This window comes from Pseudomonas sp. GW821-FHT01C01 (assembly GCF_059422645.1).
In genome coordinates, this window is record NZ_JBWKXF010000017.1 from 24,322 (window position 1) to 81,992 (window position 57,671).

The 57,671-nt window shown below is 58.1% G+C and carries 38 protein-coding genes and 1 pseudogene (1 of these 39 running past the window's edge); 21 read left to right on the forward strand and 18 right to left on the reverse strand.

Annotated elements, in window-relative coordinates:
• Positions 1 to 304: 304 nt before the first annotated feature.
• A complete protein-coding gene (locus tag AC07XF_RS13290; protein ID WP_007985505.1) occupies positions 305 to 493 on the reverse strand; it encodes a hypothetical protein in 189 nt (62 codons plus the stop codon).
• Between the two features lie 289 nt (positions 494 to 782).
• Between AC07XF_RS13290 and galU the strand changes: the two genes are divergently transcribed.
• Positions 783 to 1,622: a UTP--glucose-1-phosphate uridylyltransferase GalU gene (galU, locus tag AC07XF_RS13295; RefSeq protein ID WP_007985503.1), complete on the forward strand. Its 840-nt coding sequence runs from the start codon at positions 783 to 785 to the stop codon at positions 1,620 to 1,622.
• Between the two features lie 130 nt (positions 1,623 to 1,752).
• On the forward strand, positions 1,753 to 3,111 hold the full coding sequence (gorA, locus tag AC07XF_RS13300; protein WP_495026848.1) for a glutathione-disulfide reductase: 1,359 nt from the start codon (positions 1,753 to 1,755) through the stop codon (positions 3,109 to 3,111).
• Here the strand turns inward: gorA and AC07XF_RS13305 are convergent.
• Complete coding sequence (locus AC07XF_RS13305; protein WP_495026849.1) at positions 3,108 to 4,118, reverse strand: DNA-binding protein; 1,011 nt, start codon at positions 4,116 to 4,118, stop codon at positions 3,108 to 3,110. The two genes, gorA and AC07XF_RS13305, sit on opposite strands and share 4 nt — an antisense overlap.
• 275 nt (positions 4,119 to 4,393) lie before the next feature.
• Between AC07XF_RS13305 and AC07XF_RS13310 the strand changes: the two genes are divergently transcribed.
• From AC07XF_RS13310 to ahpF, 3 genes are all read left to right on the forward strand, one after another.
• Entirely contained in the window at positions 4,394 to 5,332 is a 939-nt protein-coding gene (locus tag AC07XF_RS13310) for a site-specific integrase (protein ID WP_495026850.1), read from the forward strand.
• A gap of 492 nt (positions 5,333 to 5,824) precedes the next feature.
• The gene (gene ahpC / locus AC07XF_RS13315; RefSeq protein ID WP_489310320.1) at positions 5,825 to 6,388 is read left to right on the forward strand and encodes an alkyl hydroperoxide reductase subunit C; all 564 of its coding nucleotides are present in this window, start codon (positions 5,825 to 5,827) and stop codon (positions 6,386 to 6,388) included.
• Between the two features lie 139 nt (positions 6,389 to 6,527).
• Entirely contained in the window at positions 6,528 to 8,090 is a 1,563-nt protein-coding gene (ahpF, locus tag AC07XF_RS13320; RefSeq protein ID WP_495026851.1) for an alkyl hydroperoxide reductase subunit F, read from the forward strand.
• Between the two features lie 312 nt (positions 8,091 to 8,402).
• On the opposite strand, the gene gloA is transcribed toward ahpF, so the two are convergent.
• Positions 8,403 to 8,924, reverse strand: coding sequence for a lactoylglutathione lyase (gloA, locus tag AC07XF_RS13325; protein WP_090455458.1), 522 nt, complete (start codon positions 8,922 to 8,924; stop codon positions 8,403 to 8,405).
• A gap of 144 nt (positions 8,925 to 9,068) precedes the next feature.
• On the opposite strand from gloA, the gene AC07XF_RS13330 reads away from it, so the two are divergent.
• Positions 9,069 to 9,587, forward strand: coding sequence for a DUF4946 domain-containing protein (locus AC07XF_RS13330; protein WP_495026852.1), 519 nt, complete (start codon positions 9,069 to 9,071; stop codon positions 9,585 to 9,587).
• 164 nt (positions 9,588 to 9,751) lie between these two features.
• Here the strand turns inward: AC07XF_RS13330 and AC07XF_RS13335 are convergent, their stop codons facing one another.
• From AC07XF_RS13335 to AC07XF_RS13345, 3 genes are all read right to left on the reverse strand, one after another.
• Positions 9,752 to 10,117 carry a histone-like nucleoid-structuring protein, MvaT/MvaU family gene (locus AC07XF_RS13335; protein ID WP_008075430.1) on the reverse strand — a complete coding sequence of 122 codons (366 nt, stop codon included), beginning with the start codon at positions 10,115 to 10,117 and terminating at the stop codon, positions 9,752 to 9,754.
• A gap of 233 nt (positions 10,118 to 10,350) precedes the next feature.
• Complete coding sequence (locus AC07XF_RS13340; RefSeq protein WP_495026853.1) at positions 10,351 to 11,883, reverse strand: EAL domain-containing protein; 1,533 nt, start codon at positions 11,881 to 11,883, stop codon at positions 10,351 to 10,353.
• Positions 11,884 to 11,995: 112 nt separating this feature from the next.
• Positions 11,996 to 12,868 carry a LysR family transcriptional regulator gene (locus tag AC07XF_RS13345; protein ID WP_495026854.1) on the reverse strand — a complete coding sequence of 291 codons (873 nt, stop codon included), beginning with the start codon at positions 12,866 to 12,868 and terminating at the stop codon, positions 11,996 to 11,998.
• 78 nt (positions 12,869 to 12,946) lie between these two features.
• On the opposite strand from AC07XF_RS13345, the gene AC07XF_RS13350 reads away from it, so the two are divergent.
• Together AC07XF_RS13350 and hppD are read left to right on the forward strand one after the other, a co-directional pair.
• Positions 12,947 to 13,891, forward strand: coding sequence for a DMT family transporter (locus AC07XF_RS13350; RefSeq protein WP_495026855.1), 945 nt, complete (start codon positions 12,947 to 12,949; stop codon positions 13,889 to 13,891).
• Between the two features lie 263 nt (positions 13,892 to 14,154).
• Positions 14,155 to 15,231 (forward strand): 4-hydroxyphenylpyruvate dioxygenase, encoded by a 1,077-nt coding sequence (gene hppD, locus AC07XF_RS13355; RefSeq protein ID WP_007979060.1) that lies wholly within the window; start codon positions 14,155 to 14,157, stop codon positions 15,229 to 15,231.
• Positions 15,232 to 15,358: 127 nt separating this feature from the next.
• Here hppD and rarD read toward each other — a convergent pair whose 3' ends face one another.
• The 3 genes from rarD to AC07XF_RS13370 all read right to left on the reverse strand — a co-directional run bounded on the left by rarD (position 15,359) and on the right by AC07XF_RS13370 (position 18,958).
• Positions 15,359 to 16,240, reverse strand: a complete 882-nt coding sequence (gene rarD, locus AC07XF_RS13360) for an EamA family transporter RarD (protein WP_495026856.1) — start codon at positions 16,238 to 16,240, stop codon at positions 15,359 to 15,361.
• Positions 16,241 to 16,437: 197 nt separating this feature from the next.
• A complete protein-coding gene (locus tag AC07XF_RS13365) occupies positions 16,438 to 17,451 on the reverse strand; it encodes an aldo/keto reductase (protein WP_495026857.1) in 1,014 nt (337 codons plus the stop codon).
• Between the two features lie 196 nt (positions 17,452 to 17,647).
• On the reverse strand, positions 17,648 to 18,958 hold the full coding sequence (locus AC07XF_RS13370; RefSeq protein ID WP_495026858.1) for an MFS transporter: 1,311 nt from the start codon (positions 18,956 to 18,958) through the stop codon (positions 17,648 to 17,650).
• Between the two features lie 170 nt (positions 18,959 to 19,128).
• Here AC07XF_RS13370 and AC07XF_RS13375 point away from each other — a divergent pair, with 170 nt between their 5' ends.
• Both AC07XF_RS13375 and AC07XF_RS13380 read left to right on the forward strand, forming a co-directional pair.
• Positions 19,129 to 20,250, forward strand: coding sequence for a sugar diacid recognition domain-containing protein (locus AC07XF_RS13375; RefSeq protein WP_495026859.1), 1,122 nt, complete (start codon positions 19,129 to 19,131; stop codon positions 20,248 to 20,250).
• Between the two features lie 268 nt (positions 20,251 to 20,518).
• Positions 20,519 to 21,658, forward strand: a complete 1,140-nt coding sequence (locus AC07XF_RS13380; protein WP_495026860.1) for a glycerate kinase — start codon at positions 20,519 to 20,521, stop codon at positions 21,656 to 21,658.
• Between the two features lie 290 nt (positions 21,659 to 21,948).
• Here the strand turns inward: AC07XF_RS13380 and AC07XF_RS13385 are convergent, their stop codons facing one another.
• Together AC07XF_RS13385 and AC07XF_RS13390 are read right to left on the reverse strand one after the other, a co-directional pair.
• On the reverse strand, positions 21,949 to 22,446 hold the full coding sequence (locus tag AC07XF_RS13385) for a hypothetical protein (protein ID WP_495026861.1): 498 nt from the start codon (positions 22,444 to 22,446) through the stop codon (positions 21,949 to 21,951).
• 139 nt (positions 22,447 to 22,585) lie between these two features.
• A pseudogene (locus AC07XF_RS13390) lies at positions 22,586 to 22,720 on the reverse strand (DUF6124 family protein); the annotation flags it as partial.
• Between the two features lie 374 nt (positions 22,721 to 23,094).
• On the opposite strand from AC07XF_RS13390, the gene AC07XF_RS13395 reads away from it, so the two are divergent.
• From AC07XF_RS13395 to AC07XF_RS13410, 4 genes are all read left to right on the forward strand, one after another.
• The gene (locus tag AC07XF_RS13395; RefSeq protein WP_495026862.1) at positions 23,095 to 25,068 is read left to right on the forward strand and encodes a hypothetical protein; all 1,974 of its coding nucleotides are present in this window, start codon (positions 23,095 to 23,097) and stop codon (positions 25,066 to 25,068) included.
• Positions 25,069 to 25,241: 173 nt separating this feature from the next.
• Positions 25,242 to 27,443: an autotransporter outer membrane beta-barrel domain-containing protein gene (locus tag AC07XF_RS13400; RefSeq protein WP_495026863.1), complete on the forward strand. Its 2,202-nt coding sequence runs from the start codon at positions 25,242 to 25,244 to the stop codon at positions 27,441 to 27,443.
• Positions 27,444 to 27,580: 137 nt separating this feature from the next.
• Positions 27,581 to 29,062 (forward strand): hypothetical protein, encoded by a 1,482-nt coding sequence (locus tag AC07XF_RS13405; RefSeq protein ID WP_495026864.1) that lies wholly within the window; start codon positions 27,581 to 27,583, stop codon positions 29,060 to 29,062.
• 197 nt (positions 29,063 to 29,259) lie between these two features.
• Positions 29,260 to 30,705 (forward strand): hypothetical protein, encoded by a 1,446-nt coding sequence (locus AC07XF_RS13410; RefSeq protein ID WP_495026865.1) that lies wholly within the window; start codon positions 29,260 to 29,262, stop codon positions 30,703 to 30,705.
• A gap of 46 nt (positions 30,706 to 30,751) precedes the next feature.
• On the opposite strand, the gene AC07XF_RS13415 is transcribed toward AC07XF_RS13410, so the two are convergent.
• The 5 genes from AC07XF_RS13415 to AC07XF_RS13435 form a co-directional block, all read right to left on the reverse strand.
• Complete coding sequence (locus tag AC07XF_RS13415; protein ID WP_495026866.1) at positions 30,752 to 31,843, reverse strand: fimbrial protein; 1,092 nt, start codon at positions 31,841 to 31,843, stop codon at positions 30,752 to 30,754.
• Positions 31,844 to 31,909: 66 nt separating this feature from the next.
• Entirely contained in the window at positions 31,910 to 34,423 is a 2,514-nt protein-coding gene (locus AC07XF_RS13420; protein ID WP_495026867.1) for a fimbria/pilus outer membrane usher protein, read from the reverse strand.
• Positions 34,424 to 34,449: 26 nt separating this feature from the next.
• Positions 34,450 to 35,202: a fimbrial biogenesis chaperone gene (locus AC07XF_RS13425; RefSeq protein WP_495026868.1), complete on the reverse strand. Its 753-nt coding sequence runs from the start codon at positions 35,200 to 35,202 to the stop codon at positions 34,450 to 34,452.
• Positions 35,203 to 35,290: 88 nt separating this feature from the next.
• On the reverse strand, positions 35,291 to 35,845 hold the full coding sequence (locus AC07XF_RS13430) for a fimbrial protein (protein WP_495026869.1): 555 nt from the start codon (positions 35,843 to 35,845) through the stop codon (positions 35,291 to 35,293).
• Positions 35,846 to 36,096: 251 nt separating this feature from the next.
• Positions 36,097 to 41,145, reverse strand: a complete 5,049-nt coding sequence (locus AC07XF_RS13435; RefSeq protein WP_495026870.1) for an RHS repeat domain-containing protein — start codon at positions 41,143 to 41,145, stop codon at positions 36,097 to 36,099.
• A gap of 390 nt (positions 41,146 to 41,535) precedes the next feature.
• Here AC07XF_RS13435 and AC07XF_RS13440 point away from each other — a divergent pair, with 390 nt between their 5' ends.
• From AC07XF_RS13440 to AC07XF_RS13460, 5 genes are all read left to right on the forward strand, one after another.
• Complete coding sequence (locus AC07XF_RS13440; protein WP_495026871.1) at positions 41,536 to 43,344, forward strand: hypothetical protein; 1,809 nt, start codon at positions 41,536 to 41,538, stop codon at positions 43,342 to 43,344.
• A 59-nt stretch (positions 43,345 to 43,403) separates the two neighbouring features.
• Positions 43,404 to 45,809 (forward strand): hypothetical protein, encoded by a 2,406-nt coding sequence (locus tag AC07XF_RS13445; RefSeq protein ID WP_495026872.1) that lies wholly within the window; start codon positions 43,404 to 43,406, stop codon positions 45,807 to 45,809.
• A 102-nt stretch (positions 45,810 to 45,911) separates the two neighbouring features.
• A complete protein-coding gene (locus AC07XF_RS13450) occupies positions 45,912 to 48,782 on the forward strand; it encodes a hypothetical protein (protein ID WP_495026873.1) in 2,871 nt (956 codons plus the stop codon).
• A 65-nt stretch (positions 48,783 to 48,847) separates the two neighbouring features.
• A complete protein-coding gene (locus tag AC07XF_RS13455; protein ID WP_495026874.1) occupies positions 48,848 to 52,741 on the forward strand; it encodes an RHS repeat domain-containing protein in 3,894 nt (1,297 codons plus the stop codon).
• Entirely contained in the window at positions 52,741 to 53,601 is an 861-nt protein-coding gene (locus AC07XF_RS13460; protein WP_495026875.1) for an RHS repeat-associated core domain-containing protein, read from the forward strand. The genes AC07XF_RS13455 and AC07XF_RS13460 overlap by 1 nt, the downstream gene beginning before the upstream one ends.
• Positions 53,602 to 53,670: 69 nt before the next feature.
• Here AC07XF_RS13460 and AC07XF_RS13465 read toward each other — a convergent pair whose 3' ends face one another.
• Together AC07XF_RS13465 and AC07XF_RS13470 are read right to left on the reverse strand one after the other, a co-directional pair.
• Positions 53,671 to 54,420, reverse strand: coding sequence for a response regulator (locus AC07XF_RS13465; protein WP_495026876.1), 750 nt, complete (start codon positions 54,418 to 54,420; stop codon positions 53,671 to 53,673).
• Between the two features lie 51 nt (positions 54,421 to 54,471).
• On the reverse strand, positions 54,472 to 54,756 hold the full coding sequence (locus AC07XF_RS13470; RefSeq protein ID WP_495026877.1) for a helix-turn-helix transcriptional regulator: 285 nt from the start codon (positions 54,754 to 54,756) through the stop codon (positions 54,472 to 54,474).
• Between the two features lie 465 nt (positions 54,757 to 55,221).
• On the opposite strand from AC07XF_RS13470, the gene AC07XF_RS13475 reads away from it, so the two are divergent.
• Both AC07XF_RS13475 and AC07XF_RS13480 read left to right on the forward strand, forming a co-directional pair.
• Complete coding sequence (locus tag AC07XF_RS13475; protein ID WP_495026878.1) at positions 55,222 to 56,415, forward strand: pyridoxal phosphate-dependent aminotransferase; 1,194 nt, start codon at positions 55,222 to 55,224, stop codon at positions 56,413 to 56,415.
• Between the two features lie 138 nt (positions 56,416 to 56,553).
• Positions 56,554 to 57,671 carry the 5' portion of a fibronectin type III domain-containing protein gene (locus AC07XF_RS13480; protein WP_495026879.1) on the forward strand. It continues 565 nt past the right edge of the window, so only the first 1,118 of its 1,683 coding nucleotides appear in the window; the start codon lies at positions 56,554 to 56,556; its stop codon lies beyond the right edge, outside the window.

A 57,671-nucleotide genomic window follows, 5' to 3' on the forward strand; every position in this document is an offset into this window, starting at 1 on the left:
GCGATGGACTCGAGTGCGCCGCGTTTATCCGGTTCACACGCGTTATCGTTAACGACCATCGCTGGCAAGCCAGCTCCCGCAAGGGGTCATGCCCACGCTGAAACTGTAGGAGCCAGCTTGCTGGCGATGGACTCGAGTGCGCCGCGTTTATCCGGTTCACACGCGTTATCGTTAACGACCATCGCTGGCAAGCCAGCTCCCACAGGAGACAGCGTTTGCGTCGAAAACGGAGTGACCTTCAAACCAGTGAAAGCACCATAAAAAAGCCCTGCGCCATGGCAGGGCTATTCGAGAGGGGCGTCGGTCAGCTCTTGTCCTTGCCGCGTCGCTTGGGTTCCGGGTGCTCAAGTTCCAGCACCGATGCCACTTCGATTGCCAGGGCTTCTGAGGGGAAAGGCCCGGCGATATTTTCACCGGCGACACTGGCCACCCACCATTGACCGTCTTTCTCCTGATTGATCAGGAATCCATTGACGCTTTTTACTGCCGACATCTATTTGCCTCGTTGTCTGGTTCAATCGCGCCATGATACCGCCAAATGCACTCAACGGGTGCCGATGGGCGTATGGTGGGTGGTTCCGGGCCATTGAATGCCGTGCAACTGCGCAAGTCTCTGCTATGCATAAGAGGTTGCGCAGTGACCTGTGCACTCGCGCAGGGAACTATCGCCAAGAATATTTCTCTATGTTGGCATCGGTTAGCCAGCGCGGGGCATTGTAAGGTGCACGCCGCCTGATTAGACTGCGCCGAAACTCGTACACACAGCCCTTTCAAGGACTTATATGATCAAGAAATGCTTGTTCCCAGCAGCCGGTTACGGTACTCGCTTCCTGCCAGCGACTAAAGCCATGCCCAAAGAAATGCTGCCGGTGGTGAACAAGCCACTGATCCAGTACGGCGTCGAAGAAGCACTGGATGCCGGTTTGACCGAAATCTCCATCGTCACCGGTCGCGGCAAGCGCGCCCTGGAAGACCACTTCGACATCAGCTACGAGCTGGAAAACCAGATCAAGGGCACCGACAAGGAAAAATACCTGGTCGGCATCCGCAAGCTGCTCGACGAGTGCTCGTTCTCCTACACCCGTCAGACCGAAATGAAAGGCCTGGGCCACGCGATCCTCACCGGCCGTCCACTGATCGGTGACGAACCGTTCGCCGTGGTACTGGCGGACGACCTGTGCGTCAACCTCGAAGGCGACGGCGTACTGACCCAGATGGTCAAGCTGTACAAGCAGTTCCGCTGCTCGATCGTGGCCATCCAGGAAGTCGATCCGGCAGAGACCAACAAGTACGGCGTCATCGCCGGCGAGATGATCCGCGACGACATCTACCGCGTGCACAGCATGGTTGAAAAACCAAAGCCGGAAGACGCACCGTCGAACCTGGCCATCATCGGCCGCTACATCCTGACTCCGGACATCTTCGACCTGATCGAACAGACCGAACCAGGCAAGGGCGGTGAAATCCAGATCACCGACGCCCTGATGAAGCAGGCCCAGAATGGCTGCGTCATGGCGTACAAGTTCAAGGGCAAACGTTTCGACTGCGGTGGCGCCGAAGGCTACATCGAAGCGACCAACTTCTGCTTCGAAAACTTCTACAAGACTGGCAAGGCTTACTGATAGCCAGCGACCGGTTTGTATCGAAAAGCCACCTTCGGGTGGCTTTTTCATTTTCCGGCCCCATATCGTTTGCAGCGCTTGCTCCACAAATGTCTGCGGGTATGCTGGTGGCCTGCCGAGGAGATTGAAAATGGCCTACGATTTTGACCTTTATGTGATTGGTGCCGGTTCTGGCGGTGTGCGGGCTGCGCGGTTTGCCGCCGGGTTCGGCGCGAAAGTGGCCGTGGCCGAAAGCCGCTACCTGGGCGGGACCTGTGTGAACGTCGGCTGCGTGCCGAAAAAATTGCTGGTCTACGGTGCGCACTTCGCCGAAGACTTCGAGCAGGCTTCCGGTTTTGGCTGGAGCCTGGATGAAGCGCAGTTCGACTGGGCGACATTGATCGCCAACAAGGACCGTGAGATCAATCGCCTCAATGGCATTTATCGCAACCTGCTGGTCAACAGCGGCGTGACCTTGCATGAAGGTCACGCGAAGATCGTCGATCCGCATCAGGTCGAGATCAATGGCGAGCGCTATACCGCCAAAAATATCCTGATCGCTACCGGCGGCTGGCCGCAGATTCCGGAGATTCCGGGGCATGAGCACGCCATCAGTTCCAACCAGGCGTTCTTCCTCAAAGAGTTGCCCAAGCGTGTGCTGGTCGTCGGCGGCGGTTACATCGCGGTCGAGTTCGCCGGGATTTTCCACGGTCTGGGCGCCGAGACCACGCTGCTGTACCGCGGCGAACTGTTCCTGCGCGGCTTTGACGGTTCGGTGCGCAAGCATTTGCAGGAAGAGTTGACCAGGCGCGGCATGGACCTGCAATTCAATGCAGACATCGAGCGTATCGACAAGCAGGCCGACGGCAGCCTGAACGTCACGCTCAAGGATGGTCGCCAGTTGGAAGCCGATTGCGTGTTCTACGCCACCGGCCGCCGCCCGATGCTGGATAACCTCGGGCTGGAAAACACCGGGGTCAAGCTCGACAAGAAAGGCTTCGTTGAGGTGGATGAGCAGTACCAGACCGCCGAGCCGTCGATCCTGGCTCTGGGGGATGTGATCGGTCGCGTGCAACTGACGCCGGTGGCCCTGGCTGAAGGCATGGCAGTGGCGCGGCGCCTGTTCAAGCCGGAGCAGTATCGTCCGGTGGATTACAAGATGATCCCGACGGCGGTGTTCAGCCTGCCCAACATTGGTACCGTCGGTTTGACCGAAGATGAAGCGCGCGACGCCGGGCACGAGGTGGTGATCTACGAAAGCCGCTTCCGGCCGATGAAGTTGACCCTGACGGAATGTCAGGAGCGCACGCTGATGAAGCTGGTAGTGGATGCCAGGACCGACAAGGTGCTGGGTTGTCATATGGTCGGCCCGGATGCCGGTGAAATCGTCCAGGGCCTGGCGATTGCCTTGAAGGCCGGCGCCACCAAGCGTCACTTCGACGAAACCATCGGCGTGCACCCGACGGCCGCCGAAGAGTTCGTCACCATGCGTACGCCGGTCGCCGGTTAATCGTCCTTCGCTGCGTCTGCCGCTGCCGTAATGGTCGCGGCCAGACGTACGCGCTCTTCCAGATCCGTCCGGGTCTTGGCTAAATCAATTTCCAGTGACCTGTTGATCTGCGACTGCTCATCGACGTTCTGTTTGAGTGCCTGACTTTCCAGCAGGGCGACGCGCAGGCGTTCCTGGAGGAGGGTGCGTTCGCTGTCAACGCGAGTGGCCTGTTCCAGCAACTGATCCTGACGGGTGTTGCTTTGCTTGAGTTGTTCTTGCAGCAGGCTCAGTTCTCGCAGCGTGCCGCGGTTTTCAGTCAGCAAGCGTTCATTGTCACGGTGCAACTGGGTGATTTCATCCTGGCGTACCAGCGCACTTTGTTGTGCCTGACGCAGTTCCATCTGTATTTGTTGCACCTGGCCTTCATGGCGACTCAATTCCTGTTCGCGCTGTTCCTTGACCGCATTGCGGTAGTGCTCCAGTGCGTCGCGAGTGTGCAGGTGTTTTTCTTCCAGGGAGCGAATCTGCTCGTCCTTGTCTTTCAAGCGCAATTCGAAATCCGCCAGCGCCTGGTTCAGCCCGGCGTTGCGGGTTTGCTCCGTTTGCAACAGGGCGCTGGTTTCTTGCAGGGTCTCGGACTCCTGGGTCAGCGCCAGGCTTTGAAATTCGTATTGCTGGTGCAGTTCGCTGTTGGCCTCCTGTGCTTCGACGAGCTGGCTTTCCAGCGCCTTGCGTTGTTCTTCGTATTGCGCGCGCGCCTGGTCGATGGGTTCTTGTGCCTGTTCCTTGAGTCTTTGCGCGAGCCGCGCCACTAGCGCCATCAACTCGTCGTCTATCGGTTCCGTCGGTGCTTCGACAGGTTCGACCCTGTCATCGAGCTCCTTGAGATAGCGATGAATCGTGGTTTTCGAGCCGGTATTACCCATCTCGATCCGTACGGCATCGATGCTGGGGTTTTCGCCACGGGCGAGGATCGCCAACCGGGCGGCTTGTACCACCGCTCTATTTACACCGCCGCGTGCCATGAGTTCTCCCGTGTTTCTGTGATGTGGTACGTACCACGTAAATACACATTGTACCATTCATTAAATAAAGTTAAATACTGAATGTAATTAACACGGGATATACTGGTATTACCCCGTGTGATCGCAGTTTCGAGGTTCTCCTCGTGCTATTTCCGTACACAAACCCTTGTAGGAGCGAGCTTGCTCGCGATAAGCGGGGCACCTGCCAACCAGCGTCATCGTTAACGATCATCGCGAGCTCGCTCCTACAGTCGGTCAAAACAGGTTCATTTCCTATGAGCGATCTGGATCGCTATCTGCAAGCTGCGACTCGCGACAACACACGTCGCAGCTATAGGGCAGCCATCGAACACTTCGAAGTCACGTGGGGCGGTTTTCTGCCGGCAACCGGCGACAGCGTGGCGCGCTACCTGGTGGCCCATGCTGGCGTGTTGTCGATCAATACGCTGAAACTGCGCTTGTCGGCATTGGCGCAGTGGCACAACAGCCAGGGCTTTGCCGATCCCACCAAGGCGCCTGTGGTGCGCAAGGTGTTCAAGGGGATTCGCGCGTTGCACCCGGCCCAGGAAAAACAAGCTGAACCCTTACAGCTTCAGCATCTGGAACAGGTGGTCAGTTGTCTGGAACTGGAAGTGCAAACCGCCAGGGCCGAAGGTGACCGACCGGGATTGCTGCGGGCCAGGCGCGACATGGCGCTGATCCTGCTGGGCTTCTGGCGCGGCTTTCGCAGTGACGAGTTGTGTCGGCTTCAGGTTGAGCATGTGCAGGCAAGTGCCGGTTCCGGCATCAGCCTCTATCTGCCGCGCAGCAAGAGTGATCGCGATAACCTCGGCAAGACGTATCAGACGCCGGCCTTGCAACGCTTGTGTCCGGTGCAGGCTTATATTGACTGGATCACCGAGGCGGCACTGGTGCGTGGGCCGGTGTTCCGTGGTATCGACCGTTGGGGGCATCTGGGTGAGGAGGGCCTGCATGCCAATAGCATCATCCCGTTGTTGCGTCAGGCACTGGAGCGCGCTGGCATCGCGGCCGAGCACTACACCAGTCATTCCTTGCGCCGCGGTTTCGCCTCGTGGGCGCATCAGACGGGCTGGGACTTGAAGTCGTTGATGAGCTATGTCGGCTGGAAAGACATGAAGTCAGCCATGCGCTACATCGAGGCCAGTCCGTTTCTCGGCATGACTCACATCGCCGTGGATCCACGCGATCCGTAGCAGCTGGCGAAGCCTGCGTTCGGCCGCGCAGCGGTCGTAAACCCGGCTTGCATGGCCTGCCTGATACGCCGCGAGTTCTGATTTCACGACCGCTGCGCGGCCGAACGCAGGCTTCGCCAGCTGCTACACAGAGCGTTTTCTAGCGCGCGAGTCGAGGAAAGGCCCATGGCGCCATGGATCTCTCCCGCACAACCACGTTGCAATGCGATCCGTAGCAGCTGGCGAAGCCTGCGTCCGGCCGCGCAGCGGTCGTAAACCTGGCTTGCATGGCCTGCCTGATACGCCGCGAGTTCTGATTTCACGACCGCTGCGCGGCCGAACGCAGGCTTTGCAAGCTGCTGCAAAAAATCCTGAATACCGTTTTCTTCTATTAATACAGTCGGCTAATAGCGAAAGCCAATCAGCAACATCAGGTTTGCCAATGAGCCAACCGTCCGTCGAGTGAGTAAAGTTCTCTCCATCAACTTCTTAACCCCTGACGGAGAGTCAACGATGCCTATCATCAACAGCCAAGTTAAACCGTTCAAAGCTGACGCATTCAAAAATGGCGACTTCGTAAAAGTCTCGGACGCTGACCTGAAAGGCAAGTGGTCTGTGGTGTTCTTCTACCCGGCCGACTTCACCTTCGTATGCCCGACCGAGCTGGAAGACCTGGCTGACAACTACGACGCATTCCAGAAGCTGGGCGTCGAGATCTACAGCGTTTCCACCGATACCCACTTTGCCCACGCTGCCTGGCACAACACTTCGCCAGCCATCGGCAAAATCCAGTACACCATGATCGGCGATCCGACCCACACCATCTCCCGCAACTTCGACGTGCTGATCGAAGAAGCAGGCCTGGCTGACCGTGGCACCTTCGTGATCAACCCGGAAGGCCAGATCAAGATCGTTGAACTGAACGACGGCGGTGTAGGTCGTGACGCTTCCGAGCTGCTGCGCAAAATCAAGGCTGCCCAGTACGTCGCTGCTCACCCTGGCCAGGTTTGCCCTGCCAAGTGGAAAGAAGGCGAAGCCACTCTGGCGCCGTCCCTGGATCTGGTCGGCAAGATCTAAGTCTGTGATCGCTTCATCAGGGCGGAACTCCGCACCTGTTCAGTAAGTTGCACCGCCCAATAAAAACGCCCGGGCGAGATTCGCTCGGGCGTTTTTTTATGCCTGCTTTATATGAAACAGCAAAAAGGAAATCGCCCGTATGTTGGACACCAATCTTAAAGCCCAGTTGAAATCGTACCTGGAACGGGTCACTCAGCCGATCGAGATCGTTGCTTCCCTCGACGACGGTGCGAAATCCCAGGAAATGCTCGAACTCTTGAAAGACGTTGCCAGTCTTTCCACCCAGATTACTTTGCTCGACAACGGCGATGATGCGCGCAAGCCGTCGTTCTCGATCAATCGCCCGGGAGCCGATATCAGCCTGCGTTTCGCCGGCATCCCGATGGGCCATGAATTCACTTCGCTGGTGCTGGCCTTGCTGCAAGTCGGCGGTCATCCGTCCAAAGCCAGTGTCGAAGTGATCGAACAGATTCGCTCGCTCAAAGGCGAATTCAGCTTCGAGACTTACTTCTCGCTGTCCTGCCAGAACTGCCCGGACGTCGTTCAAGCATTGAACCTGATGGCGGTACTGAACCCGAACATTCGCCACGTCGCCATCGACGGCGCGCTGTTCCAGGCCGAAGTCGATGATCGCCAGATCATGGCTGTGCCAAGCATTTATCTGAACGGCGTGAATTTCGGCCAGGGTCGCATGGGCCTGGAAGAAATCCTCGCCAAAATCGACACCGGCGGCATCGAGCGCCAGGCCGAGAAAATCAGCGCCAAGGATGCCTTTGATGTGCTGGTGGTCGGCGGTGGCCCGGCCGGTGCTTCGGCGGCAATCTATGCGGCCCGTAAAGGCATTCGCACCGGTGTCGCGGCCGAACGTTTTGGTGGTCAGGTGCTGGACACCATGGCCATCGAAAACTTCATCTCGGTGCAGGAAACCGAAGGACCGAAACTGGCCGTGGCGCTGGAAGAACACGTCAAGCAATACGACGTGGACATCATGAACCTGCAACGTGCCGACAAACTGGTGCCCGGCAAAAATGGCGAGCTGCACCAGATTCATTTCGCCAGCGGTGCATCGCTGAAAGCCAGAACCGTGATCCTGGCGACCGGTGCGCGGTGGCGTGAAATGAATGTTCCGGGGGAGCAGGAATACCGCAACAAAGGCGTGGCGTACTGCCCGCACTGCGACGGCCCGCTGTTCAAAGGCAAGCGTGTGGCGGTGATTGGCGGCGGTAACTCCGGCGTCGAAGCCGCCATCGACCTGGCCGGTATCGTGTCGCATGTCACGCTGCTGGAGTTTGATGTGCAGTTGCGTGCCGATGCGGTATTGCAGCGCAAGTTGCACAGCCTGCCGAACGTCACTGTGATCACCCGTGCACAAACCACTGAAGTCACCGGCGACGGTCAGAAGGTCAACGGCCTGCGCTACAAGGATCGTCAGAGCGACGAATTGCGCAGCGTGGAGCTGGAAGGGATCTTTGTGCAGATCGGTCTGCTGCCAAACACCGACTGGCTCAAGGGCACGGTCGAGCTGTCACCGCGTGGCGAGATCATCGTCGACGCTCGTGGTGAAACGTCGGTGCCAGGAGTGTTTGCCGCCGGCGACGTGACCACTGTGCCGTACAAGCAGATCGTGATTGCAGTGGGCGAGGGCGCCAAGGCATCCCTGAGCGCCTTCGATCACCTGATCCGGACTTCCGCCCCGGCATAAAACCCAGCGCTGAAAACACAAGACCTGTAGGAGCGAGCTCGCTCGCGATGGTCGTCAACGATAACGCTGGTTTGCAGGGGCCCCGCGGCGTTCTCCGGTTTATCGCGAGCAAGCTCGCTTCTACAGGGGGCATCGGCTGCCGGCGCTGAAAACACAAAACCCCATGAGCGATCATGGGGTTTTTTTGTGCCTTACACATCACCAATGTGGGAGCGGGCTTGCTCGCGAAGGCGTCGTATCATTCGACATTGAAGTGACTGACACTGCGCCTTCGCGAGCAAGCCCGCTCCCACAGGGGATTCCTGGTGGATCTTACAGCGGTGCGGGCTGGATGATTTCGACCCAGTAGGCGTCCGGGTCCTTGATGAATGCCAGGCTCTTCATGCGGCCGTCGCTCAAGCGTTTCTGGAAGTCGCAGCCCAGTGCTTCAAAGCGCTCGCAGGCGGCGACGATATCCGGCACCGAGATGCAGATGTGGCCGAAACCGCGGGGGTCGGTGTTGCCATTGTGGTAGGCGAAATCGGCATCGTTCTCGGTGCCGTGGTTGTGGGTCAGTTCCAGAATGCCGGGAATCGATTTCATCCACTCGGTGCGCGCGGCGGCATCGGCCGGGATCTGGTTTTTGTCGACCAGCGCCAGGAAATACAGGCTGAACTCTGCTTCCGGGAAGTCGCGTTTTTCCACCAGTGTAAAGCCCAGAATGCGTGTGTAGAAATCCAGGGACTTGGTGATGTCCTTGACGCGTAGCATGGTGTGGTTGAAGACAAATTTCTGTGTAGCGGCGTCCGGTTGGGCGGTGACGCCGGGGAAGGTGTTCAATTCGTGCAGGCTCATGGGCCCTCCGGGAAATATGTGGGCTAACGAATGGCGACAATGATACGCAAGGGTTCGGACATCACCAAACCCAAACAGTCGGCTATTGCCTGACAGCCGGCCTGGGCCCAGACTTTACGGCTCAATCCGTGAGTGCCCATTGCAATGATTCGATTCTGTAAATTGCTGTTCATCCTGCTAAGCGTGCTTTCGGTGGTGGGTGCCGCTCGTGCCGATGCGCCAATGGTGACCTGGCCGGAAGGCTGGCAGATCGAAGTCGTGCCTGAATCGACGTTGGGGGTCAGTCGCCAGCGGGCGGTGAAAAATGATCAGAATGGTTCGCCGGTCATGGTGATGGAGCTGACCGTGAGTCAGGTGCAAAGCGATCATCAGGTAAACCTTGAAGGCGTATTGCTGGAGATGCGCAAGTCAGTACAAAAAGACTTCTTTCAGGGCGGCTATCAAAGTGTCTGCACGCGAATACATTCGACTACGTTGAGTCGATTGGCTGCGCTGGAAACAACCTGCACCATCACGCAAAACGGGAGACATGTGCTTTCTCAAACATTGGTGGCCGCGGTGGATGCAGATAAGGCCTATGTTCTTTCCTACGCAGGGCAGGCCGAGGCTTATAAGACGAGCCAGGATGAAATAGACGCTGCCCGTAACAGCTTGAAACTTTAGTAAGTGACAGTGCTTTTTCGATGCATGAAGAATATTTTAGATACCAAAATGGATTAAGCACAAAGTTGTTGGCTGTTGGGTAATTGTCCGGCGCCCGCCCTCCGGCATTTAGATGGCCCATGAAAAAGCCCTGCATAAGCAGGGCTTTTTTGTCGCTGCGAGAGTTAGCCGCGCAGCCAGGAATCGACGGTGGCTGCACCGTACTGTTCTTTCCAGGCTTTCAGGCCGCGGTGGTTGCCGCCCTTGGTTTCAATCAGCTCGCCGGTGTGCGGGTTCTGATAAACCTTGACCACTCGGGCGCGGCGGGTTTTAGGTGCTGCTGCCTGCTGCAGGCCGGATTTTGCCGGGTTCGGATCGAGAATGGCGATGATATCGCGCAGGCTCTTGCCATAGGTTTTCATCAAACCCTGGAGCTTCTCTTCGAATTCGATTTCTTTCTTGAGCCCGGCATCGTTCTTCAAGGATTCCAACTGCTTGAGCTGTTCTTGAAGGGCCTTTTCGGCTGCACGGAATTCAGCGAGTCTGGACAATATCTTTACTCCAATAGTGTGTTTGGCTGATACCAACCGCAAACAAAGCTATAAGCCAAGAGCCTTGAAGCGACTCGGTGATAGTGGCTCGCCTGCCAATTTAGCGCAGGCATGAAAAATTGTAGTAGTTAATTGGCCAAGAGTAAATCCTGTCTTTTTCTTCATGTAACAACAGTAGTGTTTTGATTCAAATTGGTGCCTGCAATCGTAGTTTTGTCGGTTAAATCCGCTAGTTAATGGTTGCTTAATGCACTAATGAATTCCGCACCCGGCATGGGCTTGCCGAACAGATAACCTTGCAGGAAGTTGACCTGATGAGCGCTCAGGTAATCACTCTGCTCACGAGTTTCGACACCTTCGGCCACCAGGGCAAGGTCGAGCTTGACCGCCAATTCGATGATGCTGTCCAGGATGTGGCTGGAGAGTGTGTCGATGCCGATCATGGCGACAAAACTCTGGTCGATTTTCAGGAAGTCCACGTTGAACTGTCGCAGGTAGCCAAGGCTTGAGTGACCGGTGCCGAAGTCGTCGATGGCGATTTTCACGCCCAGTTCGCGAAGTTGCTCGAACAGTTGCAGGGTAATGGCCGTGGGCTCGATCAATTCGCGCTCGGTCAGTTCCAGCACCAGATAGATCGAGCCCGGTTCGAACGCATCGAGAAATTCGCGGCAATCCTTGACCAGCTCAAGATCCTGGCAATGACTGGCGGTGATGTTGATGCCAATGTGAAACGGTTTGTTGAATCTGCCGGATTGCGGCGCCAGCAGGGCGGCGGTTTGTCGCATCAGCGAGCGGGTCATCGGCACGATCAGTCCGGAGTGCTCGGCAAACGGGATGAACAGATCCGGACGCACCAGGCCTTCCTTCGGATGTTTCCAGCGCATCAGCACCTCGGTGCCGGACCAGCTTTTACTGTCGCCATGCACCACGGGCTGAAAATACGGAATGAACTCTGCGGCTTCCAGTGCCCGTTGCATTTCCTGGGTGGGTGCCGATGAGCGCTTTTGCAGTAAATGACCAATTGAACCGGCAATCACACCGAAGAACATCAGCAAGCTGAACAACGGTGGATACTCGCTTCTAATGTATCGCCAGGTTTCGCCTTCGGGGAAGCCGGCTTGCACTGCAAAGGCATAGCGCCCGGAGGTCAATCGACTTTGCGCAACGGGCAGGTCTGGCGCAGCGCCGCTGTGAACCTTGCCGTCGGCGGATATCCAGTCCGGGCCAACTTGCAGCAACAACAGGGTCTGGCGGCCTATCAGGCGCAGAATATTGCACAAGTGATGACCGTCGAGGGTCGTCAGCGCACCTTTTTTTCCTTCGCTCAGGCGGTACACCAGCAAGGCGGTGTTGGGCGTCACCGGATTGCCGTTCATGAGCCATAAGGCGCCCTGGGTGTAATCACCGGGGGTGACCGTCTCCTGATAGTCGCCGAACAAAGAACTGCAATAGAGGTTGTTGTCCCACACCAGGCTGGTTGATCGCACGAATGGGCGGCGAGTGACCTGCTCGCGCAGGGCCAGATTGACGTCACCACAACTTTGGCCGGCCAGCGGCAGCAGTTCGCGAGCGGCTTGGGCGGTGTTGTCGAGCATCAAGTCGAACTGGCGAATCGCTTCCTCGGCGGTTTGTTCGCTGTCCTGCTTGAGCGCACGCTCCGCTTGCATGTAAAGAATGGCGGCCCCGAGCAGCACCGGGAGCAATCCACTGATCAGGGTCACAGCCATTCTTGTGCTGCGGCTGCGGGTTTTGGCTTTCAACGGCATTCGCGAATCCTGTCACGAAGAAGTAAGGCTCTCAAACGCTGGCAGGGCAATACGCCTCCCATGAAGAGTTCGGGTGTGGGTCATGATAGTTGGCGCTTGGCAGTTATGCCGTTCAACGCAGGTCGAGACTTGCGGCCAGCTTGATAAAGGCCAGCGTCGCGGGAGAGGCCTGGCGTCGATCGAGCACCGCCAGACCGACCTGCCGCGACACCGCAGGCGACAGCGGTTTTTTCACACAGCGGCTGTCAATCTGATGGGGTAATGAGCCCTCGGCAACCACCGTCACCCCGTCGCCGCGAGCGACGACATCCAGGGTGCTCATCAACTGCGAGCAGCGATAGCGGATGTTGGGTGTCAGTCGGGCCGCGCTAAACAGACGTGAAACCAGTTCCGATGAACCGGCCTCGGTCAGTACAAACGGGGCGTGGCACAGATCGTCCAGGCTCAGGCTGTCGTAAGCCGCCAGCGGGTGGCCGGAGGGCAGCAACGCTACCATCTGGTCTTCGATCAGCGCGACCGTGTCGAAACGCTCCTCGGGCAACACCACAAAACCGATGTCGATCCGTCGTTCTTCCAGCCACTGGAGTACCTGGCGGTCAGGGCCTTCGTCGATATGCACCTCGATGCCGGGATGGGCGGCGCGGTACTGCTGCAGAATCAACGGCAGCAACTTGATCGATGACGTCGGGCCGAAGGAGCCGATACGCAGCGTGCCGCGTTTCATGCCTCTCGCATCGGCCGCTTCCTGGCGCAGGGTGTTGGCCAGGCCCAGCATTGCACGGGCGCGTAGCAACAGTTGCTGGCCAATATCGCTCAATTCGACCCGGGATTGATGCCGGCGCAACAACTCGACACCCAACTCCTGCTCCAGGGACTTCAAGGCATGGGAGACCGCCGATTGGGAAATGCCCAGGCGATTGGCCGCTGCCGTGAAGCCGTGGAGTTCGGCCACGAGGGAGAAAATCTCCAGTTGAGTGAGGGTCATGAGTGTTTGCTCATTTTACGATGACTGGGTATTAGTCGAATGATACGTCATCTCTCCGACATCCAGCCTTGGAATCTTATGACGATCTGCGAGCAAACCCTGTCAAAACCCTCGGACCTGCCGGTGTATCTGAAACTGGCGGCGGTCACCATGGTGTGGGGTGGCACCTTCGTTGCCGGACGCTTTCTGGCCGACAGCCTCAGCCCGCTGCTGGCTGCCAGCCTGCGGTTTTTACTGGCCAGCGTGGCGTTGCTGCTGTTTTTACGCATGGTGCGGATACCGCTGGTCCGGCCCAGTACCCGGCAATGGTTGCAATTGCTTTTACTTGGCTTTTTCGGGATCTTTTTTTACAACCTGTGCTTCTTTTATGGCCTGCATTACATCAACGCGTCGCGGGCGTCCTTGATCGTGGCACTGAATCCCGCTGTGATCGGCCTGGCTTCCTGGCTGCTGTTCAAGGAGCGATTGAACCGGGTGCAAGTCGCCGGTATTGCGATCTGCATGGCTGGCGCGAGCATGGTGATCGTCAGTCGCAACCCGCAATTATTGGCCGGCGGCGCCGATACCTGGATCGGTGATCTGCTGATCTTCGGCTGCGTCCTCGGCTGGGGTATCTACTCGCTGTGCTCCAGAGAGCTGAACCAGACCCTGGGGCCGGTGCAAACGGTGACCTATTCGATTCTGCTGGGCACCGTCCTGCTCTGGTTGACCTGCATTGTCCGCGGCGAGGTGAGTGTCGCCGCGATCGCCAACCTGGGGGCGCCGCAATGGTTGAGTCTTTTGTATCTGGGCGTGTTGGGTTCGGCGCTGGCTTACATCGGCTACTACGACGGCATTCGCAAAATCGGTGCGACACGTTCCGGGGTGTTCATTGCCTTGAACCCGCTGACGGCGGTGATCCTGGGCGCGCTGCTGCTGGATGAGCCACTGACGCTGGCAATGTGCCTGGGCGGCGGGCTGATCCTGACGGGGATTTTCCTCTGCAACAAACCCCTTGCGCGAGCAAGGAAAAAGGGGATTTGATACAGAAGGCGGACAAACCTATTTACGCTGTGTAGAATCCGGTTACGCATACAATAATAATCGTCTTCTGGCAGCAGAAGCCTCGCCCGCAAGAGCCTTGGGTCGACAATGAAGATATTCGGGTTTCAACTGATCTACGGTGATTTTCTCGCCCGCAGTGTGCGGGGCATCTCCTGTGCGCCACCCACCGGTCTCAGCATTGCTAGCAACTAACATTTGTTAATTTCAGCTGTTAATTCTAAAAGCATGATGAGGCGCCAACCATGGCAGATTTATACGAAAACCCAATGGGCCTGATGGGCTTTGAATTCATCGAGCTCGCATCGCCGACCCCGAACACCCTGGAGCCGATCTTCGAGATCATGGGCTTCACCAAGGTGGCGACCCACCGCTCCAAGGACGTGCACCTGTATCGCCAGGGCGCGATCAACCTGATCCTCAACAACGAACCCCACAGCGTGGCCTCCTACTTTGCGGCCGAGCACGGTCCGTCGGTGTGCGGCATGGCGTTTCGCGTCAAGGATTCGCAAAAAGCCTACAAGCGTGCCCTGGAACTCGGCGCCCAGCCGATCCACATTGAAACCGGCCCGATGGAGCTGAACCTGCCAGCGATCAAAGGTATCGGCGGCGCGCCGCTGTACCTGATCGACCGTTTCGGTGAAGGCAGTTCGATCTACGACATCGACTTCGTGTTCATCGAAGGCGTTGACCGCCACCCGGTTGGTGCCGGCCTGAAGATCATCGATCACCTGACCCACAACGTGTATCGCGGTCGCATGGCCTACTGGGCCAACTTCTACGAGAAGCTGTTCAATTTCCGCGAAATCCGCTACTTCGACATCAAGGGCGAGTACACCGGCCTGACCTCCAAGGCCATGACCGCACCGGATGGCATGATCCGCATCCCGCTGAACGAAGAATCGTCCAAGGGCGCCGGGCAGATCGAAGAGTTCCTGATGCAGTTCAATGGCGAGGGCATCCAGCACGTTGCTTTCCTGTCCGATGACCTGCTCAAGACCTGGGATCACCTTAAAAGCATCGGCATGCGCTTCATGACCGCGCCGCCGGACACCTACTACGAAATGCTCGAAGGCCGTTTGCCGAACCACGGCGAGCCGGTCGGCGAACTGCAAGCGCGGGGCATTTTGCTGGACGGTTCGTCCGAGTCGGGCGACAAGCGTCTGCTGTTGCAGATCTTCTCGGAAACCCTGATGGGGCCGGTGTTCTTCGAGTTCATCCAGCGCAAGGGCGACGACGGTTTCGGCGAAGGCAACTTCAAGGCGCTGTTCGAATCCATCGAGCGTGACCAGGTTCGTCGTGGTGTTCTCTCCACCGACTAATCTGTAGACGCTGTAAAAAACTGTGGGAGCGGGCTTGCTCGCGAAAGCGGAGTGTCAGTCGCCAACTAAGCTGGCTGACACACCGCATTCGCGAGCAAGCCCGCTCCCACATTGGTTTTGTGTGTGCTTAAGGTCTGCGTTGTCGCACCAGGTGCTTGAACCCTTCGAACACCAGCACCAGCACGGCCATCCAGATCGGGATGTACGTCAGCCATTCGCCGGCCTTGATGCTCTCGCCCAGCAGCAACGCCACGCCCAGCAGCAGCACCGGTTCGACGTAGCTCAACAAACCGAACAGGCTGAACGGCAGCAGGCGGCTGGCAATGATGTAGACCACCAGTGCCGACGCGCTGATCACGCCGAGTATCGGGATCAACAGCGACAACCATGGATGCTGGTCAAACACACCGAAACCTTGTGCGCCACTCTGAACGAACCAGAAGGCCACCGGCAGCGTCAATGCCATGTCCAGCCACAAGCCGCCGAGATTGTCCGCCGCCAGCCGTTTGCGCAGGACAAAGTAGGTCGGATAGCCAATGCAGACCAGCAAGGTCGCCCAGGAAAAGCCACCCACCTGATACACCTCGTTGATCACGCCCAGGCAGGCGAACACCACGGCGATTTTTTGCAGATAGGACAGGCGATCGCCATAGGCGAGGCGGCCGGTCAGGACCATGGTCAGCGGCAACAGGAAATAGCCGAGTGATACGTCGAGGCTGTAGCCGTTGAGCGGCGCCCACATGAACAGCCACAGTTGCACGCCGAGCAGGGCAGAGGAGGCGATCAGCGCGCCAATCAGTTTCGGAGTGGCAATGGCGCGCCGCACAATCTCGAGCACGCGTTTCCATTCCCCGGACCACACCATGAACACGGTCATGCAGGGCACGGTCAGCAGCATGCGCCAACCGAAGATTTCCACGCCGCTCAACGGGGTGAGCAGCGACGTGTAGTAATACATGACGGCAAACAGCACCGAGGCTGAAACCGATAGAGCGATACCTTTAGACAAGCTGTCCTCGCGAGGTTGAAGGTGAAACGGGGGGCGGAGGATACGTGGTTTTCGGGCCGAATATTGACCAATCAATCAACACGGTCCAATTGTGGGAGCGGGCTTGCTCGCGAAGGCTGCCTGACATTCAACATTGATGTCGGCCGGTAAACCGCTTTCGCGAGCAAGCCCGCTCCCACATTTTGTCTTGTGTTGTGTCAGCTAATGCGCGGTTTGCGCCCCGACACAAAATGGCTCACATCATTGAACCCCGGTGTCGACGCATGCCCCGACGTCACCAGCGAATCGATGAACGCCTCGTCTTCAGCCGTGATCTTCACCGCCTGCGCCTTAGTGTAGGCGTCCCACTGTGCTTCGGTACGCGGCCCGACAATGGCTGAGGTAACTGCGCTGTTGTTCAGCACCCAGGCAATCGCGAACTCGACGATGCCGACACCGCGCTGCTGGGTGTATTGCTGGATTTGCTGGGCGATACGCAGGGATTCGACGCGCCATTCGGTTTCCAGGATGCGTTTGTCCTGGCGTCCGGCACGGCTGTTGGCGTCCGGTTGCACATCCGGCGCGTATTTGCCGCTGAGTACCCCACGCGCCAGCGGGCTGTAGGGCACCACGCCGAGACCATAATTTTGCGCAGCAGTGATCTGCTCGGTTTCAGCCTGGCGATTGACGATGTTGTACAGCGGCTGGCTGATTACCGGGCGGTCGACCCCTAGCTTGTCAGCCACGCGAATGACTTCGGCGATGCGCCAGCCACGGTAGTTCGACAAGCCCCAATAGCGGATTTTGCCCTGGCGAATCAGATCACCTATGGCGGATACCGTGACTTCCAGCGGCGTATTGTGGTCTTCGCGGTGCAGGTAGTAGATGTCGAGGTAGTCGGTGCCCAGGCGGGTCAGGCTGGCATCGATGCCGTTGAACAGGTGCTTGCGGCTCAGGCCGCTGCGGTTGGGAACGCCGTCCACGGGGCCGAAGCCGACCTTGGTGGCCAACACCCATTCATGGCGGCGGCTGGCGATGGCCTCGCCGACGATTTCCTCGGAGCGGCCGTTGGTGTAGACGTCGGCGGTGTCGATGAAATTGATGCCCTGGTCCCAGGCCTTGTCGATGATTCGCAGGGAATCTTCGGTGCTGGTCTGTTCGCCGAACATCATGGTGCCCAGGGTCAGGGTGGACACCTGCAGACCCGAATGACCCAGTGTGCGATAGCTCATGAGCAAATCCTTTTACCAGTGGGAAAGGCTCAATCAGATACCAGAACTAACGCTGGGAGCAAACGCAAATCTCAAACACCCCGGAACAAACTGTAGGAGCTGGCTTGCCAGCGAAGAGGGCGTATCAGTCGACACAAATGTCGTTTGACAAGTCGCCTTCGCTGGCAAGCCAGCTCCTACAGTGGTTGGGTGGTGATCAGGCGCGCAGGGTTCGGGTCATGCGCAACGCCAGCAAACTGCCGCAGACAATCACGCCCGCCAGCAGGTACAGCGCCGCATTGGTCGAGCCGGTGCTGTCCTTGACCCAGCCCACCAGATACGGGCTGAGGAAACCGGCCATCTGCCCCATGGAGTTGATCAGCGCCAGACCACCCGCAGCGGCGCCCGCACTGAGCAGGGCGGTCGGCACCGGCCAGAACATCGGCAGGCCGGTGAGGGCGCCCATGGTGGCGATGCTCAGGCCGAGAATCGCGATGGCCGGGTTGGCGGCGAAGTTCACAGCGATCAGCAACCCCAGCGCGCCCATCAGCATCGGCACCACCAAATGCCAGCGGCGTTCTTTACGCAGGTCCGCCGAACGGCCAACGATGAGCATGAACCCTGCCGCCAGCAGGTAGGGAATCGCACTGAGCCAGCCGATCACCAGGTTATCGCTGAAGCCCAGGTTCTTGATAATCGATGGCAGCCAGAAGTTGATCGCGTACACACCGCTCTGGATGCAAAAGTAGATCAGGCCGAAGGCCCAGATCGCCGGGTTCTTGAATACCGCCAGCAGCGAATCCGTCGTGGTTTTCGGTTTGTTGGCCAGGTCTTCTGCGTGGTCGGCTTCCAGCACCGATCGCTCGAATGGGGTCAGCCATTTTGCATTGGCGTAACTGTCGCTGAGCAGGAAATAAGCCAGCGCACCGAGGATCACGGTCGGAATGCCTTGCAGCAGGAACATCCACTGCCATCCGGCGAGACCACCCTGGCCGGCGCCGAAGTGGTTGAGAATCCAGCCGGAGAACGGACTGCCGAGCAGGCCGGATACCGGGATCGCCGACATGAACAACGCCATGATGCGGCCACGGCGGAAGGTCGGGAACCATTGCGAGAGATACAGCACCACGCCCGGAAAGAACCCGGCCTCGGCCGCACCGGTGAACAGGCGCAGGGTATAGAACTCGGTCGGGGTGGTGACGAACAGCAGGCAGGTCGACAGGGTGCCCCACGCGATCATCATCAGCGCGATCCAGCGCCGTGGGCCGAATTTGGTCAGGGCCAGGTTGCTTGGCACGCCGCACAGCACGTAACCGATAAAGAAGATGCCGGCGCCGAGGCCGTACACGGTTTCGCTGAATTTCAGTGCGTCGAGCATCTGCAGCTTGGCAAATCCAACGTTTACCCGGTCGAGGTAGTTGAACAGATAGCAGATGAAAATGAAGGGGATCAAACGCAGGGTAATGCGCTTGTAGACGGCGTTTTTGTCGTCAGCGATGGCCTCGGACGCTACGGCGCTCTGTGTCATGGCGGCTCTCTCTTTATTATGATTTTTTGCGATGCAAAGGGTAACGTTGATCGCCCTGAGAGTCTCGACCACCCTTATGGCGGCTGTCTTTGTGCCTGAGCACAGGGTTTGCAACCAAGGCCTGTGCGGGTGAACAACCCGTTCCATCACCGTCTTCAAGGATCACTCGCATGTTCGAACTCGATCACGACCTGGCCCAGGACATCGTCGACCGGGCGATGGCTATCCTGCCGTACAACGTCAACGTCATGGACAGCCAGGGCTTGATCCTGGGCAGTGGCGAACCGGAGCGGGTCAACACCCGGCATGAAGGCGCGCAACTGGTCTTGGCCAACGGCCGCGTGGTGGAGATCGATGCGCAGACGGCGATTCATCTCAAGGGCGTGCAACCGGGGATCAACCTGCCGCTGATGCTCGACCAGCGCCTGATCGGCGTACTGGGCATCACCGGCGAACCCGAGCAACTGCGCACATACGCCGAACTGGTGCGCATGACCGCCGAAATGCTGGTGGGCCAGCGCAACCAGCAAGCCGAACAGCAATGGCGGCGCCAGCGCTGCGATGATTTGCTGGCGCTGCTGCTCAGCGAAGCCGGGGATTCTCCGCGACTGGTCGATGAAGCGCAGCAGTTGGGCCTCAAGCCACAGATGACTCGAGTGCCGTACCTGTTCGAACTGGGCCTGGAGCACGCTCCGGGGCAAACCGTCGAGGCACTCAGCGCCTGGTTGACCAGCCGTTACCCCGACAGTTGGTGCGTCAGTTCGGCCAAAACCTCGTTGCTCTGGTGCCGGCCGGCCAGTCAGACGGTCGAGAACGAGCGCCTGCTGGACAAACTCGACGGCCTGGGCTGGAACATCCTGCGCATTGCCGTGGGTGGTCAGGCCGATGGGCTGGCGGGTTTGCGCCGCTGCTATCGACGGGTCGGTGACTTGCTGGCCTATGGTCGCGATGTGTTGCCACGTTCCAGATTGCTGACGCTGACCCGCTATCGGCTACCGGTGATGCTCTGGCGCCACCGCAACGACGACGCCCTCGACGAATTGCTCAACCCGCTGCGCAAGGTCATTGCCAAGGACAGCAGTGGTCAGCTGCTGGCGACCCTGCGCAGTTGGTGTGAACACGACGGCCAGAGCCAGGCCTGCGCCGATGCGCTGGGGATTCATCGCAACAGCCTGCGTTATCGAATGGAGCGCATCGCCGAACTGAGCGGGGTTGATCCCCTACGCCTGGACGGCATGCTCGCGCTGTACCTCGGCGTACAACTGCTCCCACAAACCGACATAAACCCGTAGCAGCTGCCGAGCCCGCGAGGCTGCGTTCGGCGGCGTAGCCGTCGTCAATCCTATGCATGCGGTTTTCTTAAAGTACCGCAGCGTTTGAGTTCACGACGGCTTCGCCGCCGAACGCAGCCTCGCGGGCTCGGCAGCTGCTACGGGTGAGGGTGGCAGGGAGAAGGTTTTGTGGAAATGAACAATAATCCTCAAGGGCGCTTGTGCAGCGGACCGGCGTTATTGTTCATGGTGGCTGGCAGCATGTGGACATTGGAACTGGAGAATTCCCATGAAAATCGTCATTGCCCCCGATTCGTTCAAGGACAGCCTCAGCGCTCAAGGCGTGGCCGATGCCATCGCCCTTGGTCTGGCGGAGGTCTGGCCCGATGCACAACTGCTCAAATGCCCGATGGCCGACGGTGGGGAAGGCACGGTCGAATCGGTGCTGGCGGCCTGCAACGGCGAACTGCGCCGCACTGAAGTGCGCGGGCCATTGGGCGCAACGGTCAATGCGGCGTGGGGCTGGTTGCCCGACAGCCACACCGCGATCATCGAAATGGCCGAAGCCAGTGGTTTGCAGTTGGTCCCGGTGGACCGTCGCGATGCCTGCATCAGCAGCACTTTCGGCACCGGCGAATTGATCCGCGCCGCACTGGACGCCGGCGCGCAACGGGTAATTCTGGCGATTGGCGGCAGCGCCACCAATGACGGTGGCGCCGGGGCCATGCAGGCCTTGGGGGTGAAATTGCTCGATGCCAAGAACCAGTCACTGGCACCGGGTGGTCTGGCGCTCGGGCAACTGGCGAGCATCGATCTGGATGGCATCGATCCGCGCCTGAGTGAAGTGCGCTTCGACATCGCGGCGGATGTGAACAATCCACTGTGCGGCCCACACGGCGCGTCGGCGATTTTCGGTCCGCAAAAGGGCGCCTCGCCCGAGCAGGTCGAACAACTGGATCGCGCCCTCGGACACTTTGCCGACCACTGCGCCAAAGCGCTGGGCAAGGATGTACGTGACGAACCGGGGAGTGGCGCGGCAGGTGGCCTGGGGTTCGCCGCCAAGGCGTTTCTCGGGGCGCAATTCAAGGCCGGGGTTGAAGTGGTGGCCGAGCTGGTGGGCCTGGCCGGCGCGATTGCAGGCGCCGATCTGGTGATCACCGGTGAAGGTCGTTTTGATGCGCAGACATTGCGCGGAAAAACCCCGTTTGGCGTGGCACGCATTGCCAAGCAACATGGCGTACCGGTGATCGTCATCGCCGGCACGTTGGGCGAGGGCTATCAGGCGTTATATGCCCATGGCATCGATGCTGCGTTTGCCTTGGCCAGCGGGCCGATGACGCTCGCTCAGGCGTGCACGGCTGCGCCGCGATTGCTGCGCGAGCGAGCAACAGACATCGCTCGGGTTTGGCAGATGGCAGCCTGCACCTGACAACACCGAAATCCCTGTAGCAGCTGCCGAAGGCTGCGTTCGGCTGCGCAGCAGTCGTGTTTTTTTGAGGCCGTCCGGGCGATCGCTTCGCGCTCGAACGCAGCCTTCGGCAGCTGCTACAGGAAATATCCTCAAGCCTGGCCGATCCAGCTGACACGCGCGCACAAACCTATTCCAACAGTGGCGCCCCGGTTGAACGGCAGCGCCCACGAACTGTCGCGCCTGGCGGTGGATTTGAATGCGATGGTCGTGCGGTTTGTTATTTAACGCGCAGAGTCGTTTGACTGGATCTATTTACGCTCAACCAGTACGCAACTGGCTTCGTTGTGCAAGTTTGGCATGGTATCTGGAGGAGGGCGTTTCCAGCGCCCGGTTTTCATGACACCGGGAACAATGACTTTGTTATTGTCGGTCAGCCAGATCTGGTTAAACATGATCCAGTCTTCGAAGGCGGCGCCTGTGCCCGTGCCTATAGTGGTTGGCTGTTTGACTGTAGTTACGGCAAAAGACCAGTTGTTTTCGTGGTCATCACAATTCCTGGCATCAAATACTGTAACGGTCAGACCTGAGTCAGCGTTGTTGAATGACATGGCGTTATAGTCGTCTGATCGGCAGCCAACTACAGATCTGAAATGGTAAGTTCCGGGTTCTGCGGGGATAACACACCCTCTCTCTATATCCGCCTCGATATCACCGAACAGAATTTGCCCGGCAGCAAAAGAGTGTGTTGATAACAACAGGCTGCATCCCAGCATCAGCCCGCTCGTGAGCGTTTTAAGGTAATTCATGTCTTGCTCCTGTCATGCATCGATTTAGCCACTTAGGCTGTTGTGGCAAAACACTAACAGGATTTCCAAAGTGCGAAACCTAGCAGAACTGCTAGTTCACTGGCGTGGCGAGGGAACAAATTCCCTCGCCATAAACTATCTACTCAGGCGGGTCGATTTGGTCCAGCACACGGTTGGCCGTGATCTCCGCCAGCATCACGCTGTTGGAAATGGCCGGCAGAGCACTGCGGTCTTCGCCGTCCAGGTGATCCACCCGTTGATGGACCGCAAGGTCTTGTAGCTTTCATCAAGTAACCGTAAGACCGTTTAAACAAGCGCTCTGCGGCGATGTTTAATGGGCGAGCTTGCGTTAACGGCCCCTCGTGTTGCGTGTGGCACTGCTTGAGGCACCGGGTCTGATTTTTCAGCTGGCTTGAGGTTGAAGTCGCCTGATTTATCCTTGACTAAACGCTCGCCCTCAACGCAAAAAAAAACGGGGTTACCTGTCAACTCTGACAGTTACGCACTTTCTTAAAACACGGTTTACTTCTCCCACGCGCAGAACGACGGGATGCGTTTGGGTAGTGCCCGCAGTATTCGGTCTGCTTTTCGAACCCAAGCGCCATGGAGCTTCCATGGCGCCAGGTTATGCATACGGAGAGCGACAACATGGCTGGTTCAGATAAAAAACAGCAACAGCTTGCGGCAGGTGAGTCCGCATCCGGCGGGGTCGTGCCGCTGGTGGTCCAGGACCCGGATGTCAGTCACATTGTGATAGCCGGGGATGCAAGCGGGTTGATACCCAAGGCAAAGCTCAACACAGATCAAAAAACCACGATCACCATATGGGGCGGCACGCTTCCGGACGACCCCATGGATACTGATTATTTCTGGCTGCAGGTGACGCGTGCAGGCAGTGACGAATGGGCAGATTTTGAAGAGAAGTCCTATACCGGCGGTGATACCTGGGAGCCTCTGGATTTCAAGATTCCCAAGACCTTCTTTCTGGCTCAGGAAAACGAAGGTGCTTTTGACCTCAGATACAAACATGAAAGTCATCAAGGGCCGATTGACTACTCCAATCGCGTTAAAATCTTTATCGACAAAATCCCTCCGAATGGCGCAATACCGCCAGGCAAAATGGTGTTCTCCGTCACACCTCCCATCACGGAAGCATCTTTTGGCACCGATGACTTCCTGGAAGCGACGATTCCCGACTGGACCGGCGATGGACTCGGCACTCAAATCGCTTTCGGTTGGCTCAAAGGAGAGTTGCCCGAAGATCCCGGGCAGATCGATCTGATCGGCCCTCAACCCATCCTCGGGGGCGGCAAGGTAAAAATTCCCAAAGACAAGTTCCTCGCGGCGGGCGATGGCCTGTGTTGCGGTGGCTACGTCCTGATCGACAAGGCGGGCAACATCAGCGCGCTGTCTCTATATGAACTCATGTCAGTGGCGCTCGGTCCGTTACCGCCCAAGCCGCTGCCCAAACCCGCCGTGGCGGATGCTACCGGTGGCGAACTTCTTCGTGAGGACATCATCAATGGCGGCGTGATCGTCCACGTTGACAAGGTAAACAATGGCAAGTCCACCGACACCATTGTTGTCAAATGGAAAGACCTGGAGCTCACGCCCGGTACACCTGTTGGCCCTAACCCAGCCACCGGGTTCGATATCTTCGTGCCATGGGCGATGATTCTGCAGGCGTACGGCAGTGCGAAAGGCGTTGTTGATACTCCCGTTAGTTACACGGTATTTCGCGGCGTCGAGCCTTTTGGTTCAGCAATTGAAACTGTCAAATGCAACCTGTCCATCGCCGGGCCGGAAAACCCTGACCCGGAACCTGGCAACCCGAACCTGAAAGAAGTCGCGATTTACGGCCAGTCGGGCACTAAAAACGAATTGATCGATACCGATGAAGACGAAGCCATTCGCGCCGAAATACTCCTCGTCGCACCGCTGGAAGACGGCGATACATATCAGGTCATGTGGAATGGAAAAGCCATCGGTGTTCCTTATGTCATTGATCTCGCCAACGACAAGGAGGGGGACACAATCGAGATTGATCTCGACTGGGACGTGATCCGCGGCGAAGGCCCAAACGCAACCATGCCGGTCTGGTACGTGCTGACCAACCCGGCCCACCAAAACCCGCAGGAGCCGGCCCCCCGTACCAAGGTCAGTATCGACTTCCTGGTCCTGAAGTTACCCACCGCCGAAGCGCTGCATACCCAAAATAACAACGGACGGGACTTCAACTGTAATTCGTTGCGCTGGAATGCAGCCGGCACCGAATACGGCTTCGAATACAGGATCCCGCCGAGCGCCCTCTTGAAGAAAGGCGATGATGTCAAGGTTGTGTGGGAGGCCTATCAGAACTATACGACGCCAATCGCGATGCCCGCCCTCAAGAAAGAACGCACCTTCACCGACATCAGCCAGGAACAGGCCGATAACGGGATCGTCTGGCTGATCGAACCCTACGCCACGCACATCGAGCCTATCTACGTCAAAGGTGTTTCGTGGGGAAAAGGGGAAGTGTCCTACACCATCACGGGAAAACCTGCCGCGTCGGATCCCACCAACAATCGGGTTGGGCTGTTGCAAGGCGAAGGGAGCTGCGAGATACCGCCAAAGCCTTGAGCAAGCAGGCGAAACAGTAGCAATGACAGAAGGTCCGGATGCCGCGCGGGCACCCGGATTCTTCTGGCAGCCAGCTTTCTTATCCGGGATGTCTTCGGATAAGTCCTACATACCGCTGGATTCACCTTCTATAGCCTGCGCTGCTTTCTATTCCCCTTGCCCATGGTGCCTATATGTCCACGGTTCATTTGTTCAAGCTGCATCCGCTGTCCCGGGCTTTGACGCTGCTATCGATCACGCCTTTCTTGCTGATGAGTGAGGTGGGCTATGCAAGGGTGTTGAACCCCGGTGAGATCCTGAACATTGACGGCACCACGGCTCCTGACAAATACGTATTGAACGGCGCATCGGCCCTGAATGCCAATGGCAGTGCAACTCGTGATATCACCGTCAACAGTTCCACCCTGAACCTCAATGGCTCCACCGTAGAGGCGACCAGAGCCAATGGCGTGCATTTGAATACCGGCACGGCGAACATTACCGGCAGCAACATTTCAAGCGACCGGATCGGTCTGGTGGTCAGTCGCGATCCGGCGGGCACGCAAGGTTCCACTGCAACCGTCAGTGGCAGCACGATCACCGGCGTGACCAACGGTGCGACGGTCAATGCCTTGAGCAGCCTGACGCTGAATCAATCGACGCTCAAAGGCACCGGCCCCAACGCTGGTGGCCTGCGCATGTTCGGTGGCACCGCCGAGGCCAATGGCAGCACCATCATCGGCAGCCGAAACGGCATCGACATCAACGCTGATAACGCGATCAATACTGCCAGTACGCTGGTCTTGAACCAGACGACAGTTCAGGGGCTCAATGGCTCGGCGATCGCCGTGGATGCCGGCAGTAGCGGAACTTCCCAGGCGAACATCGCGGTACTCAACGGCTCTACGCTATCGGCCAGCAATGGCATCCTGATGAACGTTCTGCGGGGCGCCGAAGCCAATTTGCGGGTTGGCAACAGCACGCTGGTCGGCGACATCGTCGCGGACGGCAGCAGCACGGCCAACGTGCTGCTGGAAGACTCCGCCACTTTGACCGGTCGGCTGGAGAACGTGCAGAACCTGGGCGTCAACAGCAATGCCCGTTGGGTCATGGTCGGTGACGGCACGGTGCAAAACCTGGCCATGAATGGTGGTGCCATCCAGTTCGGCAACCCGGGCGAGTTCTTCAAGCTGAACGTGGGAACACTGTCGGGCACTGGCGGTACGTTTTTCATGCACACCGACTTCACCAGCGGGCAGGTCGATACCCTGACAGTGACCGGCACGGCCACTGGCAACCACACCGTGGCGATCGATTCCAGTGGTACGGAGCCTGTGGGCGCCGGTGCCATTGCGGTGGTCCACATCGGTGGCGGTAATGCAACGTTCAGCCTGGCCGGTGGCGCCGTGGATCTGGGGGCATTCCGCTATAACCTGGTCAAACTCAGCGACACCGACTGGTACCTCAATACCTTGACTCGTACCATCAGCCCGGGCACGCAATCGGTGATCGCGCTGTTCAACGCGGCGCCAACCGCCTGGTATGGTGAACTCAGCACTCTGCGCAGTCGCATGGGCGAAGTGCGCATGGACCACGGCAAGGCTGGCGGCTGGATTCGTGCCTACGGCAACAAGTTCGACGTCGATGCGGGTTCGGGTGTCGCCTACAAGCAAGTCCAGCAAGGCCTGTCGTTCGGTGCCGATGCGCCGCTGCCGGTGGGTGACGGACAATGGCTGGCAGGTGTGCTGGGCGGTTACAGCAAGTCCGACCTGGACTTGAGCCGTGGCACCAGCGGCACCATCGACAGCTACTACCTGGGCGCCTACACCACCTGGCTGGATGAGCCGAGTGGTTACTACTTTGACGGCGTACTCAAATTCAACCGTTTCCAGAACGAGTCTGATGTGCACCTCAGCGATGGCAATAAAACCAAGGGTAATTACGACAGCAATGGCGTCGGTGCGTCCCTGGAGTTCGGTCGTCATATCAAACTGGCCGACGACTATTTCGTTGAACCCTTTACCCAACTGTCGGGCGTGATCATCCAGGGCAAAGACTACGATCTGGACAACGGCCTGTCCGCCGAAGGCAGTCGCACCCGCTCGCTGCTGGCCAAGGCCGGGGCCACCGCAGGTCACAACTTCAAGTGGGATGACAAAGTGGTGCAGCCATACATTCGCGCCGCGTATGTGCATGAGTTCGCCAACAACAACGAAGTGAAGGTCAACGACAACCGCTTCAACAACGACCTCTCGGGTTCCCGTGGGGAACTGGGTGCCGGCGTGGCCATATCGCTGACCGACAAGGTCTCGATGCATGCCGATTTCGATTACAGCAACGGCGACAAGATCGAACAACCGTGGGGAGCCAACGTGGGTGTGCGCTATCTCTGGTAAGCGCGCTGGCCCATGAGGTGAACGGCATCGGGCGCAAGTGCGGTGCCGGCCATCACGGCGTTGAATGTTCATCAGGATTTGCGGACACCCTGGCCCTTGCCATGGCGTGTCCGATTTTCAGTGACGGAGAACATGAAATGTCAGCATCCAGTTCTATCCATCAACTCGATCCCTCGATGACCGCGCCGTGGACACGGCCGGCTCCGCTGCCTGATGTGCCGGGAGGAGAAGCCAACCTGTTGCCTCGTTCGGCATGGGCCGATCCGGACAACCCGCTAAGAGTCAAGTTCAAGCCGTGGTACGACTTACCGATCGGTGAGGGGGGCAGCGAGAGTGTATGGGTGTTTCTGGGTAACAATGAATCGAATGTCATCGGTTCCAGAACATGGACGCTGCCCATGGATGCCGACGATCATTACGTTGAAATCAGCGCCGACAAGTTACCCCAGGGCGAGCATCGGATCAGTTTCATCATGGAAAACTTTCAAGGTGTGAAGGCGCGGTCCTTTCCCTACACGGTTACCATCGATAAACAAGAGCCGCTGCTCAACACCATCAGTGACCTGATTTTCCCTCCCGACGTTCTCCCCCCCAAAGCGATCACCGCCGACTACCTGGACGCGCAAACCCCCAAGGACCAGGTACTGGCCATCGTTCCCGCGTATAGAACGGCGGCACCGGGGGATGTGGTCGTTGCAACATGGAAAAATCTTGCCAATGGCAGCTCGGCCCAATTGCGCACTGCACCGCTGACTCATCTCAATTACACCGATCCGGTCGTGGTCACATTCACCGGCGACTTCATCCGCAGCATGGGCGACGGGCAGCGTCAGGTGACGTACCGGGTTGAAGACCGTGCCGGGAACCCGAGTGTCGAGTCGTTATCAGTCGATCTGCTGGTGGCGGCCATCCGGCCGCCACGCTATTTGCCAAACCCTTGGCTCGTTGAGATTGGCGACTTCCCTTCGGAGAGTGGTGTGCTCGACCCGGAAAAAACTCTGAGAGGGGCCACCGCACGTATCCCCGATGACGCGGTGTATTACAAGGAGGATCGGCTCGAAGTACAGTTTGGTGTGCCAGGCGAAACCGGCTCCATCACTGTGCCCGTTGTTGCGGGCGCAAAGACTGTCTTGATTCCCAAGGAATGTATCGCAGCCTACCTGGACAGTACCCTGCCAGTGACTTATCTGGTTCATTTAGAGGACGGCCCACCTCTGCCGTCGAGGCCCTTGAGCCTGAAGATAAGCGCGTTTTCTCCCGCCAGGCTACCCGGCGCCCAATTGGCTGCACCTCATAGCGATCCCGTGTACAAGAGCGGTATTACCGCAGCGGGGTTGCCGGTTTTCCAGCGTACCTGGGCCTACATCAGCAACCACTGCCTGATCACGATCACCGTGTCAGGCACCGGTACGGACAACCAGCCGAAAACCTTGACCATTGTGAATGCGCAACCTGTCACCGACGAGCAAGTCACCAAAGGAGTGTCGGCGGCGGTGGCCCAGGCGTTCATGTTCGGCTTGAAGAACGATGTGCGTTTCAGGGTGCAGACGCAGGTCAGTTTCAATCAGGGGCGCAGTTGGTTTCCCTTTACCCTGCTGTCCCCGATGTTGCGCAACTGAGGGGGCACGCGCGGTACCAGCCCCGTTTGAACGGGGCTGGTAGCAGGTACCAGTTTTGTTGCTGAAGAAGGCCACTCACAGGGTCAGACCTGTCATATCTGACAGTATCCCGGTGTCTGGATTTGGGCATTAATAGTCGCTCTGCATACAGCCGGGCGTGACGTCTGGTTCGTTGCTCTTCTTTGACGGAGGTCATGATGTCCAGACAACAAAGTTCCAGCGAGAAAAATATACTTCGGCTTCAGCCCAAACCATTCACACAGGCGATGCTTGATGAAGTGGAGGGCTGGGAGGAAGAGGGTCTGCTTCCAAAAAGCATTCAGGGCAAACCTCTGAAGATTGAATTTGTCCCTTGGGCCAACAGTAATCCGTCGCCGCAGAATCCGGAGTCGGTGACGCTACGATGGAATGGCATCGAACTTGGACCCAAGGAGTGGACGGCACCGATTGCGCCGGATGACTATTTCATCGAAGTGCCTGCCGGTTGGTTGAACCCTGGTCAATACGATGTGGACTATGTATTGGATCTGCATACCGGGACCGATTTTTCGGAGGTCCGTGTACTCACCGTTGACATCGAGCCGGCGGAACTGGCTGCCGACAGTAAACTTGTGTTCGATACCGATACCATCGACATGAAATACCTGGATGACAACAACGATGTTGTAAAGGTTGAGGTTCCTCTGCACTCGCCCCGAGCACCGGGGGACGTGGTGATCGCGACATGGAAAAACCCGTTGAACGGCACCGCGGAAGAGATCCGGACCGAGCCCCTGACGGCTTATAACTATCAGTACTCGATCTACCTGGAGTTCACCAAAGACTTGATTCTCAAGAGCGGCGACGGCGTGCGGCAGGTTACTTACCGGGTGGAAGACCGCGCCGGGAACGTAAGCACCGAGTCCGCTCCCGCCGTGTTGCTGGTGGCTGTGATCAGGGCGCCACGTTACTTGCCAAACCCCTGGATCGCCGAGATTGACTCTGAACCTTCGGACAACGGTGTACTTGATCCGGAAAAAACCCTGAGAGGGGCCACCGTGCGCATACCGGAGGAGGCGGTGTATTACGAGGAAGATCGGCTCGAAGTGCAGTTTGGTGAGCCCGGCGAAATCGGTTCCATCACTGTGCCCGTTAGTGCGGGTGCAAAGACTGTATTGATTCCCAAAGAATGTATCGCTGCCTACTTGAACAGTACGTTGCCAGTGACCTATCTGGTTCATTTAGAGGACGGGACGACTCAGCCGTCCAAGAATCTGACCCTGGAAGTACTCGCATTTCCACCCGCCAGGCTACCCGGCGCGCAATTGGCTGCACCTCATAGCGATCCCGTGTTCAAGAGCGGTATTACCGCAGCGGGGCTGCCGCTTTTCCAGCGTACCTGGGCCTACATCAGCAACCAATGCCTGATCACGATCACCGTGTCGGGCACCGGCACGGACAACCAGCCGAAAACCTTGACCATTGTGAATGCGCAACCTGTCACCGACGAGCAAGTCACCAAAGGAGTGTCGGCGGCGGTGGCCCAGGCGTTCATGTTCGGCTTGAAGAACGATGTGCGTTTCAGGGTGCAGACGCAGGTCAGTTTCAATCAGGGGCGCAGTTGGTTTCCCTTTACCCTGCTGTCCCCGATGTTGCGCAACTGAGGGGGCACGCGCGGTACCAGCCCCGTTTGATCGGGGCTGGTAGCTGTCATTGATAAGTGATGGTGAAACTCAAGGACCCTTCGGCTTTACCGGGGCGGATGTCGACACTGTTCTTGATCTGATAGAAGCGCGCCTTGAACGCCAGCGTCTTGTCCTTGCCATCCTCAATGGCACCGAACGAAACATCGGTGCCCAAGGGCACGGGGGTGACGCCATCGTCACGCAGCACCTGAATGCCCATTCCGGCGGCGGTCGAGCCAGGGCTGAGGTTGACCACACCATAGCTGCCGTCATCTTCCGGGATCGAGCCGTTTGCGCCATCGAGGCGGATGTGCGCATAGGCCCGGTTGGCATCGTAGGGGTCTGCGACGCAACTGGACAGGCTGATGGTGAAGCTGGTTGGCGGGGTGGTAAAGCCGGGATAGGCGAAATCCTTGGCGTCCCAGTCGCCCAGCGGAACCGGATCGACGCTCACCGGGTTGGCGCCGACCGCGCATTGCGCCTGGATGACCGTACCCCTGATGCCGTAGGCGAAACCCTTGCCGATATCCGAGAAGTGCCCGTCGAAAATCTGCCGGCTCAGCAGGTGAGGGCCGGGTGGAATCATGCCGGTTTTTACCAGCGTCACCTTGCTCCTCAGGCGTGAAAGTGTGAAAGGCGAGAGCAATGTGCGGCTGATCTGAGCATCGAAGGGCACGATGGGCGGGCCACTTATCGGCACGAACGAGTTGTCCGCCACGCCATCGAAGCCAAACTCCAGGGTAATGCGGGCGCCAACACCAGGGATGTTGGTCATGAAAATCTTGCCGTTGGAGTCTACGCCACCGATGGGCTCGTGGAACCGTCGGTCGGAGGGGGCGACAGGTATGGCATTGAAGTTCTGTACGACGCTGCCATCGTTACTGCAGGTGATCCCCTGGGGACCCGGATGGGGCGTCTGCACGAACTTGTCGATGACACCGATGACGCTGCCGACAGGCGCATCACGCGGAACGTAGACACTGCCCACATCCGCCTGAAAATCCAGCGGACCCGGTGTCGAATCCCATGAGCAGGTGTTGGCCATGGCCGGCGCGGCAAGGTGCCATCCGGCCACGATACCCGCCAGGCTGATCGCCCGGCGCAGTGATAATTTCATGTGTGTTTTCCTTCAAAGAGCGGGGCGCCGTGACCCTTGGGCCGGCGCCGTTTGAATGGGCTCGCCTTAATGGCAGGTCGAGGTCTGCAAGCGATAACCCTGGGCCTGCTCCATGCTTTGCGGGTTGACGTCAAGGCGGCATTGCTGTCCGCTCTTTTCGCCCCAGCGCACCTGCAGGGTTTGCGCGCGATCATCCGTACTGAGCATGACCTGACCAGCCTGTCCGACGAGGCCGATCACGGCATCCTCGGCATCGCGCACTTGCGCGCCGAACGGCAGTGGCTGGCCGTTGAATGTGGCGCTGATCACCAGGCGGCTGATCGAGCGGGCCACGAAGGTGCTCTTGACCACAGCGCCGCGTCGGGGCACGACCTGGGTGGTGCCATTTTCGATTTCGACGTCAGGGCCCAACTGGTCGGTTTGCAGCTCGACGTGATTGACCCGATAAGGGCGCAGGTAAGGCACCAGGGCGTAGCCGCGCTCATTGGTGCGCACGCCCGGCGCGTTGGCGATGCCGACATCCTTGATTCCCGGTACTTCAACCAGCCCCGCGGTTTCACCCAGGTACGGACCCAGTTCGATGCCGTCGCCATGCAGCAGCACGGCGCCGGTGGCGTTGACCGATACGTTGCGGTAGTCGGTGCCCTGACTCACACCGGCGCCGACGTTGCCCAGCGCTGTTTGATAACCCATCGACAGTTCCGCCGACCGCTGTCGGTTGTCTTCATTGGCCACGGCGGCGCGGTAGTTGAAGCGGTTGTCATCAAGCGTTCCGTTGAGGCTGGCGCGCTGGCTGTAGGTGCTGCCGTTTTTCTGCAAGTCAAACGTCGCCGAGTTGGTGTGCCCCAGATCCAGCGGCAGGGACACACTCAAACCGAACTGGCGATCGCTGTGTTCATTGCGCCCACTCAAGGACTGGCTGGCAAACAGCGTGTAGCCAACGCCCCGGTGTTGGGTGTTGAAATTGAACTGAAACTGGCGACGCTCGTAGTCGCTGCGCCAGAAGTCTTCCTGCGAGAGGGTCAGGGTCAGCGAACTCTTTGGCGTCAGGTTCTGATAAACCGCCGCCTCCAGTCGGCTGCGGCGACTGCCACGGAAACTCGAATCCTGGCTGCGCTGGCGCACGGCCTCGTCGAAATCGCGGTAACCCTCGGTGGAGTAGCGATAACCGGCAAAACGCAGACTGGTGCGCGTGGGGAACGTCTTGCCGTACTTGATGGCGTAACTCATGCCATGCACCGAATCCAGGTCCCGGGTATCGAGATCGGCGTCGGAGCGGGTGACGTCCAGGGCGAGGGCGCCGATGCCGCCCAGATCCTTGGCGACGCCGACGTTCATCGCCCGGTAATACTCACCGGTCATCAAGCCGCCATAAAAGGTCGAGCCCCAGCCGCTGCCCATGGCCAGGGTGCCTTGCCAAAACAGTGGATCGTCGATGTTGTTGGCGGCGTTGTAGCGGCCCACGGCCGCGTTGTAGCGCCAGGTGCCTTCGCGCAACAGATTGCCCAGGGTCGCGTAGGGTTGGGTAAAGCGTCGCACCTGCCCATCGGCTTCGGTCAATACCACTTCCAGTTCGCCGCTGCCGCCGCCGGTGCTCAGGTCGTCGATCACGTAGGGGCCGGCACTGACGTAGGTGGAGTAGATCGGATAGCCGTTCTGCCGCACTTCCAGCCTGGCCCGGCTCAGCGCTACACCGCGAATGATCGGCGCGTAACCTTGCATCACATCAGGCAGCATGCCCACGTCCGAACTGATCAGCGCACCCTTGATCGGCAGGCTCTTGAAAACATCACCGCCGGTGAAGGCTTCACCCAGCGTCAGGTTTGCGTTCAGGCCGGGCAGGTCGCGTTGCGCGTAGGTATAGGCGCGAGTCCATTGACGATCGCCGCGACTGTCCTGGCGTCCGCTCTGGTTGGTACGCAAACGCCATGGGCCTACGTTGATCCCGCCGTTCAGATACAGGTCCTGGCTGTTGTTGGAGCCGTAGCGGGTGGAGCCTTGCTGCGCTGAAACCTGATAGTTGAGGAACGCCGCGTTGATGCCGTCGTCCCAGCGCTCGGGGTCGACATAACCCGTCACATTGCGGCGCATGGCGATCTGCGGGATGGACAGCGCCAGTTGCAGGCCGCCACCGTCGAACTCGGTTCGGGCACCGTCGATCAAGGTGGCGAGATCGATGCAATCGGACTGAAGCTTTTCAGGATGAGCGAGGGCGTCGAGCTTGATGCCGAACTGGTCGAGCAGTTCTTTAGTCAGGCAAGGTACAAGCCCTTCAGAACCCTGCTGCACAAAGTCGAGTTCATGTTTGCCCAGATACTCGTGGTTGACCCGAACTTCCACCCGGTAACGGCCCGGGCCCAGGTCCTGGGTCTCGGCCAATGCCTGCAAGGCCAGTTGCCCGGCATCGGCCGGTTGCCCGACACCCTGATGCATGAAACCACTCTGGAAGGTCGGGGACGCATTCGCCAGTGCCGGCCCGGCCTCCACAAGGGCGGCGCCGCCACTACCGATAAGAAAAAGCTGGGCAAAACGCTGGCGGGCGGGCACGCGCCAACGACCCTTGAAAGGGATCATCGTCATCTTCCTGTTATGGATGCTATTGGCGGTCAGGGTTTGGTCTGAACGGGCTGGCTCATCGACGGTGTAATACCGCCGTAGTCATTGATGGTGGTAAACGACACCTGCATGCCGGGGCCGGACTTCAGGCCAGTCAGCGGGTACACCTGGCGATCGAGCGGCGCAACCATCGGCGGGGTCGCCAGCGTCTGCGACTGGCCGTTGGCGCTGACTTCGAGGCGGTGGAAGGTGTAGTGAAAAGGGGTCGGGTTGTTCACCACGAGGCTGGGTTTACCGCCGATGTGCTGCACCGACCATTGCAGGTCCTTGAGGCGCACATTCGGGTTGTCCTTCAATTGGCTGGGGCGATAGAACAGCTTGATGCGCGTGCGGATGGCAATGTTCAGCACGTTGCTCTGATCGCTTTCGACTTGCGGGATTTCCTGGGCATTGAAGTAAAACAACGACTCACGGTCGGTGGGCAGCGAGTTGGGCAAACCGTTGATTTGTACCTGTTGTTCCTTGCCTGGATTGACCCGGAACAACGGCGGAGAAACCATGAATGGCACGGCCGTGGTGGTGTCGTCGGCCTGGGTGTTGACCCAGGTCTGCACGGCATAGGGTTTGTCGCTGGGGTTGGCGACCACCAGCGAGACGTTGCGCTTGTCGCTGTCGAACACCACACGGGTGCCGCTGAGCGTCAAGGCGCCATGACTCACCGGCACGTAAGCTGACAGCAGCGCGGTCACGACGCAGGGGAGTGCGGTTCTGCCGCGACAGAACGCTTTGATCGATCCGAACATGAAAATACCTCAGGGCGATGCGCGCGCCGGGGCGCTGGCGCATGCGCCCCTTGAGCGCAGCCGGGCGCTGCGCTCAAGGGGTTGCCGATTACGGAAGGGTGACGAGGAAGTTGATGTTGGCGATGACCGGGCCCGGCACGACGGTCGCGGCGGTGGAGCGATATTTCGCATTGAAGATCATGCGGGTTTCGCCGGTGGCGTTCAGCGGGTAGGCCTTGGATTGCGTGCCGCTATCGATGTGCTTGCCGTCGTTGTCCTTGATTGCCAGGGCAACGCCGGAAGCGCCGCCGGTCTGGATGCCGTAGTAGCGGCCACCGGTGCCCGCGTTGCCGTGGGTACTGTCGAACTGCACGGTGGCGGTATCGCCAGGGGCGAAACCACAGACCGCACCGTCCTTGATGCGCAGCGCAAACTCGCGACCGCCCACTTCGGTATCGGCGGCGCCGCCGAAGTCAGGAACAGCGACGCTGCCCAGGTTGATCGGGCCGGTGGCGCCGGTACCTGGATCGATGGCGTCGACCGGGCAGGTGTTGGCGTTGATGTTGCCGGTGAAGTTGATCTGGCCAACGCTGTTGGCGAACGCCGAAGTGCCTGCCACGCTGGCAGCCAGACCCAGGGTCAGTGCGAGTAGAGTCTTGTTCATGTTGCATATCCTTGTAGGTCCGACCGGAATCTATGAACCGAGACAACACCGGTGCGGCACTCTTGATTGAGTGTTTTGAAGTTGAAGTAGGGATGTCGCTCTGTCTCGGCGCGCAGATTTTAGGAGGGCGGGGGAAGGGGATATATGAGAGAACTCTCAATGAGGCGGGAGGTTGGGAGGGGAGATGTTTAAGGGTGTTTCGGGCAAAAAAATACCGGGTAATCCATGGAGGATTACCCGGTAAGTGAAAGTTATGAGTACAGGTATCTTCGTGGTGCCATCGGCGGTATCACTTTAGGTTTATGAACATTCTGTCTTCCGCGAAAGTATTCCTGTCCGGGGAGCACGCCTGAATCAGGGGTGTAGCGCGTAAGGGTCTTTTCATTTATTGATGCAAGCATGCCGGCTTGAATGCTTTTAGGTAAAGTTGCAGGGGCTGGTTTGATCGGTTCGACCAGCGCGTACTCTAACCGATCCGCGTCGGGAAGGACGCCCCATTCCATTTCAATATCAATATCAAAGAGTTTTGCTGTCCGTGAACTGGCAGCGCTCATTGTCCGAGTTGTACTTACTGAATCAATTGCAGTCGTAGTGGTCGTGTTCTCTGAAAAGGATAGCGCAGCGGAGCTAGAGCGGGTTGTTGGGTTAGCGGTAGTTGTTTTCGTAGTGATTTCGGTCGAGTAGCTAAAGACCTTGGCGGGACCACTCATTGCAGGCATGGGCGGTTTAATAGTCTTAAAACTCGGCAACATCAACCAGTTCAACCCAAACCCGATCCACAGCATGGTCTCCTGCGTCTTCGCATCTTTTGCCGCCATTGTTCCGCCTTCGACCCCCAGTCCCGCCGCGAATGAGCCCCATGTCACGACTTTCGCAGCGGTGGTAATTGCGGCGGTGGCAGCGATTACACCATTGAAAACGGCCATTACGGTGCTCGTGGCCGCGCTCGCCGCACTGGCAACGATACCGGCTGCCAGTGCGAGCGGAACGGGGTTGAACGTCACAATACTCAACAAAATCCCCAATCCAAGCGCGGCAGCTCCCGTACCGTAAATGAACGCCGGCTCCCGAATAAGATTTCCTTTGACGTAATGCCCCGTCGGGTCGCTGAAGGCAATCGGATTGCCCGAGCAATACATATAGCTATTAATGCCACCGGCCCCGAACGGACTCATCGAATCCGGGCTGTGGAAACGCATCAGGCACGGGTTATAGGCGCGATAACCACGACCGAGCAGATACCAGCCACTCGCCGGGTCGCAGACTTCGCCGTTGAAGGCCAGCAAGCTCTTGAGGTTTGCATCACCGCTACGCTCGCCGTAGGCGGTATACACCGCCGTACGCAGTTCATCGGCCTGGCTTTCGGCAATCACCGATTGCTTGGCATCCGTCAGCAGCAGCAAGGTTTTGCTGTCGTCTCCCGGCGCCTGTTGCCCCAGCGGCTGGCCACCGTTGTGCAACAGCTGAGTGTGCCGGCCATCCTGAACCATGTCGCTCAAACGGGTGCCTTCGTAGAAGCGCAGCAGCTCCGGTTCCCCCTGCGGTTTCACCGCCACCAGATGGTCATGAGCATCGTAGTCATACGCTGTGACAGCTTGCCCCGCCGCCGTTTTCACCCCCAGCAAGCGTCCCTGGCTGTCATAACTCAATTGTTGGCCCAACTCGTCATGGGTCAGATTGCCGTCTGCATCGTAAGTGAAGTCGGCCAGCAGCCCTTGATAGTCCGCATGGCTGTGGGTGACGCGCACCAGTTGGCAAGGGTCGTCCGTTGCGAAGCCGAACTCGGCGATGTCCTTGCTGCCGTCAGCAAAATCGGTGCGGCTATAGATGATGTTGTCCAGCGCGTCGAATTCGAAGTACTGCTTGACCATGGCATTGCCGAAACGGTCCTTGGGCAAATCGTCGCCGGCGTACTCGTGCAGCTCCAGGCGCCCGCGCAAGTCGTAGCTGAAAGTCTCCAGCAGCGCCGTCTGGCCGGCCACTTTCAGGTGGCGGGTGTGCACATTGCCATCGGCCAGGTAGGTCAACTCAATGCTTCGTTCAGGCTGCAGTGCCTGCCCCTGGGCATTGCGCAGTGCCAGCGTGCGGTTTTTTTCCCGGCCGATGTCGTCAAAGGTCAGGGTGGTGGTCAGCTTGTTTCCCGTGCCGATATCGGTACTGGTGGTGCGGTACTGGCGACCGCAATTGTCGTATTCGAAGGCGGCTTGCAACTGGCATTGACTCACGCCGAGCAGACGGCCGTTCACCGGATCGTAATTGGCTTCGGTCAGTTGCCCGCCAACGTCGGTACGATTCAACTGCCGACCCTTCAGCGAGCTGCTGTAACGGGTCACCCACGGGGTCGGGTTGGCGGCTTCTTTCCAGATCTCTTCGCGCAGATGTCCGGCATTGGTGTAGGCGAAACTGTAGGTGCCCCGGGCATTGGTCGAGGTTTCCAGGTTGCCGTTGAGCACGTCGTAATCGAAGGTCGCGTTGCCTTCCGGTGGCTTGATCGCGGTGGGCTGTGTGGTCAGGCCGGGTTTGTATTCGTAGTGGATGTCTTTGCCGGCCGCGGTAACCCGTCGACTCGGTTGAAGCCCGCCGGCCTCATAGTGCAACTGCTCGACACGTCCGCCAACGGTCGATTGCGTCAAGCGTTCCAGGCCATCGAAGCGTTGCTCGCCCACCCGTATGGAAGGCAGCAGGATATTGCCGGGCTGCACCGTCAGGCCAGTCACCAGCGGTGTGATGCTGTGGGCAGCGTAGGAACGACTGATGACTGTTCTGTCGGGAAGAGTGTTGCTGAGCAAGCGGCCGTGGGCATCATAGCGGAACCGGGTGATACGGCCCGCCGCGTCGATTTCTTCCGTGCAATGGCCGAGCCCGTCGTATTTGTAGCGGTGCAGGCTGGCGCGATTGCCACTCAAGTCGAACTGCTCGGTCTTGACCGGTTTTTCGAATCGGTTGGACAGAGTGACAGACTTGCCCACACCCTCGATCCATCGTTCAGTGACGAAGGTGATCGGACTTGCCTGCGTATGCCGGGTGATGCCGTCGGGACCGGTCACGCTATTCTGGTTGCCCCACAGATCGTAGGTGTAGGTTCTGGTCAGTCGCAGGTCTGTCTTCTGCAGCCAGTCGATCTCGGTTTCTATGATCAATTGACTGAGGGCGTTATTAAAGGCTTCGTAGGTGCTACGGAAGACCGGCGGGTTGCCATCGGCGTTGTCAAGATCCTGTTGCTCTTCCCGGATCGAACGGCTCAGCCCGTCGAACCAGGTACGGATTTTGACTTTCTTGACGTCCACCATTTCCTGGCCGGCGAGATCGGTCACCGGCGCTTCGCCCTGACCGGCCGGTCGAATCAGCGTGTAGCTGAAGGAACGGGTTGCAGGGTAGGGCGTGTTGGGGGCTTCGGTCTCTGTCAGTACGCGCCCCAGAGAATCGTAGGTGTACTTGACCTGCTCATCCTTGTCAGTGATCAGCATCGGCTCGCCGGTCAGCAGCGAACGTTCATGGGTAACGCTTTTGCTGACACTGTCGAAATCGGTAGTCAGGGTTTCAACTGTACGCAGCACCGATTCACCGGCGAAGGTGGCATGGGTGGCGGCCTGTTTGCTGTAGGCGAATTCGGTAGAAGTGGTAAAGGCGGGCGAAACGCCTATGGTCACAGCCTGGCGCTGGCGTCGACCGTGGGTCAACTGATTGGTCGGCGCGTTGATGTAGGAATAGACCGCACGCTGTAACAGTTGCTCAGTCGCCTCCATGACCTCCAGCAGGCGTTCTTCAATCAGCGCGACCCAAGGCGTAGAGCTGCCGCTGATGGGCGGCATCGACTCGTAACGGTAGCGCGAGCACAAGGTCGCCGCGCCGCCTTGCACGTCGGGCACGAGCGCCGAATCGGCGGAGGGTGTCACGATTTTTTCTCGAACGTGACGCACGAATCCATACGGGTCCGCCGGACAGTCACCCGCAACACCTTCGGCCGGGTAATAGGCAATGGTTTCAGTGATGCCATTGGCCTGGACGGTCAGGATCAGGTTGCCATGGATGTCATAACCGGTGATTTTTTTGTCTTGCCGCCAACTGCGCGGGTCGTCGGTCAACTGCCAGAGTTCGGTGGTTTGCCGGGGTAGCTGGCAACGCCGGTCCTGCTTGTCGAACGGATCAGTGTCATTGGCGTAGTAGGTTGTCTTGAGCGTTTTTCGGGCATTTTCCTGGGTCGTGACTTCTGACGTCATCAAGTGGAAGCGATTGAAGGTGCGTGTCACGGTGCGCACCGCAACATTGACCACCATCAGGCTTTCGGTTGACTCGTACAGGTAGTCTTCGAGGACCTTGTACAGGTTGTCTTCGCCATCATTCGTCCAGTCGACCGGCGCGTTGTAGCCAAGAAAGTTGTTGCCGCTGTAGGTGTATTTCAAAACGATCGGTGGCTGTCCGCCACCCGGCTCTGTGACATGGTCGGTGACCCGCGCCAGATTGGGGTAGCCGGGATTGCCTGGAAAACCGTGCCCCGCATCGTTGTATTGAATCCTTTCGTGAGCACCCAACGGGGTCCAGACTTCCTTGATGCACAGTTGCTCGCGTTCCAGACCGTAGAGAAAGCGCCAACCGGCCTTATTCGCGGTCGGCAAGGTGATGCGCGTCATCCGGTCGCCTTCCAGCTCCAGGATGAACTTTGCCGACGGCACGCCGGCCACGGGCTTCACCAGGATATCGATGCTCTTGGCAACCAGATTGCGTTGCACCTCCAGCAATACGCCTTGACTGTCCCTGATAGTGCCCAACATCCGACCCTCACCGGCACTTTGGTAAGTCAGTGTGACTTCGTGGCCTTGCGGGGAGTACATCCTCACTGGCATCGCAACTTGCGGCGTGGTGCCGGTGAGTTTGAGGATTTCCACCAGCCCGGAGTTGTGCACGACCTTGTATTGGCCTAGCGGATCACCAAGCTGTTCGTACAGTTTGAAGGATTCGATTTTCTGCTCCTTCATCACCATGCGACGGGCATTGGCCGGATCCGTGCCGGTGACTTTGAAACTTTCCCCACTGTGTACCGAGATGATCTGAGTGCCAGGGGTGTATTGCGTCAATCCCAGGCTCCAACCCTTGCCATAACCGGCATCAAGGGTATTCAGCGGGCTAAAACCGAGTCTGAGCGGGATAGCCGGACCGCTGAGGTCACATGTTTTGATCTCGGGCAGGGATATCGACACGGTATATAAACCGGTGCGTTGATCGACACCGGAATCAACGAAACTTTGAAAATTGAAGGCGTTGGAATGTACGGCGGTGGGAAGGGCGTTAGAGGTGGTCATGCGATAAGCCTCAAAAAAACATGTGTGAGCTACCGGCGGCCAACGCTTCGTGAGCGACTCGCAATTAAAGACGCTGTGCCGCAGTAGTTGTCAGTTGTTTAATACCCTGCAAAAAACAATCACTGCTTTGTATAGAGAACAAAACACTTTTTACGCAGCGCCGGCATCAGCCTGGAGTTTCAGCTGATGCCGGTCTTTTGGCTGCTCTGCTAATGAATAGAGAAACTGCACGGGTTAACTGAGTCACGACACTATCAGCAAATTCAGAGCTGCGAACCTAGCAGTTCTGATAGTACCCAAGTCCTATATTCAGGCGTAAAAACTGTTTTCAATGAACACGGCCCACATTAACTCGCCGACAACAATTGCCTGAATTCAAGGAAACTCAACATGATTGCTCCGAACCCTGCGCCCACAGTCCCCGCGATAGAAGCCGACAATGCCGTTGACGTGGTCAAGTTGGGTAGTTCGAAACTCATGACGTATATCAAGTATCCCGGAATCGAGACCGGTGATACCCACTTGATCCATTTGAATTTTCGCGGCTGTGCGGCGGACGGCACAGTGGTGGACGAGCTCAACAACCAGGTGGCGGTGGACCTGGACAAGCTGACCCCTGACGGCATGCCGGCCGAAATAGAAAACCATACGATCGTCAACCTTGACCAGGGTTGGGCCTTCTACTCGTACCGGGTTGCTATAGCCGGCGCCCCTGCTGGCGACGAATCCCGGCGAATATTTTTCTATGTGGGCAAACGCGGACGGGCGAGCCGGGCCCTGCCGGTCTTGCAGATCAAGGAATCCCACGACCTGCACCTGGACCTGGACAACGCCCCGGCACAACTGGGCGTGCGCCTTGTGCCGTACGAAGCCATGGCGGTGGGTGACATCGTCACGTTGCATTGCCGACGATTCGAAGCTGACGGCACCGAATACACGCCGGCCCTTGCCTATCCCACCGAAATCACCAAGGCCGACCTCGACAAACCACTTGCCTTGTTCCTCAACAAGAGCGACTTGCGGCGGGTCAACGGCGGTCGCATCGAATTGAACTACGGCATTCAGTACGCCGGCACGGCCACGGAAAAAACCCTGTCGGCCACGCAGAACTTCCAGTTGGTGCCACCGGCCACGGCCACGCTGCCGGCGTTGAAAATCGTGGGTCACAGCGCAGGGCCGATCAATCCCGAACAATATCCCGAGGGGCTGCGGTTGCGCATCGAAGCCTGGCTCGGTATCAGCGTGGACGATGAAGTGTTGTGTGATGCCTCCTCCGGCAATGACGAGGTAGAACCGCTGATCCTGCGAGCGCGGGTGGATCTTTCGACCATCGACAAGGGTTTCATCGAGTTTCTGGTACCGCGGTCATGGGTCGATGCCAGCAGTGGCTCGCCGATCGAGTTGCTTTACCAGTTTGCCTGGATCGGCAGCGCGATGTCCGCCGCTCCTTACCCGGCAGTGATCCGGGCGCCGTTGTATTTGCCGATGTCGATTGTGGAGGGGGCCGTTCCGGGGAACGATCCGGTGGAAGGTGAGGGCGAGATCGAGGCCGACGTGCTCGTTACCTCGGGCATCAATATTCGAATCGACGACAAGGCCAGCTATGGCCCCAATGACAGGGTCGAAATGTTCTTCGACGGTTTCGGCAATACCGGCTCTCACTCTGTCACCACACCGACGGCCCCCGGCGGTCGTACGTTCAACATCCCGGCGCAATACATTCCGGCCAACATGGGTAAGAAGGTCAACGTGTATTACAAGGTGACGCCGCAGGGTGAAACCGTTGCCTATACATCGCAAGTGTATGTTTTGCGGGTGCTGTCGGTGCCGCTTAATCGCTATCTGGCGATTCAGTCCGTGCAGGCCCAGGCAACTGGCGGTCGAATTTCCATTGCCGCAGTCCCCGCGCAGGGCGAGAAATTTTCCTTTACCCGTGGCTGGGCCTACATCCGCGAAGGCCAGACATTAAACGCAATTCTGGTCGGTAAAAATGCGGCAGGTGCGGAGTTGACTTACCCGATATTCAACAACCATGTCGTCACCAAACCGCAAGCCGACGCAAAGTTGGTTGAAGCGCATGTCAGTAAAACCGAATTGCAGAAGTTCCAACTGGGCACCGTCACTGTTCGCGTGACAATCATTTATGAGCCTGGCGCTGAAACAAAACTGACGGATGCCAGATTCACCTTGGCAGCTTGATCAACTATTGGTCGCACCCACCTAACTTGCGATTGACCAATCGCCAAATGAAAAAAAGGATGAATGCCATGGCAGCTCGAAGAGTGACTTATAACGAATATCTGGCGTGGGCAGCACTACGGCCGCGCACTAACGATTGGAGTGCATTGGTGGCTTATGATCGTGACAAGTGCAATCACTTGTTGCAGCAGGAGTACATCGACAAGCATGACAAGAACTCCTTGATGCCACCGATCAATAAAGAATATGCGACGGGCGAGACAACCTGGTATTGGCTGAAGGATTACCTGACCGATGCGGCGCGATTGAGTTTCGAAAACAACCCCGATGGCAACGGCGGCAATGTCGCCGAGGCCAACATGAGCATGGCGATTGTAGGCGGCACCGAGATTGAACTGTACAACAACACCAGTGGCGGAACGGAGGTGACGAAGATCAGTTCCTTCGACCCACTCGATCACCCTGAACTCAAAGCCGACCGGGTGTTGCTCAAGGACATCCAGGGTCAAGTCGGTAAGGATGGAAGCGTGGTTCTGGACCTGGGTGATCCGGCAGCACAACGCTATATGTGGGAATTGACCGGCTCGCGCATCCAGCATGTGCGCCGTGTAGGTGGGGCTTTTTTCAAACGTATGTTCCGCGAAGCCGATCCGGCGCGCAGGACTTACAAGCTGGGGCAATTGGCTTATACCGAGCAGGATTTCCTCAAACCGGCGAAGTTCAAGCTGCGCACTGTGATGGAAGCCGGGGCGAACGTCAGGAACGCAGCGAATTTCGGTAATGGTGCACTGGAATTGCGTATTGCGATGAAGGATGAGTTGGAAGGCGGGTTTCCCGGGGATGATTGGTTGTATCCGATTCCGAGTGATATTCCGGGGATTGATGCGTGCATGATGATCAGCAACCAATTATTCATGAGGAAAATAGTTGGTGGAGGTGCCTCGCTGGCATTTGATGCTCCGAACGTAAAATTTGAAGAGATTCGCGATAGTAAAAATTTTATAGAGATGCTTAAAGTAGAGCCTGGTCCCGGCTCTATAAAAATTCCTGCTGTTGAAGTTCGCCATCCGAATGGGCGTTTATTAAGATTCTCGGAGTTCGAAGTGCCTATTTGGATAGATCTGAGTCATTTGTTGACCATGACGAAGGTTGGGGTTGGTCATGTTAGAATTGGTATGGGGCATGGGGCGAGCGACAGTAAGGGTAATGAGATTTATATAAAGATAGATGATGATGAGGAAAAATTAACCTACATTGCATTGGGCGCGAATGGAGATTTTACTTTCGCTATTAGCCCGGATACGCAAAAACTGACGGTTGGAGTCACTAACCTTACTGCATCCATGGCTTTGACGAGGAACGGCGGTATTCCTGAGTGGCTGGAAGATTTTATTACCGCTCCTGGTTCAGCATATCAAAATACGATGACAAATCATTGTAAGGAGGTGCTGGCGAAAGTATTTAGCTCACTCGCATCCGTTGACGTCTTTGTGCTAAACAGCCTTTTGTTCAACAGCACAGACGCGGTACAGCTTAAAACCGTTGATACACAAGGCGACCTGATCAGCTTCGGCTCCATCAGCCCACGCCTCACCACCTTCGCCATCGACCCCGCGGAAAAACTCCTGGGTTATGGCGCTACCCACACCTTCACCACAAAACCTGCCGTGGCTGGCGTGAAATGGAGTGTCAGCAACCTCGATGGCAGTACCGCGGGCGCCGGGCAGATCGATGCCAACACCGGGCGCTACACTGCACCGGGGCTGGACCAGATCGACGGTACTTACAAACGAGTCAAGGTCACTGCTACCGGCAGCAGCAGCACGCCCCACGTCAGCAAGGCGCTGGTCACCATCGCCGCCCGGGCCGTCACCCTCAATCCATTGGTGCAAACCTGCCAAGCCTCGGGCGCTCAAGCGGAAACCCGGCAATTGACCGCCAACTCCCTGAGCGGTGCGTTGAAATGGTCGGTGATCGGTGATGGCCGTATTCCGGAAAATGCCAACCCGGATCGCACCAACCTGTATACCGCGCCGCCGAAACAGGATGTGGGTGTCACCAAACGCTCGTTTACGGTTGATGAAGTCAAGGTGACAAACACCGCGACTCAACAAACCCAGTCTTCTTTTGTTGTGGTCACCCACGATAAACAGAACCTGGTGATGACCATGAAGCTGGAAGGCGCTAACAAGGCGAAGTTCACCGCGACATTCAATGGGCAAAATCCGGAACCGACCTGGGACATCTTTCCCAAGACAGGTGCAGGCACTATCGATTCGTCCGGCTTGTATACGGCAGACCCGAACAGTCATCACCAATTTGCGATCATTACGGCACGAGCGGCAATGGGTGAGTTTTTCCTCGGCGACGCATTCTTTATCCAACCCTTGCCACTAGGCGCCTTCCCCCCAAAACCAGACCCTGAAATTCCTCAAGGTTCACTGGACGGAATGCCCCAAGTTTAATCATTGCGATTATTAGAAGTTTAACCGTTGTCATCCAGCCCTCTGGCAAGTTCAGAGGGCTCTCCAAATGCACCGACATTTTTGTTGTTGAGGGTAACTACCATGGCCAGCAATTCACTCGCCAGTATTCTTGAAAAAATGAAAGACCGCTCCATCACCGAACGATGGGGCGCTGTATGCGCCTTCGACCGTGAACGCCTTAACCGTGTATTGCTTCAACAATGGGTCGAGAAATATGACGGCACTCACTATGTGCCGGTGTTCTCCGGCGAAATGCACTTGAACGATTCCAAAACTGAAAGGGGCGAACTCAAAGACGTGTTGCTGGGTAAACCGTTGTTGTCGTTCGAGCCGGCGGCGCTCGACAACTCCCGGGCAATTTTGACATTGAGCATTCTCGGCGGCTCGTTCACCGCGCACGAAATCAAAACCGGGGTGATGTACAGCTACCAGATCACCGAGGCCCAGGGTTATACGCTGAAAATCAAACTGGACCTGTCGCTGGTCGTCGGGGTGATCGATCGTCTCGGGCGAGTCACCCTCGACCTGTCCAAGGGCACCGAGTTCGTCTGCAACCTGGCGGGGCCGGTGGCCAGTCAGCAAAAAGTCGGTGAGTTCTTCCAGGAAAAATTCAAGAAACTGCCGACGGAGCGTCAGGTTTACGAACTGGGGATTCTCGACCTCAAGGGCGGCAGCGACCTGAGCCCGACGAATTTCATCATCCTGACCCAACGCGCCCCGGGCGCCGAATTGCCCGGTGCGTTGAATGTGGGCGATGGCGCGGTGGTGGTCATGATCAAGCTTCGGGGCAACGTCATGGGGGGAGATATCCCCTCCCGGGAACGCTTCCCGTACCTGATCCCGGATGATGTGGAAAACGGCGTGCGCAAGTACTCCGCGACCATGGTGTTGGCCCAGGAATTTATCTCGCGATCCGATGACGAAAAACTCGACCTGATCCGTAGTGTGCTGTTTCCCGGCGAGAAGAATGTGTTTGTCGAACATTCGCGACACACTCCTCACGACATGGTGATGTTCGGCAGCCTGGACCCGGCGAAGACCTCGCTGACCATTGAACCAGCTGTGCATAGCCTGAAGGCCGGCGGTCAACCCCTGACCTATAAGGCCTTTTTCAACGGCGCTGTGGTCAATGGCGTTAAATGGAGCGTGAAAAGCCTCAACACCATCGAGTCTGCCGGCAGCATCAATGAGAATACCGGCGTTTACACGCCTGTCACCGCAGCGAAGATCGGCAAGGAGTCGGTGCGCAACATCGTGACGGCCACCTGGACTCAACCGGCTAACGGCGACCAGCCTGCGCGCATCCATCGCGTGTCAGCTTTGTTGCTTGTCACTACCGAGGCCATGACCCTTTCGCCGGCCTGTGTGCCCCGTCAAGTGGGTGGCTCGCAGGTGACCTTTGTAGCAACGGCGCTCAGTGGCAGTAACCTGACCTGGACCCAGCCGGCGTACGGAAGATTGGTGGCCAACGGTAATACCGCGACCTACACGCCACCAACCAGCGCGGACGATTTGCCTGAACACCTGATGGTCCAGCCGATCGAGGTGCGCGATCAGACCGGGGAAACCGTGCAGGCTTGCGTGGTGTTGAGCAAGTTCCCGTCGACCATGACGATTGAACCGGCGTTCGTGAGTTCGATTGCACGCTCCGGGACGGTGCAATTGGAGGAGATTAGCGACGCACCACCAGAATTTGAACGGCGCTGGGAAGTGCTGGGCGAAGGCTCGGTGAAGGACGGCGTCTTCACCGCACCCGCCAACAGCACGCGGCCGTTCAGTGTGGTCAAGTGCGATATCTTTTATACCGGCGGCAGTATCCTCGTCCGATCCGGCTACAGCATCATCAAGCTGAACAACTTCAATCAGGAACCTGGCTGGACCCGACTGACCAAGTTCTCACTGACAGCGTTGCGCTCGAAGCAGGTATACGCCAACGGCTATCAACAGCTTGCCCTGGAAGTGCGCATCGAAACCGATGGTGATCCTCTGACACCGGAACAAGAAGACACGATGATGATCTATCACCGTCGATCCCGGCAGCGGGTAGCGGAAGTCGTGCCCGGTCAGGAAGGCATTCCCTACGATCCGCTGACACCGATTCTTTGGGCGCAAACGCGGATTCCGAACCGCTTCAGGCCCTATGTCGGCGGTCCACAGAACGAAACGACAGGTACTTCTTCCACTGCTACACCGAACCTGATGACGGTGTACCTGGTGACTCGGGATACTCAAGTCACCGAGTTTTACGGATCCGTCGAAGACCCTTTTGGCTTGCCGCTGGATTCGGACGTTTACCCAGGCCATGAGGACGGCACGATCAGACTGGAACCGGTGCCGTCGCCCGAAGTCCATGCCGACTCGTTCAAGTTCACCCGCCGCCGTGTCGAAGGTGGCGGGCCTGATGATCCGGAAAACGGAGAAGACGACGAGGGTTTTGACTGGTTCCTGGAAACCACCGATTACTACACGCTGACCTACAAGAAAGGTGGGCAACAGGGAGGACTCGCCTTGAACTTCGAGGCGGTCGAGTTCCAGGCGCCTGATCCGGTCGTACCTGCGACTGTGTCGATGGTGAAATGGGAAAGCCCGTTCGAAAACGAAAAAATGTTCACCTACACCGGGTACGCGTTCAACGATTCAAAGGTTGCGGGTGACGAAAAGCGCATGGTCTTTGATTCGAAAATCAAGGCCAATCCCAACCTCGAACCTGTGCTGGAACCAACTCTCGACCGGGCCCTGGCCACGGGTGGTTTCCTGATTGGCGTGTTCCGCCGCATCGACATCCGCCAGGCAGATTCGAATGATAAGCCGGGAAACAAGGATCTGTACCCGCTGAAAGAAGGCCTCAAGGTGATCTTTACCGATACCGAAGGCCACCGCCATCCCGTGCGGATCGCCTTCCCGGCGAATAACCGCAACAGGCCTTTCGTCGAACCTCTGTTTGAACAATAAGACCGCGCGGTGCCCTTGCACCGCGCATTCCCATTCAATGGGTTTCATACATCGGGATTGTGAAGATGAATTCCTTAGTCGAAGAAAAAACCGCTGTGCATTCCAATGCATTCAACTTTCAAAGTTTCGTGCAGTCGGGTGTCGATCCGCGTACCGGTCTGTATACCGTGGGGTTGTCCCTGCATGACGTGGAAGTCAATGACCTGCGCGGGCCAGTCGTACCGTTGAACCTGAGTTACAACCCCATCAGCACCATCAATAATGGTTACGGCGCGGGCTGGCGCCTGGCGTTGACGCAGTACACCCCGAGCACGCAGATCATCGCCGTGCATTCGGGCGAAAGTTTCAAAGTGACGGGTGACTATGCAGGCGAGGGGGAGCCCAAGCGCCTGAAGATGAAAGAGCAGAAAATCCAGAGCTTCAAGCTGTACGAACTGAGCGGCGATCCGCTCGGTGATTACAAGGTGGTGCACACCTCCGGCCTGGTGGAGATCCTCAAGCTCACCGGCACCACGCCGCAAGTGGCGATGCCGGTGAAGATGTACTCGCCACTCGGTCACGACGTCACCCTGGCTTATCAGAGCGCCGGTTCGGGCCGCATGTTGAGCACGATCAGGGACAGCCAGGGGCTGTTGCTGGAAGTGATCCGCAACCTGGTCGCGAGCACCGTCGAAATCCGTCTCAAGCCAGTAGCTGGCGTGCCACTGGCGGTGTTCACTCTGCATCTGGAGGGTGACCGCATGACGCGCATCACCCTGCCGACGGCGAACGGTGCCGGCTGGCGTTTCCTCTACGGCCTGGAGCGCGAGCAGCTGTGCATAAAGGAAGTCTGGACGCCGCTGGGTGCTCACGAAACAATCCAGTACAACGATGCCGGTCATGGCTTTCCGGGCAATCCGGGTTTCCCCAATCTGCCTCGGGTCACCGATCACGTCACCGATCCGGGCGGTGGCCAGCCGCCGATCGTGGTGAAGTACAGCTACAGCGGCAACAACTTCCTTGGCTACAACGCGCCGATCAATTGGGACAGTGATGGCGAGGACAACCTGTACAAGGTCATCGGCGCCTACCTGTACGAGTCCACCGAAAGCCTGATGGTCAGCAATGCTGCGGTGCGCACCGTCACCCGCAGCTTCAACCGTTTTCACTTGCTGACCAAGGAAGTCACGACCCAAGGCACTCATCGTCAAAGTGTCACCACCACCTATTACGCCAACGACACCGACCCGTTCGAGCAGCAGGTACGCCAATGCCAACTGCCCAGGCAGGTGGTTACACGCTGGGAGCTGACCGATGACGCGCGCGAATGGCGTGAAGACAAGGAACTGAGCGGATACGACATTCACGGTAACCAGACCTTGAGCGTGCAGGCCAATGGCGTCACCGAAAGCACGTCGTATTACCCGGCGGAAGGCGTGGCCGGTGACTGCCCGCGGGACCCTTATGGTTTTGTCCGGCATGTGCGCGAGAAAACCGTGACGCCGGCCTCGGACCTGGCGCTGGTGCCGGATCTGCAACCCGGTGCCCCTACGTTGCGTACCCGCTATCGGTATGTGGAGCTGCCGGGCATCAGCGGCAGTGCCACGCCGTGGGTCGCGCTGGCCGAAGAGCGCTTGCTGCAAGTCGATGGCCAGGCCGAAACCCTGCTGGAGCGCGCGGCCAACACGTACATCAATGATCGCAACAATGCATTCGTACACGGTCAACTCGAACGCCAGGCCGTCACCCTGGGCGATGCACCGGGCAATACCACCTTCACCGATTACGCCTACAGCAAGGTCAGCGCGACCTACGCCACGTTTGCCGGTGAAACGGTGCTGCGCACGGCACAAACCCTCAGCACCGATTTCGACGCCGTCACCAAACTGATGACCGAGGAACGCTCGCTGTTCAGTGGCCTGCCGGTGCTGAGCAGCGACAAGGACGTGAAAATCCGCACCACCTACGACGTACTGGGCCGGGCATTGACCGAGACCGTGGCCCCGGACAGCACGGAAAATGCGGCGACGCGCACCTACAGCTATCGTCTGATTCGCCCGGCGGGCCAGGGCGAAACGCCAGAGACCCAACCCGCCAATCAGGAAATGGAGAACGTCAAAGGCGTGAAAACCCGCACGCTGTTTGACGGGCTGAGTCGTGCGGTCAAGGAAGAACAACAGGATGTCGACAATGCGGGTGGTCAACCACCGGCCTGGCGATGTCTCTACGAGGCGATCTTTAGCGCCTTGGGCAAACTGATCGGTGAAACCGAGATCGACTGGCTGGAGAAAAAAGACCTGCGCCTGACCAGCACCTACACCTACGACCGGTGGGGCCAGCAAGACAGCGTCACCGGTCCGGACGGCGTGACCAGCCATACGGTGAACAACCCGATCACCTTCCGCAGCGAAGAGTGGATCGAGGGCATGGGCAAGACCATCACGGTGAGCAACCGCTTCGACAAACCCGTCAGCGTCGAGCGTCTGGATCTGGCGGCCAAACGCATCAGCCTGCACAGCTACAAGTATGACGGCCTGGCACGGACGGCCTCGGAGAAGAACGCCGCTGGCTTCGAAACCCTGTACCGCTACGACGCCTACGACCGGATGACTGAAACCACCTTGCCGGACCGCGCCAAAGTGGTACGTCAATATGCCAGGCACAGCCGTGGCGATTTGCCGACCCTGATCAGTGTCAACGGTACCGTGTTGGGCACCCAGGCCTTCGATGGTCTGGAGCGGATGATCGAGTCGGTCACGGGCGGGCGTAAAACCACCTATGTGTTTGAGTCGAGCAACAGTCAACCGGACCGGGTCATCCGGCCCAGCGGGGACATCATTGCGTATGAGTACCTGCCGGAATTGACCGAAGAACCGGTCAAGCGTATCGCGATGCCCAAAACCGCCACATTGGCACCGATTGAAGCCACCTACGATTACGACCGGAAAAACGCCCGGCTGCTGGAATCGTCGGCGCAAGGCCTGGCGCTGATCCGCACCTACAACAGCAATGGCGAGGTGGCCACGGAGAAGCGCAATCAGGACGGCCAGAGTTACGAGATGGCCTATGTGCACAGCCGCACCGGGCGCTTGTTGCGTTACACCGATGTACTCGGCCAGGTCCAGCATTACGAGTACGACGACAAGGGGCGCATGGTGTGGACCGAGCTTGGGGCGCAAGGAACGCCGGGGCACATCAAAACCGTATTCACCTACAACGACCAGGGCCTGACCGCCAGTATCCACACTGTGGACTCGGCGGCCGGGCAGAGCCTGACCATCACCCTTGAATACGACGCACAGGGCCGCGAGACGCTGCGGGTGTTTGACTTCGGTAACAGTGCGCAACGCTTGAGCCAGACCTGGAACGGGCTCGATCAGGTCGAACGCCGCTTGCTCAGTGAAGGGGCGGCGGCTGGCGGTACGACGTTGCTTGACGAGCGCTATGAGTACGAGCTTCGAAGGCGCCTCGAATATTACACCTGCGAGGGGCCGCAATCACCGGTCGATCCGTATGGCAAGACGATCCAGTCGCAGGAGTTCTACTTCGACGCGCTGGATAATATCGAAGAGGTGAGGACCCGATTCCCCGGCGGCAGTAATACCGCGAAGTACGTGTACGACAAGGAAGACCCGGCGCAATTGGGCGCCGTCACCAACACCCACGCCGATTACCCGAATGCCGAGTATAAGTACGACGACAACGGCAATCTGCTGCAGGATCGGAAGTGGACGCTGGGCTACGACAGCCTGGGACGCCTGGAAACCGTCAGCTCCATCGACGGAGGATCGCCGAAAACCTACGGTTATGACGGTGAAGACACCCTGTCGAACGTGCGCGGTGGCAGCAGCAACGAGCAGCTGTTCTATCGTGGCGACGAACCGGCCAACCGGATCGATGGCGATCAGCACAGCACCTTTGTGTTCGGCAGTGGAGTCGCGCTCGCCGAGCGCCAGGCAGGTACCGACCCAAAGTCCTGATGCTGGCCACCGACGACAAGAACAGTGTGTTGTCGGAGGTCAGCAAGAACGGGCGCAAGGCGCGGGCTTATTCGGCGTATGGCTACAGTGGCGATGATGCATCGGCGCAGAGTGGGCTGGGGTACAACGGTGAGCTGCAGGATTCGGCGACCGGTCATTATTTGTTGGGCAAGGGGTATCGGATCTACAGCCCGGCGATGATGCGGTTTTACAGCCCGGATAGCTGGAGTCCGTTTGGGGAGGGTGGGGTGAATGGTTATGCGTATGTTGGGGGGGATCCGGTGAAATATAAGGATCCGACTGGGCATATGCCTTCACCAACCCTTGCTCTACTGATGGCGGTAGCGGAGAAGCTCAAGCCATTTGCTAGTAAATCAAGCGAAATCATTAACAGTCCGACTTTATCAAATGGTAGAAGAGTAGGCGTGGGGGCTTCCGATAACATCATGTCTGCGGGCGATAGTGTACTTGCAAAGACTGCGAACACTAAAACTCCAGATATTCCAGCACCAGACTATCCATGGGGTAGTCCACCAAAAAGCCCGGTGCGTGGGGGGCAGAAATCCAATGCCGCGAGCTCATACAATATTTTTGCTGATTCACTTGATGCAAGTATGCAAGCACATGGGGCAAGAATTATCGAACAAGATATTCTTAACTATGGAAGGCCCCCAGATATTAAAAGAATCGATTGGGTGAAAATGAGTCCTGAGCAAAGGATGGAAATTTTTAACGAGCAAAATCCTGCTCCAAGTACTAATAGTTTTAAAAGAGCTCAACATATTAGGAGTTCTAATGAAAGCGGCAGAGGGATCGGGAAATTATTCGGGAAAAAACATCCTGGCAACAAATTCGATTAATAAGTACGGTCTATGCGGCCAAGCATGAGCATTAGCACATATTTTCATGAGGCTTATTTTTAGCTGATCTTACGCACATAGCCCACTAACCCGCGCAAACTCCACCAACCCACCGTCATGGCCAAGTCCCAACTTGTCCATGGCGGTTCTTTTTTGTCGGCTGATGGTTTTTTCACTGCGGTTCAATTGCGCGGCAATCTGCCGGCCCGACAGTCCCTGCACAAACAACCGCACCACCTCCAGTTCCCGTTCGGACAGGCTGACCAAGGGCACAACACTGCCCGAGGCGGGCAATGTCCGTGCCCCCAATGCAGCGGCAAATGTCGGACACAGGTACGAACGCCCCCGGGCCACGGTCTGCGCCGCCCGTTTCAGTTCGTCCAAAGGGCTGCGCTTGTCGAATAACCCGCGTACGCCTGCGTTGAGCAACGCTTGCAGCAGCGAAGGATTGCGTAGCATGGTCATCACGATCAGCGGGACGTGCCCGAAGTGCCGCTTCAGGTAACCCATCAGCGCCAGGCCATCGGGAAAGTCGCCGTAAGGCATCGAGTAATCGCTGATCAACAGGTCGCACGGCGTGCGCTGCAACACACCGATCAGCTCATCGGCGTTCTGCGCCTTGGCCACAATCGAGCAGCCAGGGGCTCCAGGCGCGGAGAGGGTCATTTCGGCGCCCGTCAACACCACGGGGTGATCGTCGGCAAGGATGATGCGTAGCGTGCTGTCCGGTCGGTGCCCGTACGATACGGGCGTATCGTCACAGGCACTGTCGCGAGAGGAGTGAAGCGATGAGAAATGAGGCGGTTGATGCAGGTTCATGAGATGTCTCAACAGGATCGATGACACGCTGACCGTTGAGGAGACACCGGTTCAAGGCATATGAATCAGACCCTGTTCCAGCGCCATGACCAAGGCGACCCAGCGCGACCTGACGCCGAACTTTCGGCGTATGTTGCAAAAGTGGTAGTTCACGCCAGCCTCCGAGCAGCTGACGATCTGGCCGATTTCCCACGACGACTTGCCAGCGGCGCTCCACTGCAAGACTTCTTTTTCCCGGGTGGTGAGTTTGATCGGTTGCGGTGGCTTGCCCTCCTGGGGCGGGAAGTTGAGCTTAGCGATTGATGATCGAACTGAAGCGGTATCGGGGCGGTACATAGTCGAATCTCCCATTCATCATCATTGACGGCGTGGGCGCGGCGGAATCTTCCTACTTCGTGATGGCGTGGTTCGCGCGGCCGTCCTTCAGACACCTGAGCAGGGCTGGAGGTACGGTTGTCTTATAGCGCGATTCAATCGCCTTGGAACCTGTCACAAATTACAGGTGGCGGACTTTAATCAGATGTCGTGAAAACTGATGTCAGCGAAAGCGCCCTTATTTGTAGGAGCTATCCTTGTGTTCGCGATTTCTGAGGAACGGTCGTTAATTTTTTGATTGGGCAGGTTTTTTGTTGCCGGCGCGTGCGGGCAGGGCGCCACAAATACCGGTAAGAAAAGCGACCGTACGCAGCCTGATCCTGCCAGGCAGTGTTGTGGCCGTCCGTCGAGTTGAATGCCGTGCTGGCGCGTTTGGCGATTTGAGTTAGGGTTGAGTCTGTGGAGCTCGCGCGACAGGAGAAACATATGCGCTACTCAGCCTTGACCCATCGCATCGCCGGAGACGGAGCGGCGGCCTGGGAGATTCATTATCGCGCGCTGCAATTGCGCGAACAGGGTGTCGACGTGCTGCTGTTGTCGGTCGGCGATCCTGACTTCGATACCCCGCGACCCATCGTCCACGCTGCCATCGACAGCCTGCTGGCCGGCGACACCCACTATTCGGACGTCCGCGGCAGCCGGGGCCTGCGCAACAGCATCGCCAATCGGCACCGGCGCGCCAGCGGTCAGGTGGTGGATGCCGACCAGGTGATCGTGTTGCCGGGGGCGCAGTGCGCCGTCTACTCGGCCACCCAATGCCTGCTCGATCCGGGCGACGAGGTCATCGTCGCCGAACCGATGTACGTCACCTACGAAGGCGTGATGGGTGCTTGCGGGGCCAAAGTGGTGCCGGTGCCGGTGTGCCCCGAGAACGGCTTTCGCGTCGACCCGGCGGATGTCGCGGCGCGGATCACGACGAAAACCCGCGCCATTGTGATCAATAGCCCGAACAACCCTTCCGGCGCCAGTTTGCCGCTTCCGGTCTGGCAGCAACTGGCGTCGTTGTGCATTAGTCACGACCTGTGGCTGATCAGCGACGAGGTCTACAGCGAGCTGCTGTATGAAGGCGAACACATCAGCCCGGCCAGCCTGCCGGGCATGGCCGAGCGCACGGTCACCATCAACAGCCTGTCCAAATCCCATGCCATGAGCGGCTGGCGGGTGGGTTGGGTGATCGGGCCGAAACCCCTCTCCGGGCATCTGGTGAACCTGTCGTTGTGCATGCTGTTCGGTATCCCCGATTTCATTCAGAACGCCGCGCAACTGGCACTGGATCAGGACCTGCCGGAAGTGGCGCACATGCGCGAAGAGTATCGCCAGCGGCGTGACCTGGTATGCGCGAGTCTGGGAGATTGCCCGGGCGTCCGGCCAATCTGTCCCGACGGCGGGATGTTCGTGATGGTCGATGTGCGACAGACCGGGCAGTCTGCGCAACACTTCGCTGAGCGATTGCTGGAAGGTTACGGCGTGTCGGTACTGGCGGGGGAAGCGTTCGGGCCCAGTGCCGCCGGGCATATTCGCATCGGTCTGGTGGTCGATCGACAGAAACTGGCAGATGCCTGCCGACGCATTGCGTTGTGTGCGACGGATTTGCTGCAGCCACAGGCGGTGTTTGGCTAACTCCGATCCTGCGGTCGCGCAACCTTGTCCGCCCGTAGCAGAGAAAACGACTGGCTGCCACTAACAGTTCTGTCAGTGGTGCAACACGAGCGAACGGCTCTTAATGGGAAGCATCGCAACCATTGCCGGAGCTTCTCAATGAACGAGCAGGAACTCCCCGCCACCGAGCCGGAAGTGTTGTATGTCGCTTTGCCGATCACGATCTCGGCCACTGCGCAATCAGAGTCGTCCATCAGCGTTATCTGGGGTTATACGGCGGGTGGCGGGCATACCGGCACCCGTCTTAAATGGGGGCGCGCAGGCTCCGCGGTCGGTGAGTTCGATGTGCCAATCAGTTCGCTACGCTATGTGATCAGCGGTCTCAATCCAAATACTCAGTACCTCATCCAGGCATTCGGACTCAAGGGCAGTGAAATGTCTCCGGGAAGCAGGGATGCAGTGGCTACGACCAAACCCGGTTCTTCTGTACCGGCCAGTCCCACCAATCTTGCCGCGACGCCTACCAAGGACACGATGGCATTGACCTGGTCCGGCCCGGCCAACGCTTCGAGTTACAAGCTCAGCTTTGGTCTTGCCCCCAATGGACCGGTCATCAGAAGCGAAACGTCGTCAAATCCTGCCTATACCTTCAGTGGCCTGAACACCGGCACCAACTATTACTTCGAGGTTCGTTCAAGCAACAACGTCGGCGACTCGGCACCGGCGCGGATCACAAAACAGACGTTGCAAGTGCCCGCAACACCCACCGGGCTGCGAGCCACCCCGTCCATTTCAACAATGGACGTGGAGTGGTCTGCCTCCACCGGTGCTGTCGATTACGTGGTCCGGTATGGCACCGAGCCCGGCGGCGCCGCGACCACACTAATCACCCGGCTGTTGCGACAGTCACTGACCAACCTGATCAAAAATACGCTTTATTTCGTCGAGCTCAGTGCCCGTAACAGCAATGGCGAATCATCACGGGCACGCATCACTCAAAAGACCCTCGACGGCCCGGCGCTGCCACCCAAGCCCGGCAGCTTGCATGTCGTCACGACCCATGACGCTGTCACCGTCACCTGGGGGGCGCCACAATCCGCGGCCTACATCGTCAGCATCGGGATCGACACTCCGCAGCGAGAGGTGCTTGCTGCCGTTTCCACTACGTACATGAATCACCGCTTTCAGCGCTTGCGCCCCGGCACCCGGTATTTCATCGAGGTTCGGGCAACCAATGCCAGTGGCGAATCGGAGCCGTCCAGGTCCAGCGCCTTGAC

Bases quoted from the DNA above. Each gene is read 5' to 3' on its own strand.
- AC07XF_RS13290 (WP_007985505.1), bottom strand. From the start codon at position 493: ATGTCGGCAGTAAAAAGCGTCAATGGATTCCTGATCAATCAGGAGAAA.
- galU (WP_007985503.1), top strand. From the start codon at position 783: ATGATCAAGAAATGCTTGTTCCCAGCAGCCGGTTACGGTACTCGCTTC.
- gorA (WP_495026848.1), top strand. From the start codon at position 1,753: ATGGCCTACGATTTTGACCTTTATGTGATTGGTGCCGGTTCTGGCGGT.
- AC07XF_RS13305 (WP_495026849.1), bottom strand. From the start codon at position 4,118: ATGGCACGCGGCGGTGTAAATAGAGCGGTGGTACAAGCCGCCCGGTTG.
- AC07XF_RS13310 (WP_495026850.1), top strand. From the start codon at position 4,394: ATGAGCGATCTGGATCGCTATCTGCAAGCTGCGACTCGCGACAACACA.
- ahpC (WP_489310320.1), top strand. From the start codon at position 5,825: ATGCCTATCATCAACAGCCAAGTTAAACCGTTCAAAGCTGACGCATTC.
- ahpF (WP_495026851.1), top strand. From the start codon at position 6,528: ATGTTGGACACCAATCTTAAAGCCCAGTTGAAATCGTACCTGGAACGG.
- gloA (WP_090455458.1), bottom strand. From the start codon at position 8,924: ATGAGCCTGCACGAATTGAACACCTTCCCCGGCGTCACCGCCCAACCG.
- AC07XF_RS13330 (WP_495026852.1), top strand. From the start codon at position 9,069: ATGATTCGATTCTGTAAATTGCTGTTCATCCTGCTAAGCGTGCTTTCG.
- AC07XF_RS13340 (WP_495026853.1), bottom strand. From the start codon at position 11,883: ATGCCGTTGAAAGCCAAAACCCGCAGCCGCAGCACAAGAATGGCTGTG.
- AC07XF_RS13345 (WP_495026854.1), bottom strand. From the start codon at position 12,868: ATGACCCTCACTCAACTGGAGATTTTCTCCCTCGTGGCCGAACTCCAC.
- AC07XF_RS13350 (WP_495026855.1), top strand. From the start codon at position 12,947: ATGACGATCTGCGAGCAAACCCTGTCAAAACCCTCGGACCTGCCGGTG.
- hppD (WP_007979060.1), top strand. From the start codon at position 14,155: ATGGCAGATTTATACGAAAACCCAATGGGCCTGATGGGCTTTGAATTC.
- AC07XF_RS13365 (WP_495026857.1), bottom strand. From the start codon at position 17,451: ATGAGCTATCGCACACTGGGTCATTCGGGTCTGCAGGTGTCCACCCTG.
- AC07XF_RS13370 (WP_495026858.1), bottom strand. From the start codon at position 18,958: ATGACACAGAGCGCCGTAGCGTCCGAGGCCATCGCTGACGACAAAAAC.
- AC07XF_RS13375 (WP_495026859.1), top strand. From the start codon at position 19,129: ATGTTCGAACTCGATCACGACCTGGCCCAGGACATCGTCGACCGGGCG.
- AC07XF_RS13380 (WP_495026860.1), top strand. From the start codon at position 20,519: ATGAAAATCGTCATTGCCCCCGATTCGTTCAAGGACAGCCTCAGCGCT.
- AC07XF_RS13385 (WP_495026861.1), bottom strand. From the start codon at position 22,446: ATGAATTACCTTAAAACGCTCACGAGCGGGCTGATGCTGGGATGCAGC.
- AC07XF_RS13395 (WP_495026862.1), top strand. From the start codon at position 23,095: ATGGCTGGTTCAGATAAAAAACAGCAACAGCTTGCGGCAGGTGAGTCC.
- AC07XF_RS13400 (WP_495026863.1), top strand. From the start codon at position 25,242: ATGTCCACGGTTCATTTGTTCAAGCTGCATCCGCTGTCCCGGGCTTTG.
- AC07XF_RS13405 (WP_495026864.1), top strand. From the start codon at position 27,581: ATGTCAGCATCCAGTTCTATCCATCAACTCGATCCCTCGATGACCGCG.
- AC07XF_RS13410 (WP_495026865.1), top strand. From the start codon at position 29,260: ATGTCCAGACAACAAAGTTCCAGCGAGAAAAATATACTTCGGCTTCAG.
- AC07XF_RS13415 (WP_495026866.1), bottom strand. From the start codon at position 31,843: ATGAAATTATCACTGCGCCGGGCGATCAGCCTGGCGGGTATCGTGGCC.
- AC07XF_RS13420 (WP_495026867.1), bottom strand. From the start codon at position 34,423: ATGACGATGATCCCTTTCAAGGGTCGTTGGCGCGTGCCCGCCCGCCAG.
- AC07XF_RS13425 (WP_495026868.1), bottom strand. From the start codon at position 35,202: ATGTTCGGATCGATCAAAGCGTTCTGTCGCGGCAGAACCGCACTCCCC.
- AC07XF_RS13430 (WP_495026869.1), bottom strand. From the start codon at position 35,845: ATGAACAAGACTCTACTCGCACTGACCCTGGGTCTGGCTGCCAGCGTG.
- AC07XF_RS13435 (WP_495026870.1), bottom strand. From the start codon at position 41,145: ATGACCACCTCTAACGCCCTTCCCACCGCCGTACATTCCAACGCCTTC.
- AC07XF_RS13440 (WP_495026871.1), top strand. From the start codon at position 41,536: ATGATTGCTCCGAACCCTGCGCCCACAGTCCCCGCGATAGAAGCCGAC.
- AC07XF_RS13445 (WP_495026872.1), top strand. From the start codon at position 43,404: ATGAATGCCATGGCAGCTCGAAGAGTGACTTATAACGAATATCTGGCG.
- AC07XF_RS13450 (WP_495026873.1), top strand. From the start codon at position 45,912: ATGGCCAGCAATTCACTCGCCAGTATTCTTGAAAAAATGAAAGACCGC.
- AC07XF_RS13455 (WP_495026874.1), top strand. From the start codon at position 48,848: ATGAATTCCTTAGTCGAAGAAAAAACCGCTGTGCATTCCAATGCATTC.
- AC07XF_RS13460 (WP_495026875.1), top strand. From the start codon at position 52,741: ATGCTGGCCACCGACGACAAGAACAGTGTGTTGTCGGAGGTCAGCAAG.
- AC07XF_RS13465 (WP_495026876.1), bottom strand. From the start codon at position 54,420: ATGAACCTGCATCAACCGCCTCATTTCTCATCGCTTCACTCCTCTCGC.
- AC07XF_RS13470 (WP_495026877.1), bottom strand. From the start codon at position 54,756: ATGTACCGCCCCGATACCGCTTCAGTTCGATCATCAATCGCTAAGCTC.
- AC07XF_RS13475 (WP_495026878.1), top strand. From the start codon at position 55,222: ATGCGCTACTCAGCCTTGACCCATCGCATCGCCGGAGACGGAGCGGCG.